48 protein-coding genes (1 of these 48 running past the window's edge) are annotated in these 57,671 nt (G+C 51.0%); 12 read left to right on the top strand and 36 right to left on the bottom strand.

What is annotated here, in order from left to right:
- Positions 1–199: the 3' end of a type IV pilus twitching motility protein PilT gene (locus WMO29_RS13920; RefSeq protein WP_435391180.1), read on the top strand. The gene continues 890 nt to the left of window position 1, outside the view; 199 of the gene's 1,089 nt are visible here — the last part of the coding sequence; its start codon lies beyond the left edge, outside the window; it ends in the stop codon at positions 197–199.
- Here WMO29_RS13920 and WMO29_RS13915 read toward each other — a convergent pair.
- Positions 196–2,223: a diguanylate cyclase gene (locus WMO29_RS13915; protein WP_349165177.1), complete on the bottom strand. Its 2,028-nt coding sequence runs from the start codon at positions 2,221–2,223 to the stop codon at positions 196–198. The genes WMO29_RS13920 and WMO29_RS13915 overlap by 4 nt on opposite strands.
- Before the next feature lie 168 nt (positions 2,224–2,391).
- Between WMO29_RS13915 and WMO29_RS13910 the strand changes: the two genes are divergently transcribed.
- The gene (locus WMO29_RS13910; protein ID WP_349165176.1) at positions 2,392–2,742 is read left to right on the top strand and encodes an Hpt domain-containing protein; all 351 of its coding nucleotides are present in this window, start codon (positions 2,392–2,394) and stop codon (positions 2,740–2,742) included.
- Between the two features lie 104 nt (positions 2,743–2,846).
- Here WMO29_RS13910 and WMO29_RS13905 read toward each other — a convergent pair whose 3' ends face one another.
- From WMO29_RS13905 to hypB, 14 genes are all read right to left on the bottom strand, one after another.
- Positions 2,847–3,836, bottom strand: coding sequence for a RelA/SpoT-related domain-containing protein (locus WMO29_RS13905; protein WP_178038813.1), 990 nt, complete (start codon positions 3,834–3,836; stop codon positions 2,847–2,849).
- Between the two features lie 254 nt (positions 3,837–4,090).
- Positions 4,091–5,083: an ABC transporter permease gene (locus WMO29_RS13900; protein WP_349165174.1), complete on the bottom strand. Its 993-nt coding sequence runs from the start codon at positions 5,081–5,083 to the stop codon at positions 4,091–4,093.
- Between the two features lie 2 nt (positions 5,084–5,085).
- Positions 5,086–6,183, bottom strand: a complete 1,098-nt coding sequence (locus tag WMO29_RS13895; protein ID WP_349165173.1) for an ABC transporter permease — start codon at positions 6,181–6,183, stop codon at positions 5,086–5,088.
- The gene (locus tag WMO29_RS13890) at positions 6,176–7,708 is read right to left on the bottom strand and encodes an ABC transporter ATP-binding protein (protein ID WP_349165172.1); all 1,533 of its coding nucleotides are present in this window, start codon (positions 7,706–7,708) and stop codon (positions 6,176–6,178) included. The genes WMO29_RS13895 and WMO29_RS13890 overlap by 8 nt, the downstream gene beginning before the upstream one ends.
- 118 nt (positions 7,709–7,826) lie before the next feature.
- Complete coding sequence (locus WMO29_RS13885) at positions 7,827–9,074, bottom strand: BMP family ABC transporter substrate-binding protein (protein WP_349165170.1); 1,248 nt, start codon at positions 9,072–9,074, stop codon at positions 7,827–7,829.
- A 263-nt stretch (positions 9,075–9,337) separates the two neighbouring features.
- On the bottom strand, positions 9,338–9,688 hold the full coding sequence (locus WMO29_RS13880; protein ID WP_349165168.1) for a hydrogenase maturation nickel metallochaperone HypA: 351 nt from the start codon (positions 9,686–9,688) through the stop codon (positions 9,338–9,340).
- 88 nt (positions 9,689–9,776) lie between these two features.
- On the bottom strand, positions 9,777–12,575 hold the full coding sequence (locus tag WMO29_RS13875) for an FAD-dependent oxidoreductase (RefSeq protein WP_349165209.1): 2,799 nt from the start codon (positions 12,573–12,575) through the stop codon (positions 9,777–9,779).
- Between the two features lie 169 nt (positions 12,576–12,744).
- Complete coding sequence (locus WMO29_RS13870; protein WP_349165166.1) at positions 12,745–13,455, bottom strand: carbon monoxide dehydrogenase; 711 nt, start codon at positions 13,453–13,455, stop codon at positions 12,745–12,747.
- Positions 13,455–13,622, bottom strand: a complete 168-nt coding sequence (locus WMO29_RS13865) for a hypothetical protein (RefSeq protein ID WP_178038792.1) — start codon at positions 13,620–13,622, stop codon at positions 13,455–13,457. The genes WMO29_RS13870 and WMO29_RS13865 overlap by 1 nt, the downstream gene beginning before the upstream one ends.
- A gap of 3 nt (positions 13,623–13,625) precedes the next feature.
- Positions 13,626–14,426, bottom strand: coding sequence for an acyl-CoA dehydratase activase (locus WMO29_RS13860; protein ID WP_178038839.1), 801 nt, complete (start codon positions 14,424–14,426; stop codon positions 13,626–13,628).
- Between the two features lie 38 nt (positions 14,427–14,464).
- Positions 14,465–16,015, bottom strand: coding sequence for a 2-hydroxyacyl-CoA dehydratase family protein (locus WMO29_RS13855; protein ID WP_349165165.1), 1,551 nt, complete (start codon positions 16,013–16,015; stop codon positions 14,465–14,467).
- Complete coding sequence (locus WMO29_RS13850; protein ID WP_349165163.1) at positions 16,015–17,202, bottom strand: 2-hydroxyacyl-CoA dehydratase family protein; 1,188 nt, start codon at positions 17,200–17,202, stop codon at positions 16,015–16,017. Before WMO29_RS13850 ends, WMO29_RS13855 begins: the two co-directional genes overlap by 1 nt.
- 39 nt (positions 17,203–17,241) lie before the next feature.
- Entirely contained in the window at positions 17,242–18,033 is a 792-nt protein-coding gene (locus tag WMO29_RS13845; RefSeq protein WP_349165162.1) for an ATP-binding protein, read from the bottom strand.
- Positions 18,034–18,054: 21 nt separating this feature from the next.
- Positions 18,055–18,726: a hydrogenase nickel incorporation protein HypB gene (gene hypB, locus WMO29_RS13840; RefSeq protein ID WP_178038805.1), complete on the bottom strand. Its 672-nt coding sequence runs from the start codon at positions 18,724–18,726 to the stop codon at positions 18,055–18,057.
- A 301-nt stretch (positions 18,727–19,027) separates the two neighbouring features.
- On the opposite strand from hypB, the gene WMO29_RS13835 reads away from it, so the two are divergent.
- From WMO29_RS13835 to WMO29_RS13825, 3 genes are all read left to right on the top strand, one after another.
- On the top strand, positions 19,028–19,735 hold the full coding sequence (locus WMO29_RS13835) for a FadR/GntR family transcriptional regulator (protein WP_349165160.1): 708 nt from the start codon (positions 19,028–19,030) through the stop codon (positions 19,733–19,735).
- Positions 19,736–19,792: 57 nt separating this feature from the next.
- Positions 19,793–20,449, top strand: a complete 657-nt coding sequence (locus tag WMO29_RS13830; RefSeq protein WP_349165159.1) for a type II secretion system protein — start codon at positions 19,793–19,795, stop codon at positions 20,447–20,449.
- A gap of 273 nt (positions 20,450–20,722) precedes the next feature.
- Positions 20,723–21,694: a calcium/sodium antiporter gene (locus WMO29_RS13825; protein ID WP_349165157.1), complete on the top strand. Its 972-nt coding sequence runs from the start codon at positions 20,723–20,725 to the stop codon at positions 21,692–21,694.
- A 117-nt stretch (positions 21,695–21,811) separates the two neighbouring features.
- On the opposite strand, the gene WMO29_RS13820 is transcribed toward WMO29_RS13825, so the two are convergent.
- Positions 21,812–28,711 (bottom strand): MBG domain-containing protein, encoded by a 6,900-nt coding sequence (locus WMO29_RS13820; RefSeq protein ID WP_349165155.1) that lies wholly within the window; start codon positions 28,709–28,711, stop codon positions 21,812–21,814.
- Positions 28,712–28,902: 191 nt separating this feature from the next.
- Between WMO29_RS13820 and WMO29_RS13815 the strand changes: the two genes are divergently transcribed.
- From WMO29_RS13815 to WMO29_RS13805, 3 genes are read left to right on the top strand one after another with little or no spacing between them, the layout of a single operon-like run.
- Positions 28,903–29,715: a hypothetical protein gene (locus WMO29_RS13815; protein WP_349165154.1), complete on the top strand. Its 813-nt coding sequence runs from the start codon at positions 28,903–28,905 to the stop codon at positions 29,713–29,715.
- 46 nt (positions 29,716–29,761) lie between these two features.
- Complete coding sequence (locus WMO29_RS13810) at positions 29,762–30,148, top strand: ATP-binding protein (protein WP_349165207.1); 387 nt, start codon at positions 29,762–29,764, stop codon at positions 30,146–30,148.
- 12 nt (positions 30,149–30,160) lie between these two features.
- On the top strand, positions 30,161–30,877 hold the full coding sequence (locus tag WMO29_RS13805) for a LytR/AlgR family response regulator transcription factor (protein WP_349165152.1): 717 nt from the start codon (positions 30,161–30,163) through the stop codon (positions 30,875–30,877).
- Here WMO29_RS13805 and WMO29_RS13800 read toward each other — a convergent pair.
- The 4 genes from WMO29_RS13800 to WMO29_RS13785 all read right to left on the bottom strand — a co-directional run bounded on the left by WMO29_RS13800 (position 30,874) and on the right by WMO29_RS13785 (position 36,616).
- Positions 30,874–32,313 (bottom strand): glycoside hydrolase family 1 protein, encoded by a 1,440-nt coding sequence (locus WMO29_RS13800; protein ID WP_349165151.1) that lies wholly within the window; start codon positions 32,311–32,313, stop codon positions 30,874–30,876. The genes WMO29_RS13805 and WMO29_RS13800 overlap by 4 nt on opposite strands.
- 12 nt (positions 32,314–32,325) lie before the next feature.
- Positions 32,326–33,225 carry a MurR/RpiR family transcriptional regulator gene (locus WMO29_RS13795; RefSeq protein WP_349165150.1) on the bottom strand — a complete coding sequence of 300 codons (900 nt, stop codon included), beginning with the start codon at positions 33,223–33,225 and terminating at the stop codon, positions 32,326–32,328.
- Between the two features lie 85 nt (positions 33,226–33,310).
- On the bottom strand, positions 33,311–34,696 hold the full coding sequence (locus tag WMO29_RS13790) for a PTS transporter subunit EIIC (RefSeq protein ID WP_349165149.1): 1,386 nt from the start codon (positions 34,694–34,696) through the stop codon (positions 33,311–33,313).
- A 30-nt stretch (positions 34,697–34,726) separates the two neighbouring features.
- A complete protein-coding gene (locus WMO29_RS13785; RefSeq protein ID WP_349165148.1) occupies positions 34,727–36,616 on the bottom strand; it encodes an oxidoreductase in 1,890 nt (629 codons plus the stop codon).
- 291 nt (positions 36,617–36,907) lie between these two features.
- Between WMO29_RS13785 and WMO29_RS13780 the strand changes: the two genes are divergently transcribed.
- Positions 36,908–37,084, top strand: a complete 177-nt coding sequence (locus WMO29_RS13780) for an ATP-binding protein (protein ID WP_435391177.1) — start codon at positions 36,908–36,910, stop codon at positions 37,082–37,084.
- A gap of 9 nt (positions 37,085–37,093) precedes the next feature.
- Here the strand turns inward: WMO29_RS13780 and WMO29_RS13775 are convergent, their stop codons facing one another.
- From WMO29_RS13775 to WMO29_RS13765, 3 genes are read right to left on the bottom strand one after another with little or no spacing between them, the layout of a single operon-like run.
- The gene (locus WMO29_RS13775; RefSeq protein WP_349165205.1) at positions 37,094–37,642 is read right to left on the bottom strand and encodes a hypothetical protein; all 549 of its coding nucleotides are present in this window, start codon (positions 37,640–37,642) and stop codon (positions 37,094–37,096) included.
- A 40-nt stretch (positions 37,643–37,682) separates the two neighbouring features.
- Complete coding sequence (locus tag WMO29_RS13770; RefSeq protein ID WP_349165147.1) at positions 37,683–38,360, bottom strand: hypothetical protein; 678 nt, start codon at positions 38,358–38,360, stop codon at positions 37,683–37,685.
- 1 nt (position 38,361) lies between these two features.
- Positions 38,362–38,799: a MarR family winged helix-turn-helix transcriptional regulator gene (locus WMO29_RS13765; RefSeq protein WP_349165146.1), complete on the bottom strand. Its 438-nt coding sequence runs from the start codon at positions 38,797–38,799 to the stop codon at positions 38,362–38,364.
- Between the two features lie 158 nt (positions 38,800–38,957).
- Between WMO29_RS13765 and WMO29_RS13760 the strand changes: the two genes are divergently transcribed.
- Both WMO29_RS13760 and WMO29_RS13755 read left to right on the top strand, forming a co-directional pair.
- Complete coding sequence (locus WMO29_RS13760; RefSeq protein WP_349165144.1) at positions 38,958–39,308, top strand: hypothetical protein; 351 nt, start codon at positions 38,958–38,960, stop codon at positions 39,306–39,308.
- A gap of 169 nt (positions 39,309–39,477) precedes the next feature.
- Complete coding sequence (locus tag WMO29_RS13755) at positions 39,478–40,866, top strand: MATE family efflux transporter (RefSeq protein ID WP_349165143.1); 1,389 nt, start codon at positions 39,478–39,480, stop codon at positions 40,864–40,866.
- Between the two features lie 55 nt (positions 40,867–40,921).
- Here WMO29_RS13755 and WMO29_RS13750 read toward each other — a convergent pair whose 3' ends face one another.
- The 13 genes from WMO29_RS13750 to WMO29_RS13690 all read right to left on the bottom strand — a co-directional run bounded on the left by WMO29_RS13750 (position 40,922) and on the right by WMO29_RS13690 (position 56,511).
- The gene (locus WMO29_RS13750) at positions 40,922–42,133 is read right to left on the bottom strand and encodes an ATP-binding protein (protein ID WP_349165141.1); all 1,212 of its coding nucleotides are present in this window, start codon (positions 42,131–42,133) and stop codon (positions 40,922–40,924) included.
- 710 nt (positions 42,134–42,843) lie between these two features.
- The gene (gene ppdK / locus WMO29_RS13745; protein WP_349165140.1) at positions 42,844–45,471 is read right to left on the bottom strand and encodes a pyruvate, phosphate dikinase; all 2,628 of its coding nucleotides are present in this window, start codon (positions 45,469–45,471) and stop codon (positions 42,844–42,846) included.
- A 460-nt stretch (positions 45,472–45,931) separates the two neighbouring features.
- On the bottom strand, positions 45,932–47,320 hold the full coding sequence (locus WMO29_RS13740; RefSeq protein WP_349165138.1) for a glycine--tRNA ligase: 1,389 nt from the start codon (positions 47,318–47,320) through the stop codon (positions 45,932–45,934).
- Between the two features lie 19 nt (positions 47,321–47,339).
- Positions 47,340–47,927 carry a hypothetical protein gene (locus WMO29_RS13735; RefSeq protein ID WP_349165137.1) on the bottom strand — a complete coding sequence of 196 codons (588 nt, stop codon included), beginning with the start codon at positions 47,925–47,927 and terminating at the stop codon, positions 47,340–47,342.
- A gap of 89 nt (positions 47,928–48,016) precedes the next feature.
- Positions 48,017–48,670, bottom strand: coding sequence for a DNA repair protein RecO (gene recO, locus WMO29_RS13730; RefSeq protein WP_349165136.1), 654 nt, complete (start codon positions 48,668–48,670; stop codon positions 48,017–48,019).
- Positions 48,609–48,797, bottom strand: a complete 189-nt coding sequence (locus WMO29_RS13725) for a hypothetical protein (RefSeq protein ID WP_349165134.1) — start codon at positions 48,795–48,797, stop codon at positions 48,609–48,611. Before WMO29_RS13725 ends, recO begins: the two co-directional genes overlap by 62 nt.
- A 106-nt stretch (positions 48,798–48,903) precedes the next feature.
- Positions 48,904–49,818 (bottom strand): GTPase Era, encoded by a 915-nt coding sequence (era, locus tag WMO29_RS13720; RefSeq protein WP_178038106.1) that lies wholly within the window; start codon positions 49,816–49,818, stop codon positions 48,904–48,906.
- A 53-nt stretch (positions 49,819–49,871) separates the two neighbouring features.
- Entirely contained in the window at positions 49,872–52,796 is a 2,925-nt protein-coding gene (locus WMO29_RS13715) for an insulinase family protein (protein WP_349165132.1), read from the bottom strand.
- Positions 52,797–52,885: 89 nt separating this feature from the next.
- Entirely contained in the window at positions 52,886–53,275 is a 390-nt protein-coding gene (locus WMO29_RS13710) for a hypothetical protein (protein WP_349165130.1), read from the bottom strand.
- A gap of 192 nt (positions 53,276–53,467) precedes the next feature.
- Positions 53,468–53,725, bottom strand: coding sequence for an HPr family phosphocarrier protein (locus WMO29_RS13705; protein ID WP_178038103.1), 258 nt, complete (start codon positions 53,723–53,725; stop codon positions 53,468–53,470).
- A gap of 84 nt (positions 53,726–53,809) precedes the next feature.
- Complete coding sequence (gene ptsP, locus WMO29_RS13700; RefSeq protein ID WP_178038102.1) at positions 53,810–55,429, bottom strand: phosphoenolpyruvate--protein phosphotransferase; 1,620 nt, start codon at positions 55,427–55,429, stop codon at positions 53,810–53,812.
- A gap of 243 nt (positions 55,430–55,672) precedes the next feature.
- Positions 55,673–56,269 (bottom strand): biotin transporter BioY, encoded by a 597-nt coding sequence (locus WMO29_RS13695; RefSeq protein WP_349165129.1) that lies wholly within the window; start codon positions 56,267–56,269, stop codon positions 55,673–55,675.
- Positions 56,270–56,331: 62 nt separating this feature from the next.
- A complete protein-coding gene (locus WMO29_RS13690) occupies positions 56,332–56,511 on the bottom strand; it encodes a hypothetical protein (RefSeq protein WP_349165127.1) in 180 nt (59 codons plus the stop codon).
- A gap of 229 nt (positions 56,512–56,740) precedes the next feature.
- Here WMO29_RS13690 and WMO29_RS13685 point away from each other — a divergent pair, with 229 nt between their 5' ends.
- Positions 56,741–57,619, top strand: a complete 879-nt coding sequence (locus tag WMO29_RS13685) for a beta-1,6-N-acetylglucosaminyltransferase (RefSeq protein WP_349165126.1) — start codon at positions 56,741–56,743, stop codon at positions 57,617–57,619.
- Positions 57,620–57,671 lie beyond the last annotated feature (52 nt).

Raw genomic sequence — 57,671 nt, 5'->3', positions numbered from 1 at the left:
GGTAACTCCGGCGATTCGAAATATGATCCGTGATAATAAAGTGCCACAGATCGACGGACTGCTGTATTCGTCGAACCGGGAAGATATGGTATCGATGGACGCCAGCATTCTGGCACTCTGTCAGAAGGGCGTGATTTCAAAGGATACGGCGCTGATTTACGCGACGAATCCGGAGCTGCTAAGGAAGAAGCTGGTTTAGTCTGTCAGCTTCTTTATGGATTCCGTGGATATCTCAGAAACTTCCGCCATGTCTTCCCACCGCGCATAATCTTCCGTCATGCCACTCGCAAGCTCCCACTTAATCTTGTCCTTGATATCCATGAGGCACTGCAGAAGCAACGGATTGAACGCGCCGCATTCTCCGTTCAGGATCATCCGGAGCGCCTGCTCATGGGAGTAAGCTTTTTTGTATACACGCTCGCTGACCAGGGCGTCATACACATCCGCCAGCGCCACCACCTGGACGGATATGGGGATCTGATCGCCCTTCAGGCCGTCCGGATAGCCGCGGCCATCATAGCGCTCGTGGTGCCAGCGACAGATATCACGGGCAATCTGAACCAGCGGCTCATCCTGGTAAAGCTCCATTTTCTCCAGTATGGAAGCTCCGATCAACGTATGGGTCTTCATGATTTCAAATTCTTCATCCGTCAATCTGCCCGGTTTGTTCAGAATGGATTCCGCGATACCGATTTTACCGATATCGTGCAGGGAGGAAGCCGTTACAATCATCTGCTGCTCCGACCAGGTCATATGGTAATCGTTGCTGCGCTTCATCAGCTGCTCCAGTAACAGCTCCGTCAGAATATTGATGTGCATCACGTGCGGGCCGCTCTCGCCGTTTCGGAACTCCACGATCTGGCTCAAAATCGTGATCATAATACGGTTGCTATGCTCTTTCTCGTAAATCTGGCGGGTAATCAGGCTCAGGAGATGGCGCTGCTTGGCATAGAGCTTGATGGTGTTAAACACGCGCTGGTATACAACCTTCGCGTCGAAGGGACGTCCGATATAGTCAGTAACTCCGAATTCGTAGGCCTTCTGAATGAACTGGGCGGAATCTTCACTGGAAATCATGATAACCGGAATATCCTCAATCCACTGCTTTTTATTCATAACGGCAAGAACTTCAAAGCCGTCCATCTTCGGCATCACCAAATCCAGGAGAATCAGGGAAATGGCAGTACCCTTCTGTTCCAGGATTTCAATACACTGCTCACCGTCTTCCGCATTCAGGATACGGTAGTCCTTCTGCAGAATCTCAGTCAGAATAGCGCGGTTCATCTCTGAGTCGTCAACGATCAGAATCTGCTGGCGCAGATCTTCGCTTTCTTCCTCCGGCGCTTTTTTCGGATTATCCTTGACATCCCACTCGGTAACAACCATATTTTTCCGCTTCTTGGCGCGGTACATGAGCTTGTCCGCCCGGGACACGGCTTCCTTGATATCGCCGCTATTGAACATGACGCCGCCGATGCTGACAGACATCTGTAAGCGGTTATAGCCTGCTATGGTGGCTTCGTAGATGCGCTCCTGAATCATTTTCAGCTTGGCCGTAAAAATATCGGACTGGATATCCGGCAGGATCAGCAGAAATTCATCTCCGCCATAGCGGATCAGCATGTCGGACTTTCGGACATAACGCCGGATGATATCAGCAGCAGTCTCCAGTGCCAGGTCACCCGCATGGTGACCGTAGGTGTCGTTGTAGATCTTGAAATCGTCCAAATCGATAACTGCCACACCTGCAGGGCCGTTCATGTCTTTGACTTCATCCTCATAGAAACGGCGGTTATAAGCGCCGGTCAGGGCGTCCTTGTACAGCTTCTCGTTGTAGACAGTCAGATGGCTCAGCAGCTTCTCGTAGCCCTCAGAATCCAGCAGGGTTCTCTCATCCAGCTCCTTAATCATTTCCATGACATAGGGTTCTCCATCTATCTCCACGTACCGGGAGAATACCTGATACATCTGATCGTCGATAAACTCTATCTTACTTTCCTCGCCCTGGCTGTCCAGCACATCTCTGGATATACAATTTTCACAGGGCTTGTCTTTCTTCCAGAATTCGTAGCACTGACAGGCCCTGGGGAGTCCCTCCGCCGGCTCGCGCTCCCTGTCCTTCAGAACACTTCCCTTTACCAATCTCACAAACGGGAATACCTCCCGCAGGCCGCTCATCTTGGCTTCTGCCTGTTCCATCGTCATCTTATCCTGTTCCCGCATTTATCTGCCTCCTGTCTGTATCTTTTTTATTATACACCGGAACCCCGGAAAAAGATACTCTTAAGACATATTTTGTAATTATTTTGTAATTGAATTTTTCCTGTATCCGGAGTATGATGGAAAAAGGGAATGTACTTTACATAAGAATATACACAGGAGATTTGAATTATGACACTTGAACAGTTCTATGCCGCTGTGGGCGGCGACTATGAGCAGACACTTTCGAGACTTCCCAGCGAAGCACTGGTGAAGAAGTTTGTTCTGAAATATGTGGATGACGGCACCTGCAAAGAGCTGGCTGAAGCCATTACGAACCGGGACTGGGCCACCGCGTTCCGCGCGGCGCACACGCTGAAGGGTATCGCGCTGAATCTGGGATTCGACGCCCTCTATACCGTCAGCTCCAAACTGACAGAGTCCCTGCGCGGAGACAAGCCGCTGACCGATATGAGTCTCTGGGCTGCGGTGGATGAGAAGCACAAGCAGATCGTGGACGCTATCTCACAGATTGACGCATAAATACATAGCGTAGTATAAGGGCTCTCGCTTACGCGAGGGTCCTTTTTGTGTCTGCGAAGCCAGACGAGAGGAAGGGTCGCAGCCCTTCCTCTCGTCGTCCGTCTTTAATCGATCTGATCATTCTGAAACCGTGACAAATGCTCATAAGGCAAAATCTGTCTGCCGCGGAACAGCCCGCATCCATCATTGATGAGGCTGTTATTGGCTGCGCCGAACATGTTCACATCCACCTTGGACAGATCCAGCTGCTGAAGCAGCATGCCCCGCTCATAAGCCTCGTCAAACCAGACGCACTCGCCCTCGGGGATCTCGTGCCGGCGGGCGCGCTCCCGCTCCTGTCGCTTCTCGTAGGCCACATGATTGGCAATGCCGATCTCCGCGATATCATCCATCTCTTTCGTACGGATCTGTACCTCCATATAGCAGTTGGCGCTGCTGTCAAAGAAGGTGATATGCAGGGACTCATACTCCGACCGGTTCTTATTGGAGATGTAATCCCGGTAATAATCCTTGTTATTCTCATCCAGAAGCGGCGAATTGCTCCTTTTTACGCCGCCGGTCACCTGAGCCGTGAAACCGCGCTCTGTGAGGAAGCCGGGCAGCACATTCGCGATCTCATAGAGGCATTTCAGCTCTTCCTCCGCCTTATCCTTTCCCTGCTCCACATGACACTTCGGCATGGATATGACGATGCGGTAGGCGATCAGGTCACGGAACTTGACCAGACGCTTCCGCAGCTCCTCCACCGGCGGGTATTCGCCGTTTGCCATATAGTACTTGTAGCTGTCCTTGACAATATAGCCGTTGAATTTTTCCTCGGCCCGGATCAGGGATTTGATGCGGCCCTTGAAGGTAAAGGCCAGCCAGGGGTACTGTCTGGCCATATACATATAAAACTCCCGGATTTTCTGGGACTGGGCGGTCAGGAATTCATTGTGCTCCAACAGATCGATAATGCTCTGCAGGAAATCACAGTGAATCATGTCGATCTCATTGCCGGTCAACGCAGCGTCACGCCCCAGATCCCGTTTGTATTTCTTCAGTATCCGCATCACCGTGTCGCCGGAATACAGATAGTCGTTTAATGTAATCATGTGTTTCTCCACTTTTCTGAAATTGTGTTTTTACGCAATCCAATCTGATATTATACTGGATTTCAGCCGCAAAGGCAAGCAGAAGGCTCTGTATTCCCTATAAATTCAGCATTTTTGATACATTTTCCGTAGCTTTTTCGGCAGATATTCACAAAGAATCCTGCAAAGCAGGATTCCATAGGAATTTCCTATTGCACAAAAAACCGCGCAGTCTGCAAAAAACTGCGCGGTTTTTATTTCCCATATTTTTACTTTTACCGTTCTTCCCGGAAATACGGAACTCCAAGGCTTTCAGGCGGCTGATTTTCCCGCTTGCTTCGGACGCTGGTGACCACCAGTACCACCAGGGTTACCACGTAGGGAATCATCTTGTAAAGCTCCTGATATTCCATATGATCCATGCCTGTTGGGATGTACAGATACAGGATGTACAGGCCGCCGAACAGGAAGGACGCCAGGATGCTTAAGTTCGGTCTCCAGATGGTAAAGATCACCAGGGCGATGGCAAGCCAGCCTCTGTCGCCGAAGGCATCGTTGGACCAGACGCCGCAGGCGTAGTCCATGACGTAGTAGAGTCCGCCGAGACCCGCAATCATACAGCCCACGCAGGTGGCGACGTATTTATATTTGGATACGTTGATACCCACGGCGTCCGCGGTATTCGGGTTTTCTCCCACCGCCCGCAGATGCAGGCCTTTCCGGGTATGATTCAGGAAATAGGACGCTGCCAGCGCGATGATAACTGCCAGGTAGGCCAGGAAGCCGTAGGATAAGAACAGCTTGCCAAACCATCCCATTTTCGATGCAAAGGGCAGGGATTTGCTGAAGTAACTGCTGGTGGCGCTTAAGGCAATGGAAGGCACGTCGGCGTCTACCAGCTTGATTAAGGAACCGCCGAAGAAGTTGCCGAAGCCCACGCCAAAGGTGGTCATGGCCAGACCGGTTACGTTCTGATTGGCCCGTAGGGTTACGGTCAGGAAGCAGTACAGTAGCCCCATCAGAAGAGACCCTAAGAGACAGCACAGCATGGGAATCAGAATGGCAAGCGCCGGATTCAGATTCGCTGTGGAGCTCTCGTAAAGAAAGGAACCGATGACGCCGCTGATGGCGCCCACGTACATGACGCCTGGGATTCCCAGATTCAGGTTACCGGATTTCTGGGTAATGATTTCTCCGGTGCTTCCGTAGAGAAGGGGGACGCCCTGTACGACGGCTCTCGGAATAAACGCAAGTAAGAAATTCCACATGATTACTGTACCTCCTTTTCTGCTTTTTTACGGAACTGCAGTTTGTAGCTGATGAAGAATTCGCAGCCGATGATGAAGAACAGAATGATTCCGGTCAGGATATCGGCGTAGGAATGATTCAGGCCGAAGGCAGTGGAAATCTCGCCTGCGCCGCGGTCCATAAAGATAATCAGGAAGCTGGAGAATACCATGGTCAGCGGATTGAACTTGGACATCCAGGACACCAGAACGCCCGTAAAGCCCTGGCCGCCCGCGATGGTGGTGGTGATGGTATGATTGATACCGCCCACCAGCAGAAGGCCCACCAGGCCACATACAGCGCCCGAGAGAAGCATGGTACGGACGATGACCTTCTCCACCTTGATGCCGACGTATTTCGCAGTGTTCTCACTCTCTCCCACGACAGAGATCTCGTAGCCCTGCTTGCTGTAATTCAGATATATGTACATGAGCAGGGTCACAACCACTGCCACAACGATGCTTAGGAGATACTTGGATCCGAAAATCTGCGGCAGCCACCCTGCATTGCTGTTCTGGTTGATAATACCGATCTTACCGGATCCCTTCGGAACCTCCCAGACGATGGTGTAGAAGGCTACAAGCTGAGTGGCGATGTAGTTCATCATCAGGGTGGACAGGGTCTCGTTGGTGTTCCATTTCGCCTTGAAAAAGGCCGGAACGAAGCCCCAGAACGCGCCTGCCGCAATGCTGGCCAGCACCATGACCAGAATCAGCACGCCGTTCGGCAGCTTATCTCCCAGACAGATCATGCAGGCGCCTGCAGCCAGGCCGCCGATGAGCACCTGTCCCTCGCCGCCGATGTTCCAGAACTTCATCTTGAAGGCCGGAGTCAGGGCCAGAGCGATCAGAAGCAGAATGGAAAGATTCTGCAAGGTAATCCAGGTCTTCCGCTCGGTACCGAAAGCGCCCGTGAAGATGGACTTATATACCTCGATGGGGTCAATACCCGTGGTAATAGTGGTCAGGATGCCGCAGAGCACCAGGGCCAGAACGATGGCCACTGCCCGGATTCCTACTGCCTGGTACCAGGGAAGGGCGTCCCTTTTTACGATATGAAAAAACGGCTCTTTCTTATTCATGGCTCTCGTCCCCTCCTACTCTGGTCATCATCAAGCCGACCTCATTTTTATCGGTTTTCCGGGCGTCCACGATGCCGCTGACCTCGCCGCCGCAGAGCACCATGATCTTGTCGCAGAGCTCTACCATCACGTCCAGATCCTCGCCGACGAAAATGACGGCTACGCCCTTCTTTTTCTGTTCATTGAGCAAATCGTAAATGGTATAAGAGGAGTTGATATCCAGTCCCCTTACCGCGTAAGCAGTCAGAAGCACGGTGGGGGCGGAAGCAATCTCACGGCCTACCAGCACCTTCTGCACGTTACCGCCGGACAGACGGCGGACCGGGGTGGCGATACCCGGGGTCACGACCTCCAGCTCCTTCACCACAGACTCTGCCAGCTTCCTGGATGGTCTGCGGTTGGTGAAGGGGGTTCTGCCCTTTCGGAAGGAACGGAGCATCATATTATCCGCCAGGTCCATATTCGCCACCAGGCCCATGCCCAGACGATCCTCCGGCACGAAGGAGAGGGACACGCCCATTTCAGCGATTTTCAGGGGATCTTTGCCAAGCAGAGGCTCCTCGTGGCCGTCGTCCTCCACATACTCGATGGTTCCGGTCTCCACAGGCTGTAACCCTGCGATGGCCTCCAGAAGCTCCTTCTGCCCACAGCCGGAAATGCCTGCGATACCCAGAATCTCGCCGCTCTTTGCCGTAAAGGACACATTTTTTAACTTCTGAATACCATCCTCGCTGCGGACGGACAGATCCTTCACCACGATACGGGGCTTCGGATTCACCGGATCCGGGCGGTCAATATTCAGGGTCACCGCATGACCTACCATCATGTTGGTCATCTCGGTGACGGTCGTGTCTTTGGTCGCCATGCTGCCGATGTATCTGCCGTCCCGGAGGACTGCCACACGATCGGACAGGGACTCTACTTCGTGCATCTTATGGGTGATGATGATAATGGCCTTGCCGTCGTCCCGCATTTTCCGGAGGACACGGAATAGCTTTTCGGTCTCCTGGGGCGTCAGCACGGCGGTGGGCTCGTCCAAAATCAGAATATCCGCGCCGCGGTACAATACCTTTACGATCTCTACGGTCTGCTTCTGGGATACCGACATATCATAAATCTTCTGCTTCGGGTCTACCTCGAAGCCATATTTCTCACAGATCGCCTCGATTTTCTTCGAAGCCTCCCGGATATTCAGCTTTCCCTCCAGACCCAGGATAATGTTCTCCGTGGCGGTAAGCACGTCGATCAGCTTGAAATGCTGATGCACCATGCCGATACCAAGATTCAGGGCGTCCTTCGGGGTCTTGATGACCTCTTCCTTTCCATTGATAAAGATCTGGCCCTCATCCGGATAATAGATACCGGCCAGCATATTCATCAACGTGGTTTTTCCGCTTCCGTTTTCGCCCAGAAGCGCCAGGATTTCGCCCTTGTAGATATCCAGATCTACCTTTTCATTGGCAACTACAGAGCCAAAGGTCTTTGTAACGTTTTTCATTGAAACTGCGGCTACTTTGGTTTCCATCTTTTGTTTCCTTCCCTCGTTTATGACGGATCCGCAAAACGGATCAAAAGGACGGCGCGGCATATTCGCTGCTGCGCCGCCCTGTGCTTTTACTTAAGCGTAAGCGTTCAGGCTCGTATTAGAATGCGGTATCCAGAAGATTGATACCGTCGATATTTACATTGAAGTACGGAGCAGAACGGTACTCAGACTCATGGAAGTATCCGTCGCTTACGACCTCATGATCCGGTGTATACTCTGCATCGGTATCTACATCTGCCTCGTAGCTGGTCAGCTCCTGGCCCTCTACGGTGAAGGTGGAAGTATCAAATACATGCAGGTCGCCGGACTCGATCTTGGCCTTTGCCTCGTCGATGGCTTCCTGTGTTCCCTCTGCCACTGCGCTTCCCAGGGTGCTCAGCTCCACAGAACCGGTTGCCAGGGTTCCTGTCCAGTCAGCGTCGATGGCCTCTCCGTTTGCTACGCAGTTAATAGCGTACTCAAAGTACGGCTCCCAGTTTACTCTGGAGGATACTAGGAAGGTGTTCGGGCATGCGCTCTCGGTGCTTCCGTTATAAGATACATTCGGTACGCCTGCGGTCTCACATGCGGTGGGAGCTCCCATGGAGTCTGCATGCTGGCTGATCAGAACGCAGCCGTCCTGGATCAGCTTGTTTGCTCCCTCTTTCTCTGCTGTCTCATCGTACCAAGAACCTGTGAAGGTTACTTCCATGGTAGCAGTCGGGCATACGGAACGCGCGCCCAGGAAGAAGGAGGTGTAACCGGAGATAACCTCTGCGTAGGTAAATGCTCCGACGTAACCGATCTTAGCCTGCTCTGCGGTAATATCGCCATTGTCAATCATCTCATTCAGCTTCATGCCTGCGGCGATACCTGCCAGGTAACGTCCGTCATAGATGGAAGCGAATGCGTTGTGGAAATTGTCCAGATTCTCGGTATGCGCCTTGGTTCCGGTTGCGTGGCTGAACTGTACCTCCGGATACTCCTTGGCTGCCTCGATCATGTAATCCTCATGTCCGAAGCTGTCTGCGAAGATGAAGTTGCAGCCTGCGTCCGCCAGTTCGCATGCTGCCTCGTAGCACTCCTGACCCTCCGGAATATTGGTCTTGGTCATGTACTCGACGCCCAGCTTCTCGCAAGCCTCTTTTGCGGCGTTCATGAAGTTCAGGTCATATGTGGAATTCTCATCGTGCAGGAAGATAAAACCTACCTTGACGTCTGCCAGGGAAGCCTCTCCCTCTGTTGTGGTGGACTCTGCGTCTGTCTTTGTATCCGCAGAAGCCTTGTCAGAAGATCCGCCGCAGCCTGCCAGCATGCCGACGGTCATAGCCAGTACAGTAATGAGACTAAGTACTCTCTTTTTCATAACGTTCCTCCTATGTGTTTTCCCATTATTTGGATGTTGAGTCTGTCGTTGTCAGTCAATTTTCAACATGTTAAAGTATAAGCGTCTGACTCGTACTTTGTCAATATATTTATTAATTTTTGTTAAATATTTTATTCACTTATAAGTTTATCTTATATGTTTAATGATGACGTCTTATAACAGTAGAATCACATGACGAAAAACGGATGCCCTGTGAGGCATCCGCTGTTTCGTTTGCTTTTTGTCGTTGCTTTACTGTTTTGTCAACCGTCTGTAACTTCGATCTCTTTAATCAAAAACTCATTGCCCCGGCGGAGATAGGTGTGTTCACTGCCGCAGTGGGGACAGGTCCTGCCGTGGGCCACGGTAGGATATTCCTGCCCGCAGTCCTCGCAGAAGGTGACGGCGTCGATCTGCTCGATCTTAAGCTCTGCTTCCTCCGTCACAGGCTCCTTTTTCCGGGCCCAGTTCCAGCAGTCGATGAGGTAATCGTGGATGATGCCGGTGACCTCGCCGATTTCCAGGGTGACGGCGGAGACTTTTTTTACATTGTTTTCCTCCGCCACCTTTTTTACGTCGCGCACGACGTAGAATATCACTCCCAATTCGTGCATAGTATTAAGTTCCTTATTTTTTATTCAAAATAGATTTTGTGTTGGAAACAGGTTCCTGTATTTCTATAGGAACCTGTTTCTATTCACTTTATTTTTCCTTATTTGTAACGATCTTCACCGCGCGCTTCAGCTGATAGGGCAGGATATGCTTGAACTTATCCTCGGCCTTCACCATCTTCGAGCACTCCGGATGATCCCGGCGCAGGGTAATGGCGTCAAACTCGCACTTGGTAGTGCAGACGCCGCAGCCGATACACTTATTCTCGTCCACGATGGTGGCGCCGCAACCAAGACATCTTGCCGTCTCCTTGCGCACCTGCTCCTCGGTCAGAGTCAGATGAGCGTCCTTAAAGGATTTGGACGGTACTGTCTCGTCCACGCCCTCGATCTGGCGGGAGGAATTATCGTAGCTCTCTACGGAAATATTGCTCTTATCCAGCTCGTTGAACTCCCAACGGTTCCGTCCGATGGTCATATGGCCGTTGTGGACGTAGCGGTGCAGGGATTCTGCCGCGTAGTGGCCTGCCGCGATGGCGTCGATGGCGAATTTCGGTCCTGTATACACGTCTCCGCCCACGAAGATATCCGGCTGTCCGGTCTGATAGGTCAGCTTATCCGCCACGATGGCCGGACCATTGAAGGTCACGTTCTCGCCCTCCAGCAGATTGCCCCAGACGCTTCTCTGGCCTACCGCGAAAATCACGCGGTCACAATCAATCCGGATGGTCTCATTTTCGTCATAGGTCGGCGCGAAGCGGCCCTCTGCGTTCTTGACGGAGGTACACTTCTTAAAGATGATACCGGTCACCTTGCCGTTCTCGGTCAGAACCTCCTTCGGTCCCCAGCCGTTCTGAATCTTTACACCGTCTTCATTTGCCTCGCGTACTTCGTCATCTGCTGCAGGCATCTCTGCCTCAGACTCCAGACAAAGCATATGAACCTCGCCGGCTCCGCTTCTGGCGCTGACTCTAGCCGCGTCGATGGCTACATTTCCACCGCCTACGACCACGACTCTTCCGGTGTAAGAGGTCTTGCCGGTGTTGGCCTCCCGCAGATAATCAATGGCTGTGGTGGTGCCTTCCGCGTCGTCTCCGGGCACGCCGGGTCTGCGGCCCGCACTGCAGCCGATGGCGATATAGAAGGCCTTATAACCCTGCTCACGGAGCTCTTTCAGGGTCACATCTTTGCCGACCTCCACGCCGGTCTTAATCTCCACGCCCATCTCGCGCATCACGTCGATTTCCGCTGCGATGACGTCTTTTTCCAGTTTATAGGAGGGGATGCCGTAGCGGAGCATACCGCCGGGCTCCTCATTCTTCTCAAATACTGTGGGACGATAGCCCTTCTCCGCCAGATAGAAGGCTGCGCTCATACCCGCCGGGCCGCCGCCGATGATGGCGATTTTCTCCGGGAAATGCTCCATATGGATGCTGGCCGGAATCACCACGGGCGGAATATAGCGGGTCTCTGCCTTCAGATCCTGCTCCGCGATGAACTTTTTCACTGCGTCGATGGCTACGGCCTGGTCGATGGTGCCTCTGGTGCAGGCATCCTCGCAGCGGCGGTTACAGATACGGCCGCAGACTGCCGGGAAGGGATTCTGCTTCTTGATTAAAGCCAGAGCCTCCTGATATTTGCCCTGGGAAGCCTTCTTCAAGTAGCCCTGTACGGCAATGTGTGCCGGACAGGCGGTCTTACAGGGTGCGGTACCGGACTTGTGGCTGTTGATGCGGTTGTTATCGCGGTAATCGGGATCCCACTTGTCCTTGCCCCATTTTACTGCATCCGGAAGCTGCTGCTTCGGATACTTCACCTCGGTTCCGTCCTTCTGGCAGAGCTTCTGTCCCAGTCGGGTCGCGCCTGCCGGGCAGTACTCCACGCAACGTCCGCAGGCCACGCATTTATCCTTGTCCACGTGTGCCACGTAAGCGGAACGGGACATATTCGGGGTGTTGAACAGCTGAGAGGTCCGCAGTGCGTTACATATATTTACATTACAGTTGCAGATACCGAAAATCTTATTGTCGCCGTCGATGTTGGTGATCTGGTGTACGAAGCCGTTGTCCTCGGCGCGCTTTAAGATGGCCATGGCCTCCTCGTAGGTGATGTCGTGGCCCTTGCCGGTCTCGCGGCAGTAGTCCGCGAAGTCGCCCACGCCGATGCACCAGCCGAAATCATCGTCTGCCACGCCCTCGCCGATAACCTTACGGGAAGCACGGCAGGAGCAGCGGCCCACGCCGATGTGACCCTCGTATTTCTTCAGCCAGTAGGACAAGTGCTCGATGTCCATGGACTGATTTTCCATAGAAATGGCTTTCTCCACCGGGATGACATGCATTCCGATGCCTGCGCCTCCGGGCGGTACCATCTGGGTAATGCCGGCCAGGGGAATGAACGTCATGCGTTCAAAGAAGGCAGCCACGTCCGGATGCTCCTTAAGACGGGGATTGCTTCCGTCCGGCAGCTCCTCCATGTTGAACAGCTCGGCGGAACCGGGCACGAACATGGGCAGAATATATCTGCGCTCCGTCTGTTCCCGGGTGCGGCCATTGTGGTCGTAATGATAGCCGTAATCGTACTCCAGAAGTCCGATATAGCTCATCTCATCCAGCAGCTTCTGGAATTTTTCTTCACCCTCCTTCGGGATTTTGTTCAGGTGGCACAGCTCGGAAAAGGTGTAGGGCACGCGCTTTTTCATGGATAAGCCGACCTCTGCCATCTCCTCGGTAATGATTTCCGCCAGGCCCCAGTATTCCGGGTCCTCCACCTTCACGCCGCCCATGATGTGTCCGGCTACGTCGGTGATTTTCCGTCCCAGCTTGATGATTTTCTCACTGGGGGCTTTATCGTTTTTGTGGTTCGCGGGCCACTGGTTGTATTGTTCCATGTCAAACATAGGGTCATCTCCTTTTTCTTTTTAATATATTTACTCCGGCGCGCAAGAATTAGCTTCTGCGAAGCTAATTCTCACGGGCTTCGCCCTATGAAGACAGCCAGAAACTGTGCCTGTGAAAGCGAGCTTTCCCATTCACAGTTTCCGTCTGTCTTCGCACGCCTCATTGCTTACGTGAAAAGTGCAGTTCCCGTAAACCTTCCACTTCGTCACACACCTGCTTCAGTCCGCAGACCCCGCAGTCCATGGTGAGGTTCTGCATCATATGGTCTAACGTCCCGGTAATTCTTTCACTTTCCCGGCCAAGCGTTTCCAGCTCCTGATACGGGAATCCATTCGCCGTCACATAATGGATTTCCACTGCCTCCACCTCCGGGTGGCTGTGAAAGGCCGCGATCATCCGGCTGCCGGTCTTCGCGAAATTCAGACCTTTTTTCAGGGCTTCTTTGCCAATACGGACGCTCTCCCGCCGTTTGGAGGAAGATACCCGCAGCATGAAGCCCTCCGGGTAAAAATGGTAGCGGGTATACTCAAGATTCCGGATAGCCCGGTAGAGCTTTTTCCCCTCGCCCAGGGTATCCTCGCCCACCCGCACCAGGGCGATCCTTGCAAATGGCGTATCAGCGTCGATTTCCGGCAAATCCGTCCCGGTTAAGAACACGCCGTCGCCGGGAACCAGGTCTTTCGAGGCCGTCACCAGGGTGACGCCCAGGGCCGGCAGGCTGCCGCCGCCCAGCTCGTAGGCCATGTCGCTTCGAAGAAGCATGCTCCGGTCGGAAACGGAGGGCCAGGCTGTGGCGTCGTGGGGAAGCTGCTGCTTTTCACTGCTCAGCAGTGCTCGGACTTTCCTTATGGTTTCATCATACAGCTTCATTATAAATGCTTATCCCTGTCGATTTTATCGTAATGCTTTTCAAAAAGCGGCGCCAGCGCTGCGGTCAGCTTCATATCCAGATTGAAGAAATAGACCGCAAAGGACAGGACGAACAAAACTGCCGCAATAATCGCGATTATCACGATTGCATGTAAAATTCCTGTCATTCTTTACGCCTCCTTCGCCATGCCCTTCTGTCTCGCGAACTCCGCCGCTCCCAGGGCTCCCATGAGCTGCGGATCGATGGGAAGCTCGGTAACCTTCAGCTTCAGCACCTTTTCAATGGCCGCTTTTAGCCCATCGTTCTTGGCACAGCCGCCGGTCAGGGTCACGCTTCCTGCGGCTCCGGCCTTTTTGCTCATGACAAAGCAGCGCTTCGCCACGGAAAGCTCGATGCCCGCCGCGATCTCGTCCATGGGCTTGCCCTCGCCCACCAGGGAAATGACCTCGGACTCAGCAAAAACCGTACATTGGGACGTAATCGGAATCACATTTTTTGCCTGTAAGGAAAGTCTGGAAAACTCGGTCAAATCCATTTCAAAGGCTCTGGCCATGGCCTCGAAGAACCGTCCCGTTCCCGCCGCGCATTTGTCGTTCATGGCAAAATTCAGCACCGTGCCATCCGTATCCACAGCGATACCTTTTACGTCCTGTCCGCCGATGTCGATAATAGCACGGACGCTCGGATCCGCCACATGGACGCCCATGGCGTGACAGCTGATCTCGGAGATATTTTCATCCGCAAAGGGCACCTTATTGCGGCCATAGCCGGTGCCCACCAGATAGGCCAGGTCCTCGGCGCTTCCAAGCTCCGGCACCTTCTCCACGGCCTGCTTTAAGGCGTCCTCGGCGCTTAAAACCGCGTTGATACGGCTTCGAAGCGTCACGTCGGACACCATTTTCCCATTCTCGTCGATAATGACGCATTTTGTATACGTACTTCCGGAATCACATCCGCCAAAATATTTCATGTCTCTCTCCCCCTTCTTACCATGCAGAGCCTGAATTCTTACCATGACTGCTCATCCGTCAGAATCTCCAGGCTCGGATCCAGCGGTTCTTCCCGGAACACGGTCCGCATGTAACGGTTTACCTGATCGCGGATGGCCTGTCTGGAAATGACTCTCGGATCAAACAGGTCGTGGGTTACCCAGATCAGATGAATGCCCTTCTCCCGGGCCTTCTCCTCAAACTGGCCGTGCATACCGGTCAGAGCCTTGCAGCTCATGTGCTCCCAGAGAATAACCGTGTCGGCCCGGAACTCCTCGCAGAACTCCCAGAGCTCGTCCAACAGAACCCTGTAGCCGCCGTGAGTCCGATTTCTCATGATCATATTCTCGGTCAGCCACGCCATATCGTAGATGGCCTGCTCCTTGTCATCCTCGGACAGCACCCTGGTGGACACCATGGACAGCATATCCGTCAGCGGCAGGATGCCCCAGCAGTTCTGCAGCCAGATCAGAAAATCAAAGTAGAAATGGGACTGCACACCCCAGACGATGGCCCTGTGGCGGTACTCCGGCAGGACCTTATGCTTCGCCTTGTAAGCCTTCTCCGCCAGCGCCGTAATCCTTCGGTCTGCCTCCAGAAAGTCCGGATCCTTGCCGCAGATGGCCATGTAATTGGTCTCCGTATACAACGCCAGGTTGGATCCGAATACCTGGGGGTAATCGGTCTTATTCATTTCCAGCCACTCCAGACGATGGCGGGTGGACTCATTCACGCGCCCGGCACAGGTGAAATAGGCATCCCAGTCCCAGTTCTCCCCTGTCTGCTCTTCAATGAACTTGATACAGTTCCGGATTTCCTGGGCCGCGTATTCCTGCACGTCCTCCTCCTGATGGCGGAGCGGCGCTGCCAGCTGGAAGCAGGGCACGCCGTCCTCCAGCTCCAGCCTCTTGGAAATGACGCTGTTGCCCATGAGTGATCCGTCGCAGGTGGTGTTGCACTGTACCGCGCAGGCGCCCAGTATCGGAAAATCGTCGTCGATGGATACGCCCGCCTCGGCCTCCGGCATGGGACATACGTCGCCGGGCAGACCGTATTCCTGTGCCACGTCAATGTAATGGCAGGCCCCGTACTGATTCAGCAGCACCGATACATAGACCGCCGGCGTCTCACGGCTCAGTCCCTTCAGGGTCGGGAAGCCCATCATCACGGCCGTCATCTCATTTTCGTCCATCAGGACTACCTTGTCAGACAGCTTCTTGTCGTTGCCGATGCGGCGGTCTGCCTTGAACAGATTGTCCAGAAGCTTCGCCACGTCCGCCATAACCAGGTCGAACTCGGTATGGGCGATACGAAGCTGCGGACCGCGCAGCCCCTGGGTGTGCCGATCCACCATCATGGGCGCGGCCAGATAGTTGGCCATCCAGCGATAGCGGAAAAAGGCTTTGATGTTCCGGGGCTTCACGATGAATTTTGACAGAATCCCCATAATATGTAACCAACGGGTGTAATCATAAAAGGTGTCCTTCAGTCCCCGCCATTCTCTGCGGTTCCGGACCTTGCCGGTGGTGTAGAAGCTTCCCAGCGGCTCGCTTCCCCATTCTTTTCCCATTATTTCCCACCTCCCTGGATTTTCTTAATCTCGATACTCTCCACGAAGGCCTGGACACGGGTACGAAGCTGGCCGGAATGACCCACCGCGTAGGGGCGGTCCACCGACAGCACCGGGTAATGGTACTCGTCCCGAAGCACCTGGGTTCCCACGGTCCGCTCGTAGGCCCAGGGGTCACAGAACTTCATCTGCTCATAGATGATACCGTCTGCATGATATTCCTCCGCCAGCTTCGCCACGTAGGCCCGCCGTCCCTGAATCTTCTCCTGATTCATATAGCGGGCACACTGAGCCCGGTTCATGTACTGACGGCAGACCTGCGTCAGGGCGTCCTCATCCTCAGTCAGCACGATCTCGTCCCTGCCCGGAAATGATCCATAACAGAACCGGTCGGCGCACACGTAAGCGCCACAGTCCTCAATGAGCTTCACCACATCCACATCATCCACCTCGGAGCCCACCAGCACCACCCGGGCCCGGTACTTCTTTGTATCCGGCTCGCGGGTCTTCAGCTCCTCCAGGGTATCCTCCAGGATCGGAATCAGCATATCCTTCGGTGCCACATAGGTAGCCATGGTCAGGATATGGAACTCGTAGCCGGTGATGCGCGGATGCTCCTCCTTCCGGTATTCGCCGATGGCGCGGATCAGCTGACAGACACGGTTGTGCTCCGCCACGGCCTGACGGATGGCACTGTCGGACATATCGATGCCGAAATGCTCTTTTAAGGGCGTCAGCACATGGTTTCGGCACTGCAAGATATAGAGATTCAGGCCGTTTTCATCATTTTTCATGGGAATCTCCATGTATTCATAAAAGAAGTCCGGCTTCTCCATGGTGTGCAGAAGCTCCATATTCTCGATGCAGCGGTTCAGCATGGTACAGCCGTCCGGCGTGATCAGACAGTCCGTGAAGTTGTAGCCGCCTTCCATGGCACGCTCCAACAGAGCTCTGGTGTACTCGCACAGGAAGCTGGTCATATAATAGGTAGCCATTTCCATGGAGCCGGTCCGGGGCGCCCGAAGACGCACCGAGAATGTCCCCGGAAGATTCAGAAGCGGTTCCGGAACATTTTCACAGACCGTGGCGATGCATTTGCGGCCCTCACCCTGGGCCTGACGCACCAGATCGTTGTTGGCGTCCTCTAAAAGCCGCTCCAGCTCATAGAGATGCTTTAAGTCTTTCATTCCCTCTCTCCCCTCAGTTTTTCTTATTATCAAATGCTTTTAATGTTCCCCGTCCAGCAGACCGATTTTCGTCAGGGCTTCCCGTGCGCCCCGGACGATGGCCGCATCCTTTGGCAGGAAAAATACATTTTCTCCCTTAAGATCAAATTCCGCCAGGGCCGCGTCCGACGGGATGTAGGCCAGCACCGGGATATCGCCCATATCCAGATACTGCTTCACATCCATAGAGGGCAGCCGGTTGGCGATGGCTCCCACCTGCTCGTACATGACCAGCTCGTCCGCCACTTTTTTAATGGTCCGGATGACCTGCGTGCCCTTGCGGCTGGAATCGGTGATGAGAAGAAGGTGCGTCACCTTCTCCATGACACGGCGGTTGATCTGCTCGACGCCCGCCTCTCCGTCGATGACCACATAGTCAAAATTGTCAGCCAGAATGCTGATAACCTCCTTCAGGTACAGGTTTACCTTACAGTAACAGCCTGCCGCCTCGGGACGTCCCACAGCGATGAAGCTGAAGCCGTCAGCCTCCACCAGGGCATCGAAGATGCGGTAACGGGCCTCGCCCAGCAGCTCCACCGCGTCCCGGGTGTCGCCCTTCTCAGCTGCCGCTACGACGGCTTTGCGAATATCATCAATGGTAATTTCCACCTCGATGCCCAGAGCCGTGGACAGCCCCACCGCAGGATCCGCGTCGATGGCCAGGATGCGGCTGTCCGGGTGGTTTTCTGCCAGCAGGCGAACGATGCTGGCCGCAATGGAGGTCTTACCTACGCCGCCTTTTCCGGCAACGGCGAGGATTTTGGTATCATGCTTTTCTTTGTCTGATGGCATAAAATGTTCTCCCCTCTTCCTCTAGCTTCTCCAGCTTTTTGCCTCTCTCACAATCCAGTCAGCCAGCGCCTCTACGCCCTCGCCGGTCTTTGCGGAAATGTAGAGAATCGTGATATTCGGATTCCTGAGCTTCGCGTTCGCCTCTAATTTTTCTTTGCTGAAATCAAAATACGGCATCACATCCGTCTTATTCACCACCAGCAGATCGCATTTCTCATACATCAGCGGATACTTCAGCGGCTTATCGTCGCCCTCAGGTACGGACAGGATTGTCATATTTTTCACAGCTCCCGTGTCGAACTCCGCCGGGCACACCAGATTGCCCACATTTTCCAGAATCACCAGCTCCGCATCGTCGAGGCCGAACTCGTAAAGCCCCTGTCTCGTCATATCCGCGTCCAGGTGGCACATGCCGCCGGTGTGGATCTGGATGGACTTTACTCCCGCTTTTGTCATGGTCTCCGCGTCCACCGCCGAGTCAATATCAGCCTCCATCACGCCCATTTTGATACGGCCTTCCAGGGCCTTCGCCAGCGCCAGCAGTGTGGTGGTCTTCCCTGATCCCGGTGAGGACATCAGATTCAGCAGGAATACCTTCTTCTCCTTCAGCTCCTGCCGGAGTCTCTCCGCGTCCGCGTCGTTGTCCGCGAAGATGCTGCGCTTCACTTCTATGATTCGAATTTTATCTTCCATTTCATAACGCTCCCATTCTTTTTGATCGTATATTATCATTTTCTGACATTATTACACACTTGTAAAGTGGCAAAGTTGCCAAAAAAATCACAATCTCTTTTATGGTCGTGGTCTGACCAGTTTTTATGCATCTTTACCAGGAAGCCTTCTGTTATTCTCTGGTTTTAGTCTGACCAATTTTCATTGACTTACCCAGGATTCCATGCTATATTGAAGCTGTTGAAGCCGCAGGGTTCCAAAACCATCTGCGGTTGTTTTCTGTCCTGCTTTACAGGAATTTTATAGGAAATGAGGTGCTTACTTGGCTTTTAGGAAAATTGACGCGCCTTCGATTAAGGAGCTGTTTCTGAGCCAGATGGAGGAAATGATTCTCTCCGGCGAGCTGAAGCCGGGAGACAAGCTGCCGCCGGAGCGGGAACTGGCAGATACCATGGGAATCAGCAAAACTGTAGTACACGAAGGCATCCGGGAGCTTTCAAGACGGGGCTTTCTCGACGTGCTGTCCCGGAAAGGCGTCCATGTGGCCGACTATACCAGTACCGGCAACCTGGATACGCTCTTTGCCATGATCCGTTACCGGGGCGGTATGCCGGATCGGAAAATTCTGATCAGCCTTCTGGACACCCGCCTTTACCTGGAATGCCCTGCCCTGCGAATTCTCTGTGAGCGGCAGGATCCGGCAGACCTTGCGAAGCTCTCCGAAATTCTGGATGCTGTCCGGAAAGCCTTAGACCTGGATATCACGGACTTCGCGTCAGCCCTGTTCCTATATCGCCGGACCATCGTAACGCTGACCGGCAACTGCATCTCGCCGCTGGTGATGAACGCGTTTTTCCAGTCTTCCATTACGGCCTGGACCGATTGCTGCGAATACATCGGACGGGAACGGCTTCTGGAGATTTTGTCAGAAACCAGTGATTGCATCCGCCAGGGCAATGCAGACCGGGCTGTGGAGCTTTTCACCGGGTGCATTGAACAATTTAAAGCGCATCTGAACGATGCTTATTAACCATGTCATTTATGAAAAATAGAAACACCAAAGACATACGCAAAAAAGGAGATTTTTATGAAGCTGTTACATTGGATACAAAAGCAACGGAATCGAAAAGCTGGCTTTACACTGGTGGAGCTCATCGTAGTACTGGTCATTCTGGCTATCCTGGCTGCGCTGCTGGTACCGGCGCTGACCGGATATATGGATAAGGCGAAGGAAAAGCAGGTGATAGCGGAAACGCGGTCGCTTTTAACGGCGATTCAGACGGAAGCTTCTGAATTGTATGCAGAAGATAAAATTCCACAGGATAACCCGTCGCTTCAAAATTATCCCGCCCTTGCTTCAAAAAATGACGTCGCCTCAGACGACGACAGCTATTTTCTTACATCAGATGAGTTAAAAGAAAACTACAATAAAATAGTCTCTTTAAGCGAATTGAAAAGTCTTGAAAATGGCAAAGGCTCTTTTATCTGTGCCGTAGATGGCAAGGGTAAAGTACGTTCTATTATTTATAATGCCGGAAATGGATATACCGGATTATATTTTGCCGAAACAGCCGAATATATGGCTGTTAAAGCTTCAACAAGTGAAAATGCGGGCGCTTATGACCGTTATATTAATAAGGTTATTGCAACTCATTATTATGCGACCAATCCACAACTTGATCCCTGGGGACGCACTATGATTCTATTTCAACTGGGATATGGCAATCCTCCCGAATATAATTAAATTCGACCATGCGCTGCCTATTGAAAAAAATTATTGACAAGCCCCGCCCCCGTCTGCTATCATAGACCCAGCATAAAAGAGTATTCCGTGAGGGAGTAGTTTGCACGCAAGTGTGGTTTGTCAACAACCTCGGTGCCTGTGGCACCTGGCAAATCTTAAAAAATGAGACTCATGTATACCGTTCTTTTCGGGAAAGGTATATAGGAGTCTTTTTTATGTGCCGGGGTTGTATCTGTGATACGGTTCCGATTCCATTTCCAAGGAGGATTTTCTATGAACACATTTTTTCAGAGCGTACCCTTCGCTGTGGTACTGCTCATCATTGGTTTTGCGTTTCTGGTAAAAGGCGCTGACGCTTTTGTGGAGGGCAGCAGCAGTATCGCCAAGCATTTTCAGGTACCGTCGCTTATCATCGGCATGACCATCGTAGCCATGGGAACCAGCCTGCCGGAGACGGCAGTCAGCGTCACCGCTTCCATCGCCGGCAGCAACGCCCTGGCCGTCAGCAACGCCGTAGGCTCCAACATCTTCAACCTGATGGTGGTCATCGGCGTCTGCGCGGTTCTGACTCCGGTAGCCGTTCAAAAAAGCTCTCTGAAAATCGATATTCCCTTTTCCATAGTCTGCGCCCTGCTGCTTCTGGTGCTGGGACACGATCGCATGATGCTGACTCGGGTCAACGGCCTGATTCTCATCGTTCTGTTCGCCTTTTTTATTCTGTATATGATCCGGTCAGCCCAGCACTCCATGAACAATGAAGACTCGGAATTTGCCGCAGAGGCCGCAGACATGAAGGTCATGTCCGTGCCTAAGAGCCTGATTTTCATCGTCATCGGTATCGCGGGTATCACGCTTGGCAGCGACTGGGTCGTGGATGGCGCCAAAACCATCGCTTCCGCTTTCGGCATCAGCGAGAATCTCATCGGCCTGACCATCGTGGCCTTCGGCACCAGCCTGCCAGAGCTGATGACCTCCATCGTGGCGGCACGCAAGAATGAGGTGGACATGGCGCTGGGCAACGCCGTAGGCTCTAATATCTTCAACATCCTGATGGTCCTCGGTATCGCCTCCGCCTTAAGCCCCATCGCCTTTATCCAGGAAAATATCATCGACATCATCATCCTGGTAGGCTTCAGCTTCATCGTGTGGCTCATGGCCTGGACGAAGCACAGGCTCGACAAAATCGAAGGCCTGGCTATGATTCTGCTGTATGCGGGATACGTGGTTTACATTTGTATAAGATAAAGAAGGACCGGAGATCCATTTTAACCAATGGTCTCCGGCCTTTCTTTTATCCTGCTATGTAACTATAATTTCATCTGTTTCCGTAATTTTAATATAGGTAGTTATGTCAGTCCTCTTTTACTGTCTTTTCTTTCTCCGGATCGCCGCTGCGATGATACCTGTCGCTGCCACGGCCAGGATCATCCAGGCCAGCGGCTGGTTCCGGTCGCCGGTGTTGGCGGAGGTTACCGGGGCTTTGGATGATCCGCCGGAGCTGCCCTTGCTGTCATTTTTCCTGTCATCCGGTTTCGTCTCAATCCTGGTGTCCTTGCAGACAATCGCATAATCGGAGAACTTGTCGGTCTCGAAGGTGTATTCCCTCGTATCCTTGTCGAAGCTTCCGTTCAGGACGGTCAGCTCCCCATCATGCATCCGAAGAATGAAGTATTCACGGGAAATGGTGCTGTCCGTGTTCACAAGCTCGTCCGGAATACGGATAGTCAGGCGAATCTTCGCGCCCGGCTCTGAAATACGTTCCACGCTCTCGCCTATCTGACGAAACAGCTCCGCACTGAAGTATACAAGCCTTGCGTTTTCTCCGGCCGTCTTCTTCGCTTCCTGTTCAAAGGCAGCCTTCTCTTCCTCTGCCAGATCGGTCTTCGTGATTTCCACCCAGATCTTCGCCTCTTTTCCTTCCGCTATGGCTGCCTTCTCTGCCTCGCTAAAGATTCCCGGCGCGTCCAGCAGCTCCTTCTTTGTATTATAGATACCACCGGAAGCAATCGGCGCGTCCTGTGTAATCTCCAAATCCACGCGCAGATCGCCCTGACCGGTTCCATCCTCATCCGGAGACTGTCCCGTCGCCGGAATCACCTCGTACATCTTCTGACCGCAGCCTTCCCGTCCGCAGGTCTTCTCCTGCCGTCCGTTTTCTGTAGCCGTGGCTTCCTTTACCAGCTTCCATTCTCCGGTCCAGTCATGTCCCAGCGCCGGGATTTCCACGGACGCTATCATCACCTTTTCGCACACGGAGCAGCTTCGTTCCTCTGTGGAACCGTTCTTTGTACAGGTGGGCGCTGCCGCAGCCGCGGATACCTTCGCCTGATCGTGATCCCCGATGGTAAAGGCTCCTGCTTTGTCAGAAACTGTAATCTCATAATTGGGATTCTCACTCTCTGCGCCTGCTGCCAGACCTGCCATAATTTTGTAGGCTCCGGCCGTCTCGCCTTCCTCACGGCTCACGGTAATTCCCTTCAGACTGTCTCCCTCTGCCAGAGTTCCTTCTGTAATGCGGTAAGTCAGCTTCGGATCTGCCTTCTCTATATGCTTCCCTGCGTCATCCGCCCGAATGGTAACCGCCGCTTTTTGAATGGTAAATACAGCGGTCTTCCCGTCCGGCAGCTGATAATTCGCGTTGTCCAGGGCTGCCGCTTCCGCCCTATAGGTTCCGGCTGTCTTCTGCGCGCCCTTCATGCCTGTTACCTGACAGCTATCTCCATCGCAAAGGGAACTGCTGTCCACAGTCACGGTGGGGATTTTTTCGGTTCCGTCATAAGTAAACATCGTGGTTCCCCATGTAAGCGCCACCGTTTTCGGCGTAATCGTAATGGTCCGGGAGCCGGTCTCTGTCTCATAATTTTCGCTTGTTACCTGATAATATACGGTGTAGGTTCCCGCGTCGCGATACGTAACCGGATCACTCTGCCAGGACGCGTCCTCAGAAGCCCGATAAGAAATCTCCGCGTCTGCAGGCTCAGTCACCGTCACGGTAATGCCATGCTTCTGTCCATCATAGGTTCCGCTGTAATCCTCAGCCGTCAACGTCATCCGCTTTTTCGTAATGGAAAATTCCTTTGTATCCACCGCCTCTGTATGGCTGTCATCCTGCGCCACCGTAACACGTACCACGTAGGTTCCATAATCCTTCGGGGCCTCTTTTGTGTAGGTGCTGTCATCCGCGCCCTTCACCTTGTATACAATCGTTACGTTGGCGTCATTTGTACCCCGCTCGTTGGCGGTGGTAATACTCGGCTTGCTGACCGGTCTGCCATCGTACACCTTCGACTGTTCGCCAAGAATGGTTACAACGCCCTGCGCTCTGCTGACCACAACCGTAATCGTAGAATCCGCAGGCTTCTCACCCTCGGCTCCATCCTCCCAGGCATGGCCGTTGGCGTTGTACGCTGCGGTCAGGGTATGGGCTCCGTCTGTCAGGGACTTCAGGTAAGCTGCTGTCAGAATCAGGTGCTTCTCTCCGTTTACCTCTTTTATTTGATAAGCTCCCGCTGCTACATCCTCTGTTCCTTCTTTTATAGAAGCAACCGTATTCTCCGCCACCCGGATTCCGGTATCCTGATCCGCTGTGGTCGTCTTTACGAAGTTCACTTCTCCGGTGGCTGTGGCGTCTGTGTAAACTACTACGCCGTTGGAATTCAGAATGGTAACATTCCCGGCGTTATCGGTGATTTTGAAATAAAGAATCTGGCTGGCATTGGCCGGTATGGCAAGGCTGTTTGTATCCAGTTTTTTCCAGTATCCATTTTCCTGGTATCCGCCGGGCGCATTCACGCTCTGGTACTCAATCTTCGCCACACCGCTTACTTCGTCCGCCGCCGTTACCGTAATTTCTGCTTTCTCCCTGAAAAACCATTTCCACAGAACACTGTCTGTCTGCTCAATCTCTCTTGTGTTAATCTGAAGCTTACCGGTGGGCGCTGTCAAATCCACTTTGATAACCGGCAATGCTGTCGGAGCTGTAATATATCCGGTAGCTGTCTGTCTCAGGCGATAGGTCTGCCCCTCATGATAGGTCCCGGAAGTCGTATAGCCAAAGCCGCCCTGCCAGGTTGCTCCGCCATCGGCAGAAATCTGGTAACCGTCAGCCGCTTTCAGTGTTACCTCTGACACGTACCAGTCGTTCTGTCCCTTTGTTCCGGTCACGCTGAGCGGGCTTTCCGGGGCTGTGAGATAGGCGATACTCCAGCTCTGGGATGTATTTGTGGCGCTATCCAGGGTGTAGTTGGGATTGCCCAGCGCTGTCACCCTTGCTGTATAATTTCCTGCCTCTGTTTCTGTGTTTCCGATATATTCCAGTTTAAAGCTATCATCTGTATCCGGAGAAACCTTGTTCGTTACAGTGGCCGTGACAGACTGGGCGTCGCCCTTATAGGTTAGCTTTGTCTCACTCCACTGAAGCGCTGCAGGTCTCGGAAGAATCGTAAACTCTGCCGTTTTACTGCAGGCTTCATACAGATCCGTAGCCGCGTAGGTGGCCTTTACTGTGTAGGTTCCTGCGGCGGTCGGCAGGGTCGCGGCTGCCTGTTCCTCGGACTGGCTGCTCAACCAATAGGTGTAAGACACATCCTGATTTGTCGTGCTGCTTGTGGACGCTGTCCAGGTATCGCCGTAAATAATATCGGTTTTCGCCGAATCGATATTGGCTACCGTTACATCCCCCATGGAACCGGCTGCCTTCTTCACGGTCAGGGTGGCGACGGCTTCTCCTTCACTGTAAAGCGGATCTCCCGCAGTATCGTTGACTGCCGATGTGGTCACCTTGATTTTGAAGGTACCGCATTTCGTTACTGTCAGCTTCTGATTTTCATCCAGCGTTCCGGTGCCGGTCACGCCCTCTCCTGTCAGAAGCTCATATGTCACGGTAACCTGGTCCTTATAGGGTGCCAGGCGGGAATCCAGGGTAAAGAATCCGGTTACATCGATCGGATTTTTCGCGTCATAAGTGACTTCGTCGCCCTGCGGCTTCACTACCGTATGTACGATTCGGTAAGAGCCCTTCGGAATCGTAATCTCCACCGGCGCGCTGGCGAAATTGGATTCGTGTTCGCCGTTTACCTGCTCCGCGATCAGGTAGGCGTAATAATCCACGCCACACTGTTTATCTCTTAAGCCTTCCGGAACCGTGAATTTCTTCGTGCAGTTGCCGTTTAGACCTTTATCGTAAGAAGTATTCCATTTATTATCCTTAAATTCTTTTTGTTCATCTACTTTTACACATCCAAGCAGTTTTGCACCATTTGTATTTCCCTCTGTATATTCCTTATCCAGAAACAGTACAGATACCTGATTAATCCGATAGTACGTTGTTGATGCGGGATATCCTTCCTTTGCATAATGACTCAGATCATAGGTAATGGTCACTTCATCCTCTGTCCGCTGGATATTCGTATCTGGTACAATTTTTATATTCTCTGTGTCGCTTTCTTCATCCTTACCGGCCAGCAGCGTCAGCTTGTATGCTGTTCCAAGCTTGCCTGCAGCACCGGTCGCAGCGTCATCTGCATTGGATGTAACCTCAGAAAGCAGGACATTGGTCAAATTCACATTGGTTGCTACACTTGTACCTGCCGTTGTGTTTGAATCCCGTACGATAGCTCCGGTATTCGACACATAACCAGTACCGCCATGCAGCCACCAGATCTCTGATGTACCGGTACGGGGTTCCTTTATTTTGCTTGTACCTGTACTTGCATTATTATAGCCATACCGACCGGACTGAGCCTGCTCCGACGTGACCATAAAAAATGAGGAATTTTTCGCACCATCCTCTGTGATTTTGCTGTCCACAAGTGCTTGTTTTTCGCTGTTTTTCATATAATCCGGATAGTTGGAAAGCGCAGAAATAGCACTGCTACCATATTCTCTCTTATATGGACGATCTGCTACCATCACCTTGTCACTGTCCAAAAACAGGGTATGTTCTCCGTTTTTGCCCAGCTCCGTGGTATCCTTGGACAGCACGCGGTACTTTACCGGTTTTCCCGGATTATACGAAGCATTATAGTTAAAGCTATACCCAAACCACACATAGCTTCCGCTCCAGGCGTCTGTTTCCGTCGGAATCGCCGGATTGCGCATAATGGAAGTACCAAGCCCCAGGCTGCGGCTGGTTACCGTACCGTCTGCGTCTGTGGCTGTGATGGCAGCGGTGCGGGGAATGAGGGTCAGATTATATCGGTCCGAATATTGTGTATCCTGCACCGTCCCCATATCGTATTCCTGATCGCTGAATACATAGTTCGCGTTCGTCACATTTCCAAATTTGGTAATCGTAACCGGCTTTTCTTCTGTCGGCGTCACATCTGTGGTAACACCAATCCGCATCTTCTCACCGGGATCCTGCACATAAATCCTTTGATTCTTACACAGATATACATTATCTGGCGTCGTTCCGTCTAATTCGGTATTTCCGTCGATGACGGTATCACGGGATACCTGAAAGGAATCTGAATCCGCGTTCTCGCAGTAAATACCGCCGCCTTTTTCTGCCTTATTTCCTGTGATTTTTATATTATATAAGCAAACCTTTCCATCATCGTCGACCTTACTGCTGCTGCCGCTGATCGCAATACCGCTTCCCGCATATCCTTCTGCATGGGTAATCCGATTGTCCGCTTCCTTACAGTCTGTCAGGTGGAGCTTTCCCTTCGTTGACACGGAAATTACAGCGCCATTCCCCTTCATCGTGATACTCTTTCCGCTCAGACACAGATACGTCCATCCTGTCGGCACATTCCAGGTTTCGGTTAATTCCACATCATTTACCAGATAATAATTTCCTGCTTCTGTGGGCAGGGAATCTGTCCGGTTCCAGGGGGTAAACGTATAGCTACTGTATTTCCACCCACATGCCGGATGCAGCTTTATATGCTCATCCCAGTTTGTACCTGTGTACCCGCACATATAATGCTTCTCCGACTCCCCCACCTGCACCTCATAGGGTTCGCTGGCGTAATCGGTTCCATATAAATCATTGTTATACTGTCCGGATGTATGTTCCACGATCAGGTACATGTGATAAGAGGATTTCAAATTTTCCGCAGTGACTCCTGTGTTTTCAGCAATCGAAAACGTTCCCTCTATGGTATAGCTGCCAGATCCATTATTTTTTTTCGTATTGTTATTATTTTCAGGATTTACATATCCATAGCACAGGATCTGCGCGCCTTCCGCGTTATAAGCTTTATCGGTGACCATGATGGACAGCTTATCGTCTGCATCTCCCTTATAGGTACAGGAGATCTGATACTGCCCGGCGCCTGTGTCATCTCTGATTCCTGCATAAGTCAGCGTCGCATCTTTCACACTTTTATCCGTATCCAGCAGGGTCAGCTTCCAGTCCGCGGCCTTATAGAACTCATCCCCAATCGTGTAAAGCCCGGAATCTGAACTATATTTCATGGAACCTGTTTTTGATACCATCAGGATTCTGGATGGATCCAGGTACATGGATGCTCCATTGATCTCTTCCATGTTTGTACCGTCAGCATAGAGCGCTGTCAAAGCGTTCCAATAATATGGCTGATCCTTCGGGAATACAAACCTGGTATAGGAAGAACCGGTTGTTTCCTTCGCCCTGGCAATCGCTCCTAATTCCTGACTCGTCAAGTCCGCTGTATTATAGAACAACCAATTTTTAGACTCATACTCCTTAACGCTGTTCAGCATCAGCCCGCCATTTTTCGCATCTGTGCTGAATACATTCGTCGAAGACAGAATCCGATACTGCATCGGGGTTCCGTTTGTCTCTTTGCCAAACCAGAGCAGATTGCCGTTGTCGCTGCTCCACCTTCCGTCTCCACCTGGTCTTAAGACCGTCGGATCCAGATAAGCCAGCTTCCCGCTTTCTGCCTGTGTACTTCCGTAGATAGCAATATCCGCCTCCCGGGTCTCCAGTTCATCCTTCTGCTCCCCGGAAGTCTCGCCCGTTCCTTCCGGATCTGCCGGTGTCTCGTTATCCTCCGGAGCGTCCGTATTCTGCTTCGGACCAGAGCCTGGCACTGTATTTTCATTCCCGCCCGGCTGCTCTCCATCGTTCTCCGGTTCGTCCTGTCCTTCGGTCTCTCCGGACACAGCCGCCCGGCCTTCTGTATTCTTCGGCTCCACGGCTGTCTGCTCCGCCGCGTTCTGTCTCGCCGCCGACGCCAGCGCTGTCACATCTACGCTTCCAAGCGTCAGTGCCACCGCCGTCAGAATCGCCAGAAAGCGCATTCCGCTGTTTCCTCGTAAGTATTTTCTCATGTCCCCGCTCCTTTGTGTGATTTTAGAATTGCATTACCCATATTTTAACATAAAATAATTTTTTATATTACTTTTTGGCGCGAATTGCACATATACGGCGCGAACAGTAATTTCTGCATTTGCTTTACTTCCGAAAATCCCATATAATAGAAATAATATGATTTTTATCCATACACAGGAGGATTTCCATCATGCTGCTTCAGGCTCTGACACTTACGCATCACATTACCACCATGCTGTTCGGCATCTTTTTATCGGCCTTTTTCCTGGGCGTAAAACAGGAACGGAAAAATGTCCTGCTGCTCCTGTCGGTAGGACTGATTTGCCTGCTGCTCTATATCCCCTGCACTCTTCTGCTGGGTGAGACTTACACAGATCCCATTTACCCGCTGCTGGTACATCTCCCTCTGCTGCTGGTGCTGGTTTTCCACTATAAGTTCCGCTGGCTGCCTGCGCTCATATCTATTCTGACTGCCTATCTGTGCTGTCAGTTCAGCAACTGGATCGGTATCCTGTTTCTGTCCCTGTCCGGTTCGGAAGTGCTCTACTACCTGAGCCGGATTCTGATGACGCTGAGCGTATTCTTCTTCCTGAGCCGGAACCTCTGTCAGACCACGGCGCTTCTTTTTTCCAAGTCCAACCGGGAGTTGTGTATTCTGGGCGCTATGCCGCTGGTCTACTACCTTTTCGATTACGCCACAACGAAATTTTCCACACTGCTGTATTCCGGCAGTAAGGTAATCGTGGAATTTCTGGCATTTTCCATGTGCCTCTCCTATGTGGTATTTCTTCTGGTGTACTTCCGGGAATATGAAATGAAACACCGCGCGGAACAATACGGAGAACTAATGGATATGCAGCTTGACAGCCTGCGTACCGAGATTGACCAGACACGCGTCAGCGAACACCGCCTGGCGATTCTCCGGCACGATATGCGCCATCATCCGGCAGCAGAAGACAGATCGTGCCCTGGAATATATCCAGGAAATCAACCGTCACTATGACGATACGGTCATCCGCTCCTTTTGCAAAAATGAGTTGCTGAACTCGGTGCTCTCTATCTACAGCACCCGATTTTCGGAAAAGGGCATTTCCTTCGACTCACAGATTCAGGTGTCGGAAAGCCTGCCCTGCCCTGAACTGACCTGCTGCGCCATTCTCTCAAATATCCTGGAAAATGCCATGCACGCGGTCGAAAAGCTGCCGGAGGAAAGACGTCAGATCAGTCTGAATATTTTCGAAAAATCCGGTCATCTGCTGATGCTGGGAAAAAATCCCACCGATGTACCGCCGGTTTTCTCCGATGATGTTCCGGTTACGAAAAAAAGCGACCACGGTATCGGCGTGCAGAGTATCATTTACTATGTAGAAAAAGAACAGGGTCAGTACCAGTTTTATATGGAAGGCCGGGACTTTGTCGTCCGTATCATTCTGTAAGGGGAGTTTTATATGATTAAGATTGCCATCTGCGATGATGAAACTGCATTTCTCACGGAACTAAGTGCGATGCTTCGCTCCTGGGCCGCGTCCCGGGAGCTTGTTCTGCAGCTTTTTCCCTTTACCAATGGAGATAAGCTGATTGCCGCCTGCGAAGAAAGACCGGCGGATCTGGTGATTCTCGATATTATGATGCCGTTTCCCGGCGGAATGGATACGGCAAAGGCGCTGCGGCAGAAGGAATCTCATGTGCCACTCATCTTTCTGACCTCCTCCCCGGAATTTGCCCTGGAATCCTACGAGGTCCGGGCTTTCTGGTATCTTCTGAAACCTGTTTCGGAAGAACGGCTTTTCTCTGTGCTGGATCAATGGCTCACCTCCATGCAGGCGTCTCTTCGCCATTTCGCAGCCCGGACAATCTCAGGCTATCAGAATATCTACCTCCGGGATGTGGAATATCTGGAGGCCCGCAATAAACTGGTTGCCGTCGTGTTCCGAGACGGCTCTGTCCTGGAAATCAAAGAGCCCTTCCACCGGTGCGAAGAATTTTTCACACCGGAAAAGGGCTTCTACAAATGCCACCGCAGCTATCTGGTGGCTTTAAACTGCGTCGAGACCTTCTCCAAGGCCGAGCTGCGCACCAAATCCGGCGCACGGATTCCCATTTCCCGGGATAATGGAGTGGCCTTTAAGGACGCTTACTTTGCTTATATGTTTCCGGAGCGTTAGTCGGTTAAATCTTCTCCGTTGGTACGGATTACTTTCTGATACCAGTCAAAGGAATCCTTCTTTTCCCGGGACAGGTCGCCGGTTCCGTCGTCGAATTTATTTACATAGATGAAGCCGTAGCGCTTGGCCATCTCGCCGGTGGATGCGGACACCAGATCGATGCAGCCCCAGGGAGTATAGCCCATCAGGTCTACGCCGTCCTCTGCGGCCTCCCGCATGGCTTCGATGTGCTTACGCAGGTAATCGATCCGGTAGCTGTCATGGACACGTCCGTCCGCGCCCTTCTCGTCTCTGGCTCCCAGACCATTTTCCACCACCATAATCGGCAGCTGATAGCGCTCATAGATCTCATTCAGCGTATAACGCAGGCCATCCGGGTCTATCTGCCAGCCCCACTCCGAAGCGGTCAGATACGGATTTTTCGCGCCGCCCGCCAGGTTGCCTGCCACCTCTTCCGAATTCTCATGGGTCGTGATACAGGTGGACATGTAGTAGGAACAAGTGTAGAAGTCTACGGTTCCCTTTTTCAGAATCTCTTTTTCTTCCTCTGTGATCTGCAGATCGATCCCATTTTCCCGGAAATACCGATCCATATAGGACGGATACGCGCCGCGGATCTGCACGTCGGAACAGAACCAGTTCAGCACATTGTTATGCTGCTGGGTCGCCAGGATATCCTTCGGATCACAGGTCAGCGGGTAGGCGGTCAGGAACACGTTCATATCGCCTAACTGAAACTGGGGATAAAGCGCATGGGCGTAAGCCACCACCTTCGCGGAAGCCACCAGCTGATGATGTAGGGCGGTATAGCGAAGCTGCGGCGTGATCTGGATGCCGTTTACCGGGCCGCTGTAGCCTTTCACAGTTCCCAGGGACAGGGTCGTGCCAAGCTGGGTGGTGCCGCCGTTGATCTCATTGAAGGTCAACCAGTACTTCACCAGATGCTGATACCGCTCAAAGACTACGTGGCAGTAGCGCTCGAAATGGCCGATAACCTCTTCCCCCGCCCAGCCGTTGTAAGCCTCCACGAGACCGTAGGGCAGCTCGTAATGGCTTAAGGTCACCAGAGGCTCGATGCCGTATTTCTGACACTCTTTGAATACATTTTCATAGAACTGAAGACCCGCCTCGTTGGGCTTCTCCTCCATGCCGGTGGGGAAGATTCGGGTCCAGTTGATAGACGTACGGAAGACCTTGAAACCCATTTCCGCAAATAAGGCGATATCCTCTTTGTAATGATGATAGAAATCAATGGCCTCGTGGCTGGGATACAGCCGTCCCGGCTCTACCTTTGTGGTAATGCTTTTCGGACAGTCTTTGGTGCCGTTGGTACAGAGATCCGGCACGGACACGCCCTTGCCGTCCACATCCCAGGCTCCCTCAAACTGATTGGCGGCGCAGGCGCCTCCCCATAAAAAGTCTTTTCTAAATGACATGATTCTGCTCCTTTATCGCTTTTCACTGCTTATGAAATCGGGATTTTTCTTGATCAGTTTTTCGTTCTCTTCATAGATAATCGACGCCTTTTCCCGGGTCAGCTTCTCATTTTCCTCGTAATCCATCTTGTACAGGAAGGAAAACAGGCAGTCCAATACGAAATGAAAGGCGCTGTACACCGCGAAGGTATCGATCTTGGCCGTGTAAGAGCGGTCTTCCTCCAGTTCCACCAGGATTACCTCCTGGCACATCCGGGCCACCGTGCTGTCCGGCGTGGCTGTGATACCCACGCAGTAGGCCTTCCGCTTCTTCAGAAGCCGGAGGCTTTCCACCACGTCCCGATTCTCCCCGGACTGGGAAATCACCAGATTGACCGTACATTCCGTTCCGACCAAAGCGTAGCCCGGCAAAAAGCAGGAGCTCAGGTTCAGATTTACGATATGGCCGAACCGCAACATTTTTTGCTGGAAATCCATGGCCACCGTGGCGGAAGTTCCCACACTGAAGATATTGACCATATCGGACTGGCTGATGCGCCGTACAATCCGGCGGAACTGATTGTAATCGAAGCCGGAAATGGTTTTACTGATGGTATCCGAGTTAAGTTTCGCTAACTTTCTGGCTATCTGCTCAAAGGAATCATTTCCGGAAAACGGATAATTGGCGTCCACAGCGCTTTCCGTGGCGAACGCGTCGTACTCGGAATTGAACAAAATCTGGAACTTTTTATAGCCGTCCAGATCCAGTTTTCTGCAAAATCGGGTAATGGTGGCCGGTGAAGAATAGGTCCTCTTCGCCAGATCTGAAATAGACATATTTTTTACTTCAAAACCATTTTGCAGCAGATAATCCGCGATACTCTTCTCCACATCGGTGAAATCCGCCTGTCTCATAAGTTTTTCTATGATCATAAGTTCTCCCCCATCCTTTTGATCTATTTTAGCAAAAATCATTTTCCATGGAAAGGGGAGAATCTTATCTTATGGGTTTCTATATTTAGTTATACTCGTTTACCTTACCGCTCTTCAGCAGTACCGCAGTCAGAATGAAACCAAGGGCGATGGCTGCCACGATGCCTACGCAGTACATAGGGAAGTTTACGCATCCAAACCAGCCGCTGAAGGCCAGAAGTCCGGAGAAGGAGAAGTTGGTCGCCGCCACGCCGCCGATTCCGAGAATCAGGCCTGCTGCCGCGCCGGATACAATCATGGTGCCCAGGAGCCATTTACTTCTCAGGATGATACCGTAGAGACCCGGCTCTGTGATACCGCAGAGGGCGTTGGTGAAGGCTGCGGAGCCTGCTGTGGCCTTATCGCCTGCGTTTTTCGCGAAGACTGCCACGGCCAGGCAGATACCCAGAGCCGCGTAGTTGCCCATACCGCCGGCTGCCAGCGCCGGCTCAAAGCCCTGCTCTGCCATGATACCAAGCAGAATCGGGGTAACTGCCCAGTGCATACCAAGCAGGATAACCAGGGAGAAGAAGCCGCCGAATACGATGCCTACCAGAATCTTGCTTGCTCCTACCAGGCCGTATACCGCGTTGATGGCGTTTGCAACCAGGCCGCCAATGGGTCCGAATACCAGGATAGTCAGCGGTACAAACACGATCAGGCACAGAAACGGAACCAGAATAAACTGGGTCATCTGGGGAAGAACCTTCTTCAGCCATTTTTCGAAATAGCTCATACAGAATACTGCCAGCAGAATCGGAATAAAGGAACCGCTGAAATTGTACGCTGTGAAGTTGATACCGACAAGGGACGCCTTTTCACCGGTTACCAGGAGATCTGCCACGCCCGGATACATGATGGCCGCGCCCAGTGTCACTGCTACGTACGGGTTACATTTGAAATGCTTTCCTGCTGTAAACGCCAGCAGAATCGGGAAGAAGTAAATCAGCGCATAGAAAATCGCGTAAAAGGTCTGGTAGGTCAGGCTCGCGCTGTCTACTACGCCCATATTGGCCAGAAGTCCGATAACGCCGGACGCGATACCGCCGGTAGCCAGAATCGGGATATACGGCGCGTACACGTCGGACATCATCTTGGTGAAGCAGTCCAGAAGACCGGTCTTCTTATCCCCTGCTGTAGCCGGATCGTCGATGGCGTCGCTGGCCTTCAGACCCTTTGCCTTCATCTCCGGCGCGTTCATCAGCTTCGCGTAGACGTCGCCTACGTGGGTTCCGATGAGTACCTGGCAGTAGCCGGAGCTTACCAGGGTTCCCAGTACGCCGTCTACCGCTTTCAGGGCTGTCTGGTCGAACTTGGACTCGTCCTTCAGGGAGAAACGAAGTCTCGTTGCGCAGTGGATACAGTCGTTGATGTTGTCAGCCCCGCCGACTCCGGCGATGACGGACTGAACCAGTTTCTTGTAGTCTTTCATTTGTCTATCTCCTTTTTATTTTTATCACATTCAGATATTCAAGGCGTTTACGAAACCTTCAAAGTTCGCGTTCATGATGCTGGACGGGCGGATGCAATCGCCGATGGCTATGGTGTCCCGGCAGATGCCGTAGAAGCTCTCAGTCAGGGCTATCTGGGGAACCAGGCCGGTGGAAAGAATCAGATTGTCATAGGCAATGACTTTTTCCTGGCCGTCCGCGTCTTTATAATGAATCTCCTCATCGTCAATGCGGGTGCAACCGCATCTGGTAAGGCTGTGAATGTTGTCGTGAAGCAGGAATTTCTGCCGCAGTGCCTCCCGATACAGGGAATTAGCGTTGGCTGCCAGTGTGTCTGTAACCTCGATAACCGTAGCCTCTTTTCCCTGCTCGGCCAGTCCCAGGGCAATCTCACAGCCGATGCTGCCGCCGCCCAGGATAGCTACCTTTTCGCCCAGCTTCTCCGGATGGGTGATGGCGTCCGTGGCCAGAAGCACCTTCGGATTGTCGATGCCCGGAATCGGAAGCACGCGCTCCACTGCGCCCAGGGCAATGAGGATGCTGTCCGGCTTCATTTCCCGTACCATGTCCGGGGTGGCCTCGGTGTTCAGAAGCACCTTTATCTCACGCTTCGCGATCTGGGTTTTGTACCAGGTCAGCAGGCGTTGTACTTCTTCTTTGTGCTCTTCTCTGACAATGACCTTCAGCATACCGCCCAGTTCTGCGCTCTTTTCAATTAGCGTAACCTTGTGGCCTCTGTCGCTGGCGGTGATGGCCGCCTTCATGCCTGCGGGACCGCCGCCGAGGATGACTACCTGTTTGCTTTTTTCTGCTTTTTCAAGCTCTCGCTCAGATGGAACGAAGGCTTCGTTATGATAACGGGGATTTACGGAGCAGCCCACGTTCCAGTGATCGGTGGAAATGTGATAACAGTTGGAGCAGCGCAGGCAGGGTACGATATCCTCGGGACATCCCTCCTGGGCTTTTTTCGGCCAGTAGGGATCCGCCAGCAGGCTGCGGCCAAAGGCTACCAGATCCACATATCCCTTCGCCAGAATCTCTTCCGCCATCTGCGGCGTAGTGATGGCGCTGACCAGGGAAATCGGTACGTGAAGCTGTTTTCTGGCTTCCTTTGCCCATTTCAGGTTCGGCATGGTTTCTTCCATGTTCGTGGTGATGCAGTGGATGTTGGCCTCGAAAATCTTATCGATACCGGATGAAATCTGTATGGTGTCCACATAGGGCTCCGCCGCTTTCAGGAAGTACATAACGTCCTCAAAGCTGATGGAATCCTCGATCCACTCGTAGGCGCTGACACGAATATCGATGGGATAATTTTTTCCCACTGCCTTTCTGACGGTCTCCAGGATTCGAAGCGGGAACCGACAGCGGTTCTCGATGCTTCCGCCGTATTCGTCCGTCCGGTGATTATAATGCGGAGACAGGAACTGGGCCGGAAGCCAGCCGTGTCCGAAATGCAGGAAGATGGAATCAAAACCGATTTTCCGACAGCCTGCGGCTGTCTCGGCGTACCAGTGCAGGGTCTCCTGCATCATGGCCTCGTCCATTTCTTTTACCTCGACGCCGTCCGGGCGGATGAAGCCTGACGGGCCTTTGGCATAGTCTACAGTTCTGGCGTCCTGGCCTGCGTGGAATACCTCGATGGATGCTTTCGCGCCGCCCCGATGAATCTTCAGAACTTTTTCCCGCGTCTTTTCTCTCTCATATTTCGCAAAGGGCCAGGGTTCTGCACCGCTTGCGAAGCTGGAACGTCCGGGCTCCACGATGCAGTGTCCCGCCATGACCAGACCCGCGCCGCCCAGGGCTTTTTCCTCGAAGTCGTCTCCGGTTGGCGTGGCGACGATTCGGTTTTTCAGAATCATACCATTGATGGTAATCGGCTGAAATAAATGCTCAAACACGTTTCTTCCTCTCTTTCTTTCGTAAACTCGGTTTGCTTTATGGCTATCTTACCCTGCCCCGCGCTCACGCACAAGCCCGCCCGGCGAAGCTGAAAATTATTTTCAGGATTCGTCCGGGCGGGCTTTGGTTTCGTGAAATTTATTAAATTTTCATAAAATAAAGTGCGCTGTTTCAAACTGCCCATTGTCACTGAGTTCATCATATTCTTTCCAGTAATCTAACTTCGGAAGCAGTCCAGCCAAGACCGCCGTGTTTACCTGTCTATCTTTGAACGCTCCGGGCATCTGTTGATGCTGGAAAAAAATCCCACCGATACGCCTCCCGTCTTTTCCGACGGTATTCCGGTCACTGCCCGGGAAGGGCATGGGATTGGCGTGCAGAGCGTCATTTACTATGTAGAACAGGAACACGGCCAATACCAGTTTTACCTGGACGGCCGTGATTTCACTGTTCGTATTCTTTTATAAACAGCCTTCTTATACCCGTTTATACCGGATGGGATCGTCGTATCCAAAGGTCCTTCTTCCGTTTACTTCTATGCTCTCAGATACCTCCAGACATGCCTCGGAAAAACGTTCCCAAAGCCGGAACTTCATAACCGGGGTAAACTGACTTGTACTGCCGCCTTCCCAGACTCCGTCTTTCTCCCGGTAAAGGGCTGGTGTGAACTTCTCTGATTTTTTTAAATCTCCGTAGTCCACCGGCTTCATGGAAGCATAGGTAAAGCTGTTTTTATCCTCTCCCTCCGGTATCTCATAGGATGTAAGCAGAACGCCGTCCTGCTCCTCTGTAAACAGAAACAGATGGGCTGAGGCGTGTTTCTTCCCATTGGTTTCATAATAGCTTTCTTCCACAAGAAATTTTCCCCGGAAATCTGCGGGGAGATCCCGGATTTTATCGTTGCAGACGGTATTGACATGCTCTGCCAAAGGATATACCTTTTCCGCCTTCTGCATCTGGTTAAACTGTTCTCTGTTGTCAAAATGCCCTGTCAGTAATCTCAAAAACTGTTCTAAGTTCTGCATCATTCTTCCTCCTGTCTTCTTTCCTGTCTGCAGTTTCATTTTACAGAAGCTGCAAACCCATAATAATGATCCACATATAAGCGCAGGTCTTGGGAATCATCAAAATTCCGACCATCGGCTTCTTCTTGCTGAAAAGCGTAACCGGAAGATAGCAGCCAAAGGAGATGAGAATCGCGGCTACCATTCTGGTCATATGATATCCGCCGGCATTTCCGGAAATAGCGTACAGAATGATCACGCCGATACCGGTAATCGCGAACACGCCGTTCCGAATGACGGACAGTCTCATATTGCCCTCTTCGGTACACCAGTGATTCTGGGGCAGCATGCAGATCGCAATACGGATAATCGCGGAAATCCATATGAGCGCTTCCACAGCAACCGGCGCCTGCAGTCCCGGGAAAGTAAGCTTCCAGATATACAGCAGGATTACATAGAAGGCTGTCATCGTAATGGAAGAAATCTGCAGACCTCTTCCCAGCATATGTTCGATTTTTTCACTGCTTCCCTTTACGGCCCGGATCACTCTCGGAACCAGATGAAAAGCGTCTCCGCCGCAGAGGGTCAAGGTCAGAATACCGTACAACACATACAGGCTGTTTCCCTTTGCCGCTGATAAAAATACAATTCCTGCAATCAGGTCAAACAACAGGTATCCTGTGTCAAATACCGCCTCCATCAAATCCGGCATCTTCAGTTTATAACTTGTGTTGCTCATTTTATCTTTGTCCTTTCTCTTTGATACATCTTTCCGCATTGTCACATATTTTCTGAAATACCTGCTTACACAGAGCGATTTCTTCCTTCGTCAGTCCCCGGAGCATATCTTCCGCAAATTGTTTCTGTACCCGAATTCCATCCTGTATCAGCTCATTGGCAGAATCTGTCAGCAGCAGATTCACATGCTTTTTATTGTCCGCCGCTGTCTCTTTTTCAATAAATCCTTTTTCTTCCAGCACCTTCAATGCTGTGGATACGTGGGACTTCGTTGATTTTCTGATTCTGACGATATCTGCTGCTGTATGATACTTGGGATTGTGATACAAAAACAATAAAATATCATATTCCAGCTTTCTCAGGTCATATTTTTCGCATACAGACGCCATCAGGATCTCATAATAACAGGTAATCGTCTTATGCCGATCCCAGAAATGCATAGGCCTCCTCCTTTTATATCGTTCTATTTAGAACGATTATAATGTGTCGCATACTTCCTGTCAACCACAAAATAAATTTTTCACCTGAAATGAAACTTTTTAACGGTATAGAGCGTCCAATAAATTGGAAACATAAATAACGAACAGGAGATTTTCTTATGAAAAAGAAATTAACTATGATGATACTTTTCACTGCCATTACCGCATCCCTGATCGCAGGCTGCGGAACCAAGGGATCCGGCAACGGTAATTCCGCTTCCCAGTCCACCGGAAAGGAAGACGCGGAGGACGCTTCTGAATTTACCGGAACTCTGGACGAGGTAAAGGATTTCATGTTTGTCGTAACCGACGCTTCCGGCAGCTCCTACGCATTTACCTTCGAAAACGAAAAGCCGGAGGGCTTAGACAAGGTAAAGGTTGGAGATAAGGTCACCGTAACCTATACCGGAACCATCTCCGAGGTAGACCCCTTTATGGGCGAGGTGCTTTCCGTTACTGCAGCGGAATAAACGAAGAACATGGAAAAAGACCGTTTTAAGGACTGTTTGGTTCTTAAAACGGTCTTTTACATTTCTATGTGTCTTCTCTTGTAAAACCAAAAAAGAAGGTATAAAATTCTGCGGAAATATGTTATGCTGAACAGGGATTAAAAAGGGATTTATGTAAAGGAAGGGATTTATGTTAGAACAGTTTCGCAGGAAATATATCGGAGACAGAAATTTTTATAAAAGCTACATCGCACTGGCGTTGCCGATGATTCTACAAAACGCAGTTACAAACCTGGTTAGTTTTCTTGACAATATTATGGTTGGACAGCTTGGTACAGAGCAGATGTCCGGAGTAGCCATTGTCAATCAGCTGATCTTTGTATATAATCTGGCCATATTCGGGGCTGTATCGGCAGCCAGCATTTTCGGCGCCCAGTATTTCGGAAAAGGAAATCACAAAGGACATATGTATTCGTTCCGTTTTAAGCTGTATGCGGCTTTGACGGTTACAGCACTTACCATTTTATTGTTTGTAACGAAGGGGGAAAACCTGATTTCTCTTTATCTCACAGATACTTCCGGAAGCGGCGCGACAGGTGCTGCATTGCAGTATGGATTAGAGTATCTGATCATTATGATAGCAGGCCTGATTCCCTTTGCTGTAAATCAGGCTTACGCGACCAATATCAAGGAGACCGGTCAGACCCTGCTTCCTATGATCGCAAGCTTTGTAGCTGTCGGAAGTAATGCCATTTTGGACTATCTTCTGATTTTCGGTATCGGACCATTCCCGGAGCTTGGCGTACAGGGTGCAGCTCTGGCAACGGTTATTGCCCGCTACATAGAAGCCCTTATGATTATCATCTGGGCGCACAGGCACAGAGAGAAAAACCGGTATCTCAAAGGAGCGTATACCGGCTTTGGTATTCCCGCAGACGAATTAAAGGCTATCATCATCAAAGGATTACCGCTTATGATGAATGAAGTTCTGTGGGCAGCAGGAATGACAGCCGTAATACAGTGCTACTCGATCCGCGGCCTGGAGGTAGTTGCCGGACTTAATATTGCTACAACCATCACCAATCTGTTTAACATCATTTATCTCCAGCTTGGCGCCTGCATCAGCATTGTGGTGGGACAGTATCTGGGTGCCGGTAAACTGGAAGAAGCAAAGGATGCGGATAATAAAATGATTGTATTCAGTGTTTTTTGCTGTGTTATTGTAGCTGTATGTATGCTTTTTATCGGCAGATTTTTCCCACAGATTTACAATACCTCTGAGGAAATCCGCGCACTGGCAACCAAATTTATCGCAGTATCCGCAATCATCATGCCTTTCTGTTCCTTTAGCCATGCGTCCTATTTTACACTACGCTCCGGCGGAAAAACAATGGTCACCTTCCTGTTTGATTCTGTTTTCACCTGGATTATCATTGTTCCAATTGCCTTTTTACTGGCGCACTTTACAGGACTTGGTATCGTAAGTGTATACTTCCTTGTTCAGGCAACCGAATTGATCAAGGTTGTAATCGGTTATTTTATGGTACGCAGTAATGTATGGCTGGTTCAGATGGTATAAAAAAGTGATTTTGTGAACAGGGTGGAAAAAGGGCGGCTTGCCGCCGCCCTCTACGTTAATATTCTGAACTCAACAAAAAATCTGCAATGTGCATACTCTTAATTCCCTGGTAATTGCCTCCGGCAAATTCATCGGTTCTCAAAACATACTTCGGATAGTTATCCCGAATTTCCAGCAGTCGTTCATATTCACGCTTTTCTGTTTTTTCGGATTTAATCTCCTGTGTGACCTGCACATATAACCGATCATTCTGCTTCTGCGCCACAAAATCGACTTCACCATCCGGCGTTTTCCCAATCGTCACGTCATATCCTCGTCTGCAAAGTTCCAGATATACCACATTTTCCAGACTGGAAGCGACACTATCCGGTGTATAGCCCAGCACACTATAACGCAAAGCAGTATCGGCAAGATAAAACTTCTCCTGCGTTTTCAGAATCTCCTTTCCGCGCAGGTCATAACGGGAACAACGATGAAGAAGATATGCTTTTTCCAGCTTTTCCAGATAACTGTACACTGTTTCATTGTCGATTGAACGATGCTCTGATTTCAGATAATCAGAAATTGATTTTGCTGAGAATGAATTTCCCACATTCGCAAATGTGTATCGAACCACCCGTTCCAGCTGGTCGATCTTACGAATCTGGTTTCTCTTTACGATATCTGAGAAAATTGTAGAATTATAGATATCCCGGACAATCGTATAAACCTCATCCTGTGAATACTCTCGCAGATGTGTTGCAGGAAAGCCGCCCAAGCGGATATAGTCTGCCAGCTCAGCATGGATATCCTTTATCTGTGTATACTGCTTTTTGAATTCCAGATATTCCCGAAAAGAAAGTGTATAGATACGGAAAGAAACATATCGTCCGGTCAGGTAAGTCGCTATTTCTGAAGACATCATTCTGGAATTAGAGCCTGTCACATAAAGGTCAACATCATAATCCGTTGCCAGGGAATTCACTACTTTCTCCCAGCCGCTAATTTCCTGAACTTCATCCAGAAAGAGATACGTTCTCCCATTCGGACTGAGCTTTTCCTTGACAGCTTTGAACATATCCTTCGCTGTCATATCCTCATACTCCATGGAATCAAAACGCATGCTCACAATCTGTTCAGACGGAATATTCTGTTCCTTTTGCAGCTTTTCTATCATCAGTTTAAGAATTGTAGATTTTCCGCAGCGACGAACACCCGTCAACACTTTTACAAAAGGTGTATCCGTGTATGCCATAATCATATCGACGTAAAGCGGTCTGTTTATCATAGGAATCACCTCCATGGTTCCATGATACCGCAGGCGCATCAAAAAATCAATAGGTTTTGCGATTACAAACCGCAATTTCTATTGATTTTTGTTTGTTTTTCGGATTGTGTCGAATTCTGTTCCTTTTCAATTCTTTACTCCGTTGTGTAATGGAAATATCAAAATGTGAACTGTTGGATCTTGAATCGGAACAAAGGTGTTATTCATCATCATATGGCCCTCCGAATCCATTGCCATATTGTCAGACGTAGAAAAACAAAGATCACCGTCTTCTATATCCATAAAACTCTTACACATATATTAGACCTCTTTGTAATTGAAATTTTTAATCTGGTTATAAGAACGGTTAACATCCTCTATTAATGGCATAATTGATTACATTCTTCCCATACTCATCTTCCTTGTCTCTATCTGACAGTTGATTAAACAAATTCAAGAAAGCTCTCGGGGAATTTTCTTGTTAAAACACCTCGAACACTTCAAAAAAATGCAAACAATAGATTCAAATATACTAATCCGCTTATAGCACTTTATATTTTTCATTATAAAAGTATAGGGAGTCTGTAACAGACTCCCTATACTAAAAATAACTTAAATTCAAGTTTTTTCCGGGAACCGGAAAACGCGATGTTCGCCATAATAAAGCTTACCGCTCTTCCTCATGAAATCTTTTGGGATCTCAAAAGTTCCTAAAAAACATGTTGGCTCAATTAACGTGCCTCGCTGATAGCTGCCTGTGCTGCCGCCAGTCTTGCAATCGGTACACGGAACGGTGAGCAGGATACATAGTCCAGGCCAATCTTATGGCAGAACTCTACGGAAGACGGGTCTCCGCCGTGCTCGCCGCAGATACCTACATGCAGGTTCGGATTTACCGGCTTGCCAAGCTTGATAGCCAGCTCCATGAGCTTGCCTACGCCTGTCTGATCCAGCTTCGCGAACGGGTCGTTCTCCAGGATCTTCTTGTCGTAGTACGCGTTCAGGAACTTGCCTGCGTCGTCACGGGAGAAGCCGTAGGTCATCTGGGTCAGGTCGTTGGTACCGAAGCAGAAGAAGTCCGCATCCTTCGCGATAGCGTCTGCGGTCAGGGCTGCTCTCGGGATCTCGATCATGGTACCTACCTCATACTTCAGGTCGATGCCTGCTGCCGCGATCTCAGCGTCTGCAGTCTCTACTACAACCTTCTTTACAAATTTCAGCTCTTTCTCCTCACATACCAGCGGGATCATGATTTCCGGTTTTACATTCCAGTCAGCGTGTGCCTTCTTTACATTGATAGCCGCGCGGATGACAGCTCTGGTCTGCATCTTCGCGATCTCCGGATAGGTAACAGCCAGACGGCAGCCTCTGTGGCCCATCATCGGGTTGAACTCATGCAGGGACGCAATGATGTTCTTGATGTTCTCTACAGACTTGCCCTGTGCCTCTGCCAGCTTCTCGATATCAGCTTCCTCAGTGGGAACAAACTCATGAAGAGGCGGATCCAGGAAACGGATGGTAACCGGGCATCCCTCCAGAGCCTCGTACAGCTTCTCGAAGTCTCCCTGCTGATAGGGCAGGATCTTCTCCAGTGCTGCTTCTCTCTCTTCTGCGGTATCGGAGCAGATCATCTCACGGAATGCAGCGATTCTGTCTTCCTCGAAGAACATATGCTCGGTACGGCACAGACCGATACCCTCAGCACCCAGCTCGCGTGCTTTCTTCGCATCCGCCGGTGTATCCGCATTAGTACGAACCTTCAGGGTTCTGAACTTGTCAGCCCATGCCATAACGCGGCCGAACTCGCCTGCGATCTTTGCGTCCGCGGTCGGGATCTGTCCATCGTAGATATTACCTGTAGTACCGTCGATGGAAATCCAGTCTCCCTCATGGTACTCCTTGCCAGCCAGTGTAAATTTCTTATTTGCCTCGTCCATAGCGATATCGCCACAGCCGGATACACAGCAGGTTCCCATTCCACGGGCAACAACTGCCGCATGGGAGGTCATACCGCCACGAACGGTCAGGATACCCTGTGCAACCTTCATTCCTGTGATATCCTCCGGAGAGGTCTCCAGACGAACCAGAACAACCTTCTCGCCTCTCTCATCCCATTTCTCAGCATCCTCTGCGGTAAATACGATGCGTCCGCATGCTGCTCCCGGAGAAGCTCCCAGACCCTTGCCGGCCGGTGTAGCTGCCTTCAGCGCTGCAGCGTCGAACTGCGGATGAAGCAGTGTATCCAGGTTACGCGGGTCGATCATAGCTACAGCCTCTTCCTCTGTACGCATGCCCTCGTCTACCAGGTCGCAGGCAATCTTCAGAGCTGCCTGTGCGGTTCTCTTACCGTTACGTGTCTGCAGCATGTACAGCTTGCCGTGCTCTACGGTAAACTCCATATCCTGCATATCTCTGTAATGATCCTCCAGGATCTTGCAAACCTTATTGAACTCCTCAAATGCCTCCGGGAACTTCTCGCCCATCTCAGAGATGTGCATCGGAGTACGAACGCCTGCTACTACGTCCTCGCCCTGTGCATTGGTCAGGAACTCACCGAACAGTCCCTTCTCACCGGTAGCCGGGTCACGGGTGAAGGCTACGCCGGTACCGCAGTCGTCGCCCATGTTACCGAATGCCATGGACTGTACGTTAACTGCCGTTCCCCAGGAATAGGGGATATCGTTGTCACGACGGTATACGTTCGCACGGGGGTTGTCCCAGGAACGGAATACAGCCTTGATTGCTCCCATCAGCTGTTCCTTCGGATCATCCGGGAAGTCTGCGCCGATCTTCTCTTTATATTCTGCCTTGAACTGGTTTGCCAGCTCCTTCAGGTCTTCTGCTGTCAGCTCTACGTCCTGCTTAACGCCCTTCTTCTCCTTCATAGCGTCAATCAGTTCTTCGAAGTACTTCTTTCCTACTTCCATTACAACGTCAGAGTACATCTGAATAAATCTCCGATAGCAGTCCCATGCCCAGCGGGGATTGCCGGATTTCTCTGCGATTGCGTTTACTACGGTCTCGTTCAGACCCAGGTTCAGAATGGTGTCCATCATACCCGGCATGGATGCACGAGCACCGGAACGAACGGATACCAACAGCGGATTCTCCGCGTCACCGAACTTCTTGCCGGTGATCTCTTCCATCTTGCCGATATACTCGTTGATCTGTCCCATGATCTCATCGTTGATTTCCTGTCCGTCCTCGTAGTACTGGGTGCAGGCCTCTGTTGTGATAGTAAAGCCCTGCGGTACGGGGAGTCCCAGACCTGTCATCTCTGCCAGATTTGCTCCCTTTCCACCCAGAAGATTACGCATCTGCGCATTACCTTCTTTGAATAAATAAACCCATTTTGCCATTGCCCTGTTTTCCTCCTGTTAATTATGTTTGATCCCGGCTATCTATGCGTTCTCTCCCAATGCATAAAAATAGCGCGGGATCTGTGGTCAACGACCAAACCCTGCGCACATGTATAGTGTAACACACTCGTAATATTTGTCAAGCTTATTTCGTGGATTTATCATAAACTTTACCCGAATTGCGGAACTGTTTTTGTTTATTTTTTAACTATCTCACAGGAATCCACATATCCAGATTTGGCGGATTGATGCTATGTGCAGAGAAAGAGGCTGCCGGTCTGCCCGTCCCTACGGAAAATCAGCTAACGTTCCGACGGGCAGACCGGCAGCCTCTTTCTCTGGGATGGACGTCATCGTAGACCGAACCCCCGTCTTTCATAGTCAGAAACAGGAAAAATGCACCCCTGGCTGACGTTAGTCAAGGGTGCATTTTTCCTGTTTCATCCTATATGAAATAAAATTAGAATGTGAATTTCTCCACAAAGTAAGCATCCAGCTCGTCAATCTTCACACGAACCTGCTCCATGGTATCACGATCACGGATAGTAACCGCGCCATCTGTCTCAGACTCAAAGTCATAGGTCACGCAGAACGGGGTACCGATCTCGTCCTGACGACGGTATCTCTTACCGATATTACCTCTGTCATCAAACTCACAGTTATACTTCTTGCTAAGCTGCGCGAAGATCTTCTCCGCGCCCTCGTTCAGCTTCTTGGACAGGGGCAGCACGCCGATCTTCACCGGTGCCAGTGCCGGATGGAAATGAAGCACGGTACGCACGTCGCCGCCCTCCAGCTCCTCCTCGTCGTAGGCTGCGCACAGGAACGCCAGAACTACGCGGTCCGCGCCCAATGACGGCTCGATAACGTAGGGGATGTATTTCTCCTTGGACTCATCGTCAAAGTAGGACATATCCTGTCCGGATACATTCTGATGCTGAGTCAGGTCATAATCGGTTCTGTCTGCGATGCCCCACAGCTCGCCCCAGCCGAACGGGAACAGGAACTCAAGGTCCGTAGTCGCCTTGCTGTAGAAGCACAGCTCCTCCGGAGAATGATCGCGGGCACGCATCTCGTCATCCTTCATGCCGAGGGACTTCAGCCAATCGATGCAGTACTGCTTCCAGTAAGCGAACCACTCCAGGTCAGTACCCGGCTTGCAGAAGAACTCCAGCTCCATCTGCTCGAACTCCCTGGTACGGAAGGTGAAGTTACCCGGTGTAATCTCGTTACGGAAGGACTTACCAATCTGTCCGATACCAAACGGGATCTTCTTTCTGGAGGTTCTCTGTACGTTCTTGAAGTTTACAAAGATACCCTGCGCAGTCTCCGGACGGAGGTATACGGTATTCTTCGCATCCTCGGTAACACCCTGGAAGGTCTTGAACATCAGGTTGAACTGACGGATATCGGTGAAATCATGCTTTCCGCAGGACGGACAGCAGATATTGTGCTCATCCACATAAGCCTTCATTTCTTCCGGGGACCATGCGTCTACAGAGCCCTCGATCTCAATGCCGTTCTCAGCCATATAGTCCTCGATGAGCTTATCGGCACGGAAACGCTCCTTACAGCTCTTGCAGTCCATCAGCGGGTCGGAGAAGCCGCCCAGATGTCCGGACGCTACCCAGGTCTGCGGGTTCATCAGGATGGCACAGTCTACACCCACGTTGTACGGATTCTCCTGTACGAATTTCTGCCACCATGCGCGCTTTACATTGTTCTTAAGCTCTACGCCCAGATTGCCGTAATCCCAGGTGTTGGCCAGACCGCCGTAAATCTCAGAGCCCGGATATACAAAGCCTCTTGCCTTTGCCAGAGATACAATTTTGTCCATTGTCTTTTCCATTTGCTTTTCTCCTCTTCGCTTACTTATAAATGATATATGACAGTCCGCCGTCTGCGACAGCCGCCTGCTTTTTACCGGTTACATTTACATTGCCTCCTGCGGATACCGCAAGAATCGTGCCGGGAACCTCTACCTTCACAGTCTCATCGGTCTCCATCACCAGAACCTTCGCCTCGTCCGCGCCGTCCAGGTCACCCAGTGAGAGCTTCGCCCCGTCTGCATCAAGCAGTTCGCCGTTCAGCTCATAACCCCCGGCCTGCGCTTCCGCCACGGTTCCGTTGAACAGCGTCGTCTCCGTGTAATCCTCATAGTATTCGCTTCCGTCAAAGACCAGCTGCAGGGTCGCAGTCCCGTCCTTTACCTCGAACTTCTTCATGGTGATATGGTCGGTGGCATAGTTCTTATTATACTCTGCAAGCTCCGACTCTATCTCACCTTGAAGCTCTTCGGAATCGTAGAAATCCTTGTCAAATTCCTCCACAATCGTGTCGGTTATCTTTCCTTTTTTGTCTACCGCAATCGTACTCTCCTTGGGGACAGAACCGCCGCAGCCGATCAGAACCGATAACATACAGATCAGGAGACAGAAACAGACTGATTTTCTCATCGATACTCCTCCCACTTCTCTTCTGAGGTAATTACCTCAGGGAATCCCATATAGTATAGCGTCTTTCCCGGCATTTTTCAACTGAAAATTCACTTCACACAGGTCTCCAGAACATCCAGCGACTTAAAATGCCCCTCCATATACCGCTCCCGGTACCGGTGCAGCACAAACCGCAGCTCTCCCAGCACCTGCTGCGACACGTTAAAGGTATATAATTTTTCGATGGATGAGGCCGCAATATACTGTAAGGTATACAAAGTGGATTCGCAAATGTCCAACTGCCCGAAGTCCGGCGGACATTCGCCGTTCACCACCAGCACCTTCAGTTCATATATGTAACGGATCAATTCGTTGGGGATGTTTGATTTACATAACGCTCTCAAGGACTGATACAGAAGCTTCAGCATCTGCAGCTCATCGTTGGCCTCTCTGGTATAATATTCCGCCAGCTCGCAGAAATAGAACCCGTAGCAGGCCCCTTCGAAATCGCCGCTGAGCTCATGAAAGTAATTGGACGCCTTCGCCTGCATCAGATTATAAGAGGTACGGCCCTCGTAGACCGAAAATTCGCCGAAGACAAAGGAATTGCAGACCGCCAGAAGAGGACTGTTCTGCCGCCTGGCCCCTCTGGCAAAGGCTGTAATCTTGCCCCGTTCCCGGGTCAGAAGGATGATGCGCTTGTCATAATCCCCCTGGGGATAAGCCGCCAACACCAGGCCGGTCACTGTGATCATTTGTCCCATATTCCGTATCCGCCCTCCGGCTTTCTCCTTTCTCCCGTGCGTCATCTGACGCCCGATCCCGGGTAATCCCTTTGTAGCTTAAGTAGTCCTCCACCGCTCCGGTCAGTTCAAACTGTTCCCATGTCATGTGCTTCGCCCCTGTTATCATGTAATTCTGAATCTACTCTTAATGTATCCAGATTCCGCACAGGTATGCCCGCAAATAAATGGTAAACGGCACGGTTCGTTACTTCTTACATTTCCAAATCTTTCTTATCATAACCAAAGTTCTTAATCAGAAAATCGCTGTCCCGCCAATCCTTCTTGACCTTGACCCAGAGCTGCAGATTCACTTTCATCTCCAGCATATCCTCGATCTCATAGCGGGCTGCGCTTCCGATTTTTTTAAGCATGCTTCCCTGCTTTCCGATGATGATGCCTTTATGGGAATCCCGTTCGCAGATGATGGTAGCGTCGATATCGCAGACCCTGCCGTTTGGCCGCTCCTTCATCTTGTCGATGGATACCGCGATACCGTGGGGAATCTCCTCATTCAGGCAGCGCAGAGCCTTCTCCCGGATAAGCTCCGCCACGATCTGACGCATGGGCTGATCGGTCACTGTATCCTCGTCATAGAACTTCGGTCCGTAGGGCAGATATTTGAAAATCTGCTTGATAAGGGTGTCGGTATTATCGCCGCTTAAGGCGGATACTGGTACAATCTCGTCAAACTCGTGGAGCTTCCGGTAGGTATCGATGACCGCCAGCAGCTCCTCCTTCTTCACCGTGTCCGTCTTATTGATAACCAGAATCACCGGAGTCTTTACTTTCTTCAGCTGCTCCGCGATATGCTGCTCGCCTGCGCCCACGAAGGTGGTGGGCTCCACCAGCCACAGAATTACATCGACCTCTTTCAGCGTCCGCTCCGCCGCATTGACCATATACTCGCCCAGCTTATTCTTGGCCTTGTGGATACCCGGCGTGTCCAGGAATACAATCTGTCCCTCGTCGCAGGTATAGACCGTCTGGATACGGTTTCTTGTGGTCTGGGGCTTATTGGATGTGATGGCGATTTTCTGGCCGATCAGCTTGTTCATCAGGGTGGACTTTCCCACGTTAGGCCGGCCAATCAGAGTGGCAAAACCGGATTTACAATTGTTATTTTCCATATACATTCTCCATTTTATGTACGGCGGACGCAGAGGCGTCCACCGGTTATCTCTTAGTGGAACAGACTCTCCGTCACCTCAAACAGATCCTTCTGTTCCTCCAGCTTTTCCTCATTTCCAATGACACAGATATGGTTCTGGGAAAGCATTGCTTTCAGGTAGGGCGCCAACGCGCGGATCTCTTCGATACCACAGCCAAGCACCTCGTCCCGCTCCTTCTGTACCTGTTCTTCGGTGACTCCGGTCATCCAGGCGCTTAAGGAACGCATGCCCTTGGCTCTGGCGTTCAGCGGCGTATCCATGGAGCTGATGGTTCCGATGATATACTTGGTCATATCGCGATCGGATACATCGAAATGCTCTGTGTAATCCACGCTCTTCTCAAATATCTCATTGGTCTTCCGAAGGTTCGGATCCCGGTAGGATACCAGATAGCCGCTGCCGGTGCGGGTGTAATTGTTCATGCAGCCGTAAGCGCCGCCCTTCACACGCACATTATTCCAGAGGTAATCGTAGCTCATGATGATCCGCAGTACCTTCAAGGCTCCGATGTACGGAAGTCCCGCTGCCCGGAAGCTTCCGGCCCGGGCCACATACTGAATCTGCGCTGAGGTTTTCAGGCCCTCATTCTTATGCTCCGGAACCAGCGCCCACACCTTTTTCTCTGCGCCGGTATTCGGATGCAGTGCCGCCGTCAGCTTCGTAACCTCCTTATCCAGCCCCGTGAGGCTCTTTTCCTCGCCGGTATAGCTGACCAGCAGATTTTCCGGGCAGAACAGCATCCGCGCAAGCTCTGCAAGCTTCTCTGCCGCCGTCTCCCATTTCTCCTCGAAGTTCGTATCCAGATCTTCAATGAAATGATAAAAGTCCACGCCGCCGGTCATATCGGAAAAGGCCGCGCTGGATGAGAAATAGGACATGGCACGAAGGGCCGCCATGGAGTGTCCGGAGGTCTGAAACGCCATCTGCTGACGGGATTTGGTCTCCGCCACGATTTCCTTAAGGCGCTTCTTATCGTGAAGCTTCGAGGTCATCAGCATCTCCCGCAGCATAGCAAAGGCCACGGGCTCCTCCTCGTAGAGAGCCTTACTCTTCACCTCGAAGACTGCCGTATAATCCCGGGGGTTCTGCACGCTGTCGTAGCTTCCCACACTGCAGGAGATACCGCCTGTGTGCAGATTCAGCTCATTGGCAAAATCACCGTAGGTGTAATGCTCTGTGTCTAGCTGACCGAGGGCCGCTTTCAGAAGTCCCAGATAGGGAATCAACTCCACCGGAATACCGCCTGCCCGAAATACCAGATCCACATAACCGATGCCATTGGTGAACAGATCATGGTAGAGCACGTCGGTGTCTCCGGCCTTTCGCAGCTCATTCTGGAAGGGCTGTGCTTTCTTGTCGATATCCTCCCGGGCAAGAAGCGGAATCTTCGCCAAATCCTCCTGGGGCGACGGCTCGCTCTGATACTCCTTCAGATGCTTTGTAAATTCCACAATCTGCTTCTTTTCTTCCGCGCTTAGGCTGTTCCTGTATGCCTCCAGCTTTCTCTTAAGCTTCTCATCCTGCTCCGCGGTCAGGCCCTTCCTCGGGCGAATCAGCACCAGCGAACCATGGGGATTATCCAGCAGACAGGTTTTAATGAGACCTTCAAAATAGCCCTTATCCGCCTGTTCTTTTAAGAACGCGAAATTGTCCAGCGCCTCCAGGTGGAGGAACGCACTGTCATCCTTATAAAGCCAGCTGTCAAAGGCCTGTAAGCCGTACATCAAACCAGCCGGATAATTGCCGAAATCAGCCTCCCGGTAACGGAATTCGAAATAGTTGATACCGGCGCGGAGAGCCTTTTCATCCAATCCCTCCTCCGACAGCTTCTTTAAGGTACTCTCAATCACTTCTACAAATGCGTCTTTCTGATCTTCATTCGCGTTTTTCGCGATAATTGAGAAAACAGGCTGCTTTACGCCATTGTCGTAGGAGCTCATAATATCGTGGCCGATACCCGCGTCCAGAAGCGCCTGCTTTAAGGGCGCACCAGTGGCAGATAAAAGCACGTACTCCAGCACCTGCATAGCCAGATAAAGCTTCGCGTCCAGGGTGTCGCCCACAGATTTATTGTAGGAAAGGTAGGTGTTGTCCTCCTCGCTCTCTTCTGCGGAAATGGAATAATCCTTTATCACTTCGCGCATTTTTTCAAAGGGAGCCTGAGTCTGCACCTCAGAATCAATCTCCTGATAATCGTAGTGGCTCAGATAGTTCTCGTCAAGCCACTGAAGCTTCTCGGCCATATCACAGTTTCCATACAGGAAAATGTAACTATTAGAGGGATGATAATAGCGGCCATGGAAATCCAGAAACTGCTGACAGGTCAGATCCGGAATAAACTCCGGGTCTCCGCCGGACTCATTGGCATAGGTGGTATCCGGGTAAAGGGAGTTCAGAATCTCCCGCTCCAGTACGCCCTCCGGGGAGGAAAACGCGCCCTTCATCTCATTGTAGACCACGCCGTTCAGAGTCAGGTCGCCGTCCTCGCTGTCCATCTCGTAATGCCAGCCCTCCTGGCGGAAAATTTCTTCTTTATTATAGATATTCGGGTAAAATACCGCGTCCATGTAGACATGAATCAGATTCTGAAAATCTTTATCATTGCAGCTGGCAATGGGGTACACCGTCTTATCCGGATATGTCATGGCGTTCAGGAAGGTATTCAGGGAGCCCTTCGCCAGCTCCACAAAGGGATCCTTTACCGGGAACTCCCGGGAACCGCACAATACGGAATGCTCCAGGATATGGGCCACGCCCGTATCATCCGGCGCCGGGGTACGGAAGCCGATATAAAATACCTTATTTTCATCATCGTTGGATAAGAGGCATACCTTTGCCCCTGTCTTTTTATGCTTCAGATAATAGCCGACGGAATTTAACTCCGCAATCTCACGCTTTTCCACCAGCTCATAGGACTGTAATTCTTCTATGGTCATCGTTTTCTCTCCTGCCTTTCTATTTGCCTGCCATACAGGCGGGCATTTGTTAAATAGTATACCACTTTTTTCCGAAATTTATTTTTTTTTTAAAACCAGATATCGGATCCGCAGCCGTACGGCCAGACCGGTGCTTCTTGCGGCCTCCGCCAGCTTATCCATTTTCTGCCCATACTCAGAATATCCCGCCGGATTTCATCCAGCGTAACTCCCATCAGGCCTTCCAGATTTCCTGCTGCATACAGAGGCAGCCTGTTCTGATTTTCCATGACGATACAGCACTCATCCGTTTTTCCGGAAAATTCCTCCAGGAATTTCTGTTCCACATCCCTCAAAGCCAGCTTTGTCCGGATATTTTTCGTCCTTCTTGACAACAGTATTCCTGCATATACCGCCGCTATTGCCAGTTCTGCGCACCCTATTATCACCAGGCCGAAATGGTCTCCTAATACACCCAACTCATTCATTACAAATTCCATCGGTCTCTCCCCAATTATATCACGCTATTAATATCATATTACCATAGCACTATTTTCCATTTTTCGCAACTTTTTTGGTCAAAAATATCTAGTTTGAGAGCCTTTCGTCAGCGCCGTAAAGCAAAAGAAGCTGCAGGAAGATTTTTACACTTCCCGCAGCTTCTTTCTCTTTTTATAAATTATTTGATAATCTTACAGGTTGGTCTCGAAGAAGGTCTTGATAGCCTCGAATGCTGCATCCTCATCCTCACCGTCAACAGTAACGGTAACCTCTACGCCCTGCTTAACGCCCATGGACATAACTGCCATGATTCTCTTAGCGTCTGCTTTCTTAGCGCCGCTGTCCAGAGTGATGGCACTCTTGAACTTTGCTGCTTCCTTTACCAGAAGTCCTGCCGGTCTTGCGTGAAGTCCCAGCTCATCCTGTACTACATACTTAAACTCTTTCATGTTAGATTCTCCTTTTATTTGATAAAATTTATAGCTGTAAGCCGGACTGCCTCCGGCCGACTATCATTATAAAGTACCCGAAGCTTATTCTGCCTCGCGAATCTTCTTACGCAGTTCCAGAGTAAATACCGGAGATACGGACAGCTCGTCGATACCCATCTGGATAAAGCGGCGTGTCAGCTCCATGTCTGCTCCCAGCTCTCCGCAGATACCGCACCATGCGCCGTGTGCGTGCGCGCACTCGATGGTTCTCTGAATCATACGAAGTACTGCCTCGTGATGCGGATCATAGATATCGTCCAGAGACTGATTCTGACGGTCGATAGCCAGTGTATACTGGGTCAGGTCATTGGTTCCGATGCTGAAGAAGTCTACTTCCGGAGCCAGCATATCCGCAATCATAACGGCTGCCGGTGTCTCCACCATGATACCAAGCTCCACATCGCCGAAGGGGATGTCAGCCTGACGCAGCTCGTCCTTTACTTCCTCTACGATCTCTTTGATCTTCTTAACCTCCGCCACAGAGATGATCATCGGGAACATGATGGAAGCGGTACCATATGCACTTGCACGGTAAATAGCGCGCAGCTGTGTCTTAAATACTTCCGGTCTGTGCAGGCAGATACGGATAGCACGGAAGCCCATAGCCGGGTTCTCTTCCTTCGGAATCTGGAAGTAGTCAGCCTGCTTGTCTGCTCCGATGTCCAGCGTACGGATGATGACCTTCTTGCCATTCATCTTGGAGATAACGTTCTTATATACCTGGAACTGCTCCTCCTCGGTCGGGTAGGTATCGCGGCCCAGATACAGGAACTCACTGCGGAACAGACCGATACCCTCGGAGTCATTTGCCAGCACAGCATCCACATCCTCTTCACTTCCGATATTGGAATACAGATGGATGTGCTTGCCGCTCTTGGTTACAGTCGGCAGACCCTTCAGGCTCTGAAGCAGAAGCTTTCTTTCTTCCTCGCGCTTCTTCTTCTCTGTCATCACAGCTGTGGTCACTTCATCCGGCTCAATGTAAATCTTGCCTGTGAAACCATCTACGATACCGTCTTTACCGGTCAGCTCCGGATCCAGATCGATATCAGCGGTAACGATACAGGGGATGTTCATCATACGTGCCAGGATAGCGGTATGAGAGTTTGCGGATCCCTTCTGGGTAACCAGCGCCAGGATCTTGTCCTTCTCAAACTGTACGGTCTCGCTGGGTGCCAGATCTTCTGCCATGATGATCACCGGCTCCGGCATTGCCTCTGCGCTTACCTGTGTACCGCTTAAGATGGCAATCAGACGGCTGGAAATGTCGTTGACGTCCGCAGCACGTCCGCGCATATAGTCGTCATCCATGCTCAGGAACAGTGCCGCGCACTGCTCGCCTGTTACAAATACAGCGTACTCTGCGTTGACCTTGTCATTCTCGATCATGCCTGTGATGCCTTCAACGAAGTCCAGATCCTCCAGAAGCATCTGATGAGCCTCGAAGATCTCAGCCTCTGCCTCTCCCACATCCTTCATTGTCTTTTCCTTTAGCATCTCAAGCTGCTCTTTTGCCTTTGCTTTTGCAGCCATGTAGCGGGCTACCTCTGCAGCCGGATCCTCAATGGTGCTCTTCTCCACTACCTGCTTTGCTTTCTTATAAATGAAAAGCTTTCCAATCGCAACACCGGAAAATACGCTCTTACCCTGACGAGTTTCCATGAAACAATTCCTCCCTGAATTCAATTTTTTCAAATGCAAATTTGCCATACAGTCGAAAAAGAAGCCAAGCTCCACGGAAATAACGGGTGTCCTCCTTCCCCTCATTTTCGCGAAACCCGGTCTTCTTTCAAATCACTTTCTGTATGCAATATGTACTTTTTCTACATTCCAATATAACAGCTTGTAAATAAAAAGTCAATGCCGTTTATGACCATTTCAGTTTCTAATTGTTCATCAGAATTTCTAATTTTTTCCTTTCAGCACCCCGGCCCGGAGCAGTCTTCCCCGGACTGCGCTTCCCAGCAGTACCGCGATGACCATTTTCACCAGATCGCCCGGAATAAACGGGATAACGCCTGCCCACAGAGCCGCCTGAAAATCCATGCCTGCGGAGTATGCCAGCCAGGCTGTGCCAAGCGCATACAGTACGATGGTTCCGAGAATCATGCCCAATGCCGCAAACGCGATATTTTTCCATTTATTTTCTGCGAAACGGCCCACGAAAGCTCCCGCAATCAGCGCCAGGAACAGGTAGCCTATCAGGTAACCGCCGGTCGGTCCGAACAGCTTGGCCGCACCTGCGCTTCCGCCTGCAAATACCGGAATACCCACAAGTCCAAGAAGCAGATAAATCAGACAGCTTAAAGTGCCCAGCTTCATGCCCAGCACTGTGACTGCCAGATATACAGCCATGCTGGCCAGGGAGATCGGTACCGGACTTACAGGGATGGCAATGGAAATGGGACCCAGCACACAGATTACAGCAGCCATCACAGCTGTGAGCGTCAGTTGATAGGTTGTAAGCTTTTTCGTTCCGTTTTTCGATTCAGTATACATCATTTTTCTCCTTTTTATGTTCATCTTTTGCAGTATACCGAATTCATTTTCAATTGTCAACCATTTCATTTTATAAGTTGACATTTTAATTCAGAAAGAAATTCCGGATTTTCCGCTTCCTTTTTATCAGCCAGTTCTTCCAGAATTTTCATTTCCTGCTCCAGCTCCCTGATCCAGCACGCTCTGATTTTCTCATATTCCGGATCTCTGAGCAGTCCCTTCTTTTTTTTGATTCGTCTCCGCATATTACCACCTTTCGTCTTTGTTCCGTGACATTATTTTTTTCACTATTATAGCATGTCCGCTACGTCTTATCTATCTTTTTCATCTGTTTTTCTCACCATCTTCCTCTGCTATTTATAAGAACGTATAGTGCCTTTATTTCCATACAAAAATGAAAGATTTTTTTACATTTTCATTTTTCTCTTTCTGTGGTACACTTACAGCAGATATTTTTTTATTTCAGAGGTTTTTATGAACAGACACGCTTTTTTGATTATGGCGCATAATCACTTTGATTTTTTGAAAATATTGCTGAAACGGCTGGACGATCCCCGCAATGACATCTATCTGCATGTGGATCGAAAGGCAGCTGATTTTTCCGCCCGGGAGTTTGATTCCCTTCTTTCGTATTCGCAGCTGTACTTTACAGAACGGATGGACGTCCACTGGGGCGGCTACAGCCAGACAGCCTGCGAACTGATGCTTCTTCGGGCAGCTGCGCCGGAGCATTACACTTATTATCATCTGCTCTCCGGATCGGATCTGCCCCTGAAATCTCCGGAGCAGATTCATACGTTTTTTGAAACCTATGCCGGGAAAGAATTTATCGCCTTTGATCCGGACTTTCCGGCTCCGAAAAATGTAGTGGAACGAATCTCTCTGTGGCATTTTTTCCGGGAAAGCAGATTTCCGCTGGCAGAACCGGCTGATCATGTGCTCACTCTGATCCAGCGGCTGTTCCGGGTCAATCGATTAAAAAACTGTGATTTTCAAATCCGCAAAGGCCCCAATTGGTTTAGCATCTCTGACAATTTTGTCCGGTATGTGCTGGAGCATGAGGACTGGATTCGAACACATTTCTCTCATTCTGTCTGCGCGGATGAGCTGTTCCTACAGACCCTGTCTTTTCACTCGCCCTTCCGGGCCCATCTCTACGACGAAAGCGGGCAGACCGGCTCGATGGCGAATCTGCGGTACGTGGACTGGGAGCGGGGGACGGAGAACAGCCCTTATACGTTCCAGGAGGCCGATCGGGAAATGCTGCTGGGGCTGCCGCATTTGTTTGCACGGAAGTTTGACAGGGATATCTTCAGAGATAGGCCCTTTTCAAACTCACAGCCTGGCAATTAAAAAAGAATGTGCCGTTGGCACATTCTCGCGCCGAGGCGCGGTTGCTTCAGCA

It is taken from the genome of Laedolimicola intestinihominis, from assembly GCF_040096155.1.
Taxonomy (GTDB): domain Bacteria; phylum Bacillota; class Clostridia; order Lachnospirales; family Lachnospiraceae; genus Laedolimicola; species Laedolimicola intestinihominis.
The sequence above is the reverse complement of the archived record's forward strand: the minus strand, read 5'-3'. Positions and strand labels throughout refer to the sequence as shown.

Excerpts from the sequence above, each read along its gene's own strand:
- WMO29_RS13915 (WP_349165177.1), bottom strand. The coding sequence starts at position 2,223 with ATGCGGGAACAGGATAAGATGACGATGGAACAGGCAGAAGCCAAGATG.
- WMO29_RS13910 (WP_349165176.1), top strand. The coding sequence starts at position 2,392 with ATGACACTTGAACAGTTCTATGCCGCTGTGGGCGGCGACTATGAGCAG.
- WMO29_RS13905 (WP_178038813.1), bottom strand. The coding sequence starts at position 3,836 with ATGATTACATTAAACGACTATCTGTATTCCGGCGACACGGTGATGCGG.
- WMO29_RS13900 (WP_349165174.1), bottom strand. The coding sequence starts at position 5,083 with ATGTGGAATTTCTTACTTGCGTTTATTCCGAGAGCCGTCGTACAGGGC.
- WMO29_RS13895 (WP_349165173.1), bottom strand. The coding sequence starts at position 6,183 with ATGAATAAGAAAGAGCCGTTTTTTCATATCGTAAAAAGGGACGCCCTT.
- WMO29_RS13890 (WP_349165172.1), bottom strand. The coding sequence starts at position 7,708 with ATGGAAACCAAAGTAGCCGCAGTTTCAATGAAAAACGTTACAAAGACC.
- WMO29_RS13885 (WP_349165170.1), bottom strand. The coding sequence starts at position 9,074 with ATGAAAAAGAGAGTACTTAGTCTCATTACTGTACTGGCTATGACCGTC.
- WMO29_RS13880 (WP_349165168.1), bottom strand. The coding sequence starts at position 9,688 with ATGCACGAATTGGGAGTGATATTCTACGTCGTGCGCGACGTAAAAAAG.
- WMO29_RS13875 (WP_349165209.1), bottom strand. The coding sequence starts at position 12,575 with ATGGAACAATACAACCAGTGGCCCGCGAACCACAAAAACGATAAAGCC.
- WMO29_RS13870 (WP_349165166.1), bottom strand. The coding sequence starts at position 13,455 with ATGAAGCTGTATGATGAAACCATAAGGAAAGTCCGAGCACTGCTGAGC.
- WMO29_RS13865 (WP_178038792.1), bottom strand. The coding sequence starts at position 13,622 with ATGACAGGAATTTTACATGCAATCGTGATAATCGCGATTATTGCGGCA.
- WMO29_RS13860 (WP_178038839.1), bottom strand. The coding sequence starts at position 14,426 with ATGAAATATTTTGGCGGATGTGATTCCGGAAGTACGTATACAAAATGC.
- WMO29_RS13855 (WP_349165165.1), bottom strand. The coding sequence starts at position 16,015 with ATGGGAAAAGAATGGGGAAGCGAGCCGCTGGGAAGCTTCTACACCACC.
- WMO29_RS13850 (WP_349165163.1), bottom strand. The coding sequence starts at position 17,202 with ATGAAAGACTTAAAGCATCTCTATGAGCTGGAGCGGCTTTTAGAGGAC.
- WMO29_RS13845 (WP_349165162.1), bottom strand. The coding sequence starts at position 18,033 with ATGCCATCAGACAAAGAAAAGCATGATACCAAAATCCTCGCCGTTGCC.
- hypB (WP_178038805.1), bottom strand. The coding sequence starts at position 18,726 with ATGGAAGATAAAATTCGAATCATAGAAGTGAAGCGCAGCATCTTCGCG.
- WMO29_RS13830 (WP_349165159.1), top strand. The coding sequence starts at position 19,793 with ATGAAGCTGTTACATTGGATACAAAAGCAACGGAATCGAAAAGCTGGC.
- WMO29_RS13825 (WP_349165157.1), top strand. The coding sequence starts at position 20,723 with ATGAACACATTTTTTCAGAGCGTACCCTTCGCTGTGGTACTGCTCATC.
- WMO29_RS13820 (WP_349165155.1), bottom strand. The coding sequence starts at position 28,711 with ATGAGAAAATACTTACGAGGAAACAGCGGAATGCGCTTTCTGGCGATT.
- WMO29_RS13815 (WP_349165154.1), top strand. The coding sequence starts at position 28,903 with ATGCTGCTTCAGGCTCTGACACTTACGCATCACATTACCACCATGCTG.
- WMO29_RS13805 (WP_349165152.1), top strand. The coding sequence starts at position 30,161 with ATGATTAAGATTGCCATCTGCGATGATGAAACTGCATTTCTCACGGAA.
- WMO29_RS13800 (WP_349165151.1), bottom strand. The coding sequence starts at position 32,313 with ATGTCATTTAGAAAAGACTTTTTATGGGGAGGCGCCTGCGCCGCCAAT.
- WMO29_RS13795 (WP_349165150.1), bottom strand. The coding sequence starts at position 33,225 with ATGATCATAGAAAAACTTATGAGACAGGCGGATTTCACCGATGTGGAG.
- WMO29_RS13790 (WP_349165149.1), bottom strand. The coding sequence starts at position 34,696 with ATGAAAGACTACAAGAAACTGGTTCAGTCCGTCATCGCCGGAGTCGGC.
- WMO29_RS13780 (WP_435391177.1), top strand. The coding sequence starts at position 36,908 with ATGCTGGAAAAAAATCCCACCGATACGCCTCCCGTCTTTTCCGACGGT.
- WMO29_RS13775 (WP_349165205.1), bottom strand. The coding sequence starts at position 37,642 with ATGCAGAACTTAGAACAGTTTTTGAGATTACTGACAGGGCATTTTGAC.
- WMO29_RS13770 (WP_349165147.1), bottom strand. The coding sequence starts at position 38,360 with ATGAGCAACACAAGTTATAAACTGAAGATGCCGGATTTGATGGAGGCG.
- WMO29_RS13765 (WP_349165146.1), bottom strand. The coding sequence starts at position 38,799 with ATGCATTTCTGGGATCGGCATAAGACGATTACCTGTTATTATGAGATC.
- WMO29_RS13760 (WP_349165144.1), top strand. The coding sequence starts at position 38,958 with ATGAAAAAGAAATTAACTATGATGATACTTTTCACTGCCATTACCGCA.
- WMO29_RS13755 (WP_349165143.1), top strand. The coding sequence starts at position 39,478 with ATGTTAGAACAGTTTCGCAGGAAATATATCGGAGACAGAAATTTTTAT.
- WMO29_RS13750 (WP_349165141.1), bottom strand. The coding sequence starts at position 42,133 with ATGATAAACAGACCGCTTTACGTCGATATGATTATGGCATACACGGAT.
- ppdK (WP_349165140.1), bottom strand. The coding sequence starts at position 45,471 with ATGGCAAAATGGGTTTATTTATTCAAAGAAGGTAATGCGCAGATGCGT.
- WMO29_RS13740 (WP_349165138.1), bottom strand. The coding sequence starts at position 47,320 with ATGGAAAAGACAATGGACAAAATTGTATCTCTGGCAAAGGCAAGAGGC.
- WMO29_RS13735 (WP_349165137.1), bottom strand. The coding sequence starts at position 47,927 with ATGAGAAAATCAGTCTGTTTCTGTCTCCTGATCTGTATGTTATCGGTT.
- recO (WP_349165136.1), bottom strand. The coding sequence starts at position 48,670 with ATGGGACAAATGATCACAGTGACCGGCCTGGTGTTGGCGGCTTATCCC.
- WMO29_RS13725 (WP_349165134.1), bottom strand. The coding sequence starts at position 48,797 with ATGACATGGGAACAGTTTGAACTGACCGGAGCGGTGGAGGACTACTTA.
- era (WP_178038106.1), bottom strand. The coding sequence starts at position 49,818 with ATGGAAAATAACAATTGTAAATCCGGTTTTGCCACTCTGATTGGCCGG.
- WMO29_RS13715 (WP_349165132.1), bottom strand. The coding sequence starts at position 52,796 with ATGACCATAGAAGAATTACAGTCCTATGAGCTGGTGGAAAAGCGTGAG.
- WMO29_RS13710 (WP_349165130.1), bottom strand. The coding sequence starts at position 53,275 with ATGGAATTTGTAATGAATGAGTTGGGTGTATTAGGAGACCATTTCGGC.
- WMO29_RS13705 (WP_178038103.1), bottom strand. The coding sequence starts at position 53,725 with ATGAAAGAGTTTAAGTATGTAGTACAGGATGAGCTGGGACTTCACGCA.
- ptsP (WP_178038102.1), bottom strand. The coding sequence starts at position 55,429 with ATGGAAACTCGTCAGGGTAAGAGCGTATTTTCCGGTGTTGCGATTGGA.
- WMO29_RS13695 (WP_349165129.1), bottom strand. The coding sequence starts at position 56,269 with ATGATGTATACTGAATCGAAAAACGGAACGAAAAAGCTTACAACCTAT.
- WMO29_RS13690 (WP_349165127.1), bottom strand. The coding sequence starts at position 56,511 with ATGCGGAGACGAATCAAAAAAAAGAAGGGACTGCTCAGAGATCCGGAA.
- WMO29_RS13685 (WP_349165126.1), top strand. The coding sequence starts at position 56,741 with ATGAACAGACACGCTTTTTTGATTATGGCGCATAATCACTTTGATTTT.